This is a genomic window from Microbulbifer maximicatervae (SeqCode) (genome assembly GCF_056231245.1).
This window is the reverse complement of the sequence record NZ_CP174334.1, coordinates 1,749,213-1,806,883: the sequence shown is the minus strand read 5'-3', so window position 1 is coordinate 1,806,883 and position 57,671 is coordinate 1,749,213. Positions and strand designations below refer to the sequence as shown.

General features: G+C 48.7%; 44 protein-coding genes (1 of these 44 only partly in view). 19 read left to right on the top strand and 25 right to left on the bottom strand.

Going from position 1 to position 57,671, the window contains the following annotated elements; genetic code table 11:
• The first annotated feature begins 846 nt into the window (after positions 1 to 846).
• Both ACJJIS_RS07790 and csrA read left to right on the top strand, forming a co-directional pair.
• Positions 847 to 1,194 carry a hypothetical protein gene (locus ACJJIS_RS07790; protein WP_444958005.1) on the top strand — a complete coding sequence of 116 codons (348 nt, stop codon included), beginning with the start codon at positions 847 to 849 and terminating at the stop codon, positions 1,192 to 1,194.
• A gap of 1,149 nt (positions 1,195 to 2,343) precedes the next feature.
• Positions 2,344 to 2,514, top strand: coding sequence for a carbon storage regulator CsrA (gene csrA / locus ACJJIS_RS07785; RefSeq protein ID WP_475709923.1), 171 nt, complete (start codon positions 2,344 to 2,346; stop codon positions 2,512 to 2,514).
• A 482-nt stretch (positions 2,515 to 2,996) separates the two neighbouring features.
• On the opposite strand, the gene ACJJIS_RS07780 is transcribed toward csrA, so the two are convergent.
• On the bottom strand, positions 2,997 to 3,590 hold the full coding sequence (locus tag ACJJIS_RS07780) for a hypothetical protein (RefSeq protein ID WP_475709922.1): 594 nt from the start codon (positions 3,588 to 3,590) through the stop codon (positions 2,997 to 2,999).
• Between the two features lie 13 nt (positions 3,591 to 3,603).
• Positions 3,604 to 11,061: an FG-GAP-like repeat-containing protein gene (locus ACJJIS_RS07775; RefSeq protein WP_475709921.1), complete on the bottom strand. Its 7,458-nt coding sequence runs from the start codon at positions 11,059 to 11,061 to the stop codon at positions 3,604 to 3,606.
• A 541-nt stretch (positions 11,062 to 11,602) separates the two neighbouring features.
• Between ACJJIS_RS07775 and ACJJIS_RS07770 the strand changes: the two genes are divergently transcribed.
• Positions 11,603 to 12,001, top strand: a complete 399-nt coding sequence (locus ACJJIS_RS07770) for a DUF5992 family protein (RefSeq protein WP_475709920.1) — start codon at positions 11,603 to 11,605, stop codon at positions 11,999 to 12,001.
• Positions 12,002 to 12,585: 584 nt separating this feature from the next.
• On the opposite strand, the gene ACJJIS_RS07765 is transcribed toward ACJJIS_RS07770, so the two are convergent.
• The gene (locus ACJJIS_RS07765; RefSeq protein WP_475709919.1) at positions 12,586 to 13,440 is read right to left on the bottom strand and encodes a beta-keto acid cleavage family enzyme; all 855 of its coding nucleotides are present in this window, start codon (positions 13,438 to 13,440) and stop codon (positions 12,586 to 12,588) included.
• A 263-nt stretch (positions 13,441 to 13,703) separates the two neighbouring features.
• Between ACJJIS_RS07765 and ACJJIS_RS07760 the strand changes: the two genes are divergently transcribed.
• Together ACJJIS_RS07760 and greB are read left to right on the top strand one after the other, a co-directional pair.
• The gene (locus ACJJIS_RS07760) at positions 13,704 to 15,650 is read left to right on the top strand and encodes a S9 family peptidase (RefSeq protein ID WP_475709918.1); all 1,947 of its coding nucleotides are present in this window, start codon (positions 13,704 to 13,706) and stop codon (positions 15,648 to 15,650) included.
• A 39-nt stretch (positions 15,651 to 15,689) separates the two neighbouring features.
• Positions 15,690 to 16,190 (top strand): transcription elongation factor GreB, encoded by a 501-nt coding sequence (greB, locus tag ACJJIS_RS07755; RefSeq protein WP_475709917.1) that lies wholly within the window; start codon positions 15,690 to 15,692, stop codon positions 16,188 to 16,190.
• An 82-nt stretch (positions 16,191 to 16,272) separates the two neighbouring features.
• Here the strand turns inward: greB and ACJJIS_RS07750 are convergent, their stop codons facing one another.
• The 5 genes from ACJJIS_RS07750 to ACJJIS_RS07730 all read right to left on the bottom strand — a co-directional run bounded on the left by ACJJIS_RS07750 (position 16,273) and on the right by ACJJIS_RS07730 (position 20,763).
• Positions 16,273 to 16,707, bottom strand: a complete 435-nt coding sequence (locus ACJJIS_RS07750) for a hypothetical protein (protein WP_475709916.1) — start codon at positions 16,705 to 16,707, stop codon at positions 16,273 to 16,275.
• Positions 16,708 to 17,072: 365 nt separating this feature from the next.
• Entirely contained in the window at positions 17,073 to 18,296 is a 1,224-nt protein-coding gene (locus ACJJIS_RS07745; RefSeq protein ID WP_475709915.1) for an enterotoxin (HBL), read from the bottom strand.
• An 850-nt stretch (positions 18,297 to 19,146) separates the two neighbouring features.
• Positions 19,147 to 19,491, bottom strand: a complete 345-nt coding sequence (locus ACJJIS_RS07740; RefSeq protein ID WP_444959646.1) for a type 1 glutamine amidotransferase family protein — start codon at positions 19,489 to 19,491, stop codon at positions 19,147 to 19,149.
• 260 nt (positions 19,492 to 19,751) lie between these two features.
• The gene (locus tag ACJJIS_RS07735; protein ID WP_475709914.1) at positions 19,752 to 20,186 is read right to left on the bottom strand and encodes a type 1 glutamine amidotransferase family protein; all 435 of its coding nucleotides are present in this window, start codon (positions 20,184 to 20,186) and stop codon (positions 19,752 to 19,754) included.
• 184 nt (positions 20,187 to 20,370) lie between these two features.
• Positions 20,371 to 20,763, bottom strand: coding sequence for a hypothetical protein (locus ACJJIS_RS07730; protein WP_475709913.1), 393 nt, complete (start codon positions 20,761 to 20,763; stop codon positions 20,371 to 20,373).
• A 438-nt stretch (positions 20,764 to 21,201) separates the two neighbouring features.
• Here ACJJIS_RS07730 and ACJJIS_RS07725 point away from each other — a divergent pair, with 438 nt between their 5' ends.
• The 3 genes from ACJJIS_RS07725 (at position 21,202) to ACJJIS_RS07715 (ending at position 24,296) form a co-directional block, all read left to right on the top strand.
• On the top strand, positions 21,202 to 22,926 hold the full coding sequence (locus tag ACJJIS_RS07725) for a hypothetical protein (RefSeq protein WP_475709912.1): 1,725 nt from the start codon (positions 21,202 to 21,204) through the stop codon (positions 22,924 to 22,926).
• Between the two features lie 168 nt (positions 22,927 to 23,094).
• On the top strand, positions 23,095 to 23,544 hold the full coding sequence (locus tag ACJJIS_RS07720) for a MarR family winged helix-turn-helix transcriptional regulator (RefSeq protein ID WP_444958016.1): 450 nt from the start codon (positions 23,095 to 23,097) through the stop codon (positions 23,542 to 23,544).
• A gap of 5 nt (positions 23,545 to 23,549) precedes the next feature.
• Complete coding sequence (locus ACJJIS_RS07715) at positions 23,550 to 24,296, top strand: siderophore-interacting protein (protein WP_475709911.1); 747 nt, start codon at positions 23,550 to 23,552, stop codon at positions 24,294 to 24,296.
• Positions 24,297 to 24,342: 46 nt separating this feature from the next.
• Here ACJJIS_RS07715 and ACJJIS_RS07710 read toward each other — a convergent pair whose 3' ends face one another.
• Positions 24,343 to 24,894 (bottom strand): hypothetical protein, encoded by a 552-nt coding sequence (locus ACJJIS_RS07710; RefSeq protein ID WP_475709910.1) that lies wholly within the window; start codon positions 24,892 to 24,894, stop codon positions 24,343 to 24,345.
• Positions 24,895 to 25,196: 302 nt separating this feature from the next.
• Here ACJJIS_RS07710 and ACJJIS_RS07705 point away from each other — a divergent pair, with 302 nt between their 5' ends.
• The 9 genes from ACJJIS_RS07705 to ACJJIS_RS07665 all read left to right on the top strand — a co-directional run bounded on the left by ACJJIS_RS07705 (position 25,197) and on the right by ACJJIS_RS07665 (position 36,848).
• Positions 25,197 to 25,457 carry a hypothetical protein gene (locus ACJJIS_RS07705; protein ID WP_444907948.1) on the top strand — a complete coding sequence of 87 codons (261 nt, stop codon included), beginning with the start codon at positions 25,197 to 25,199 and terminating at the stop codon, positions 25,455 to 25,457.
• A 342-nt stretch (positions 25,458 to 25,799) separates the two neighbouring features.
• The gene (locus ACJJIS_RS07700; RefSeq protein ID WP_475709909.1) at positions 25,800 to 25,958 is read left to right on the top strand and encodes a hypothetical protein; all 159 of its coding nucleotides are present in this window, start codon (positions 25,800 to 25,802) and stop codon (positions 25,956 to 25,958) included.
• Positions 25,945 to 27,483: a type I restriction-modification system subunit M gene (locus ACJJIS_RS07695; protein ID WP_475709908.1), complete on the top strand. Its 1,539-nt coding sequence runs from the start codon at positions 25,945 to 25,947 to the stop codon at positions 27,481 to 27,483. Before ACJJIS_RS07700 ends, ACJJIS_RS07695 begins: the two co-directional genes overlap by 14 nt.
• Positions 27,428 to 28,672 (top strand): restriction endonuclease subunit S, encoded by a 1,245-nt coding sequence (locus ACJJIS_RS07690; protein WP_475709907.1) that lies wholly within the window; start codon positions 27,428 to 27,430, stop codon positions 28,670 to 28,672. Before ACJJIS_RS07695 ends, ACJJIS_RS07690 begins: the two co-directional genes overlap by 56 nt.
• Entirely contained in the window at positions 28,669 to 29,358 is a 690-nt protein-coding gene (locus ACJJIS_RS07685; RefSeq protein WP_475709906.1) for a UPF0149 family protein, read from the top strand. Before ACJJIS_RS07690 ends, ACJJIS_RS07685 begins: the two co-directional genes overlap by 4 nt.
• 178 nt (positions 29,359 to 29,536) lie before the next feature.
• A complete protein-coding gene (locus tag ACJJIS_RS07680; protein WP_475709905.1) occupies positions 29,537 to 31,339 on the top strand; it encodes an anti-phage dCTP deaminase in 1,803 nt (600 codons plus the stop codon).
• A gap of 64 nt (positions 31,340 to 31,403) precedes the next feature.
• On the top strand, positions 31,404 to 34,700 hold the full coding sequence (locus ACJJIS_RS07675; protein ID WP_475709904.1) for a type I restriction endonuclease subunit R: 3,297 nt from the start codon (positions 31,404 to 31,406) through the stop codon (positions 34,698 to 34,700).
• A gap of 7 nt (positions 34,701 to 34,707) precedes the next feature.
• Positions 34,708 to 35,502, top strand: a complete 795-nt coding sequence (locus ACJJIS_RS07670) for a M48 family metallopeptidase (RefSeq protein WP_475709903.1) — start codon at positions 34,708 to 34,710, stop codon at positions 35,500 to 35,502.
• 41 nt (positions 35,503 to 35,543) lie between these two features.
• Positions 35,544 to 36,848, top strand: a complete 1,305-nt coding sequence (locus ACJJIS_RS07665; RefSeq protein WP_444893513.1) for a patatin-like phospholipase family protein — start codon at positions 35,544 to 35,546, stop codon at positions 36,846 to 36,848.
• Positions 36,849 to 36,892: 44 nt separating this feature from the next.
• On the opposite strand, the gene ACJJIS_RS07660 is transcribed toward ACJJIS_RS07665, so the two are convergent.
• Entirely contained in the window at positions 36,893 to 38,572 is a 1,680-nt protein-coding gene (locus ACJJIS_RS07660; protein WP_475709902.1) for an NAD-dependent malic enzyme, read from the bottom strand.
• Between the two features lie 282 nt (positions 38,573 to 38,854).
• Between ACJJIS_RS07660 and ACJJIS_RS07655 the strand changes: the two genes are divergently transcribed.
• The gene (locus ACJJIS_RS07655) at positions 38,855 to 40,822 is read left to right on the top strand and encodes a DUF3604 domain-containing protein (protein WP_475709901.1); all 1,968 of its coding nucleotides are present in this window, start codon (positions 38,855 to 38,857) and stop codon (positions 40,820 to 40,822) included.
• 299 nt (positions 40,823 to 41,121) lie between these two features.
• On the opposite strand, the gene ACJJIS_RS07650 is transcribed toward ACJJIS_RS07655, so the two are convergent.
• Positions 41,122 to 41,571 (bottom strand): GyrI-like domain-containing protein, encoded by a 450-nt coding sequence (locus ACJJIS_RS07650; RefSeq protein WP_475709900.1) that lies wholly within the window; start codon positions 41,569 to 41,571, stop codon positions 41,122 to 41,124.
• A 104-nt stretch (positions 41,572 to 41,675) separates the two neighbouring features.
• Positions 41,676 to 42,629 (bottom strand): helix-turn-helix transcriptional regulator, encoded by a 954-nt coding sequence (locus ACJJIS_RS07645; RefSeq protein WP_475709899.1) that lies wholly within the window; start codon positions 42,627 to 42,629, stop codon positions 41,676 to 41,678.
• 1,047 nt (positions 42,630 to 43,676) lie between these two features.
• Here ACJJIS_RS07645 and ACJJIS_RS07640 point away from each other — a divergent pair.
• Positions 43,677 to 44,012, top strand: a complete 336-nt coding sequence (locus ACJJIS_RS07640) for a hypothetical protein (protein WP_413662424.1) — start codon at positions 43,677 to 43,679, stop codon at positions 44,010 to 44,012.
• A 99-nt stretch (positions 44,013 to 44,111) separates the two neighbouring features.
• Here the strand turns inward: ACJJIS_RS07640 and ACJJIS_RS07635 are convergent, their stop codons facing one another.
• The 13 genes from ACJJIS_RS07635 to ACJJIS_RS07575 all read right to left on the bottom strand — a co-directional run.
• A complete protein-coding gene (locus ACJJIS_RS07635; protein ID WP_475709898.1) occupies positions 44,112 to 45,695 on the bottom strand; it encodes a bifunctional AfsR/SARP family transcriptional regulator/alpha/beta hydrolase in 1,584 nt (527 codons plus the stop codon).
• 644 nt (positions 45,696 to 46,339) lie between these two features.
• Positions 46,340 to 47,041, bottom strand: a complete 702-nt coding sequence (locus tag ACJJIS_RS07630) for a YopT-type cysteine protease domain-containing protein (RefSeq protein ID WP_444907936.1) — start codon at positions 47,039 to 47,041, stop codon at positions 46,340 to 46,342.
• Positions 47,042 to 47,816: 775 nt separating this feature from the next.
• Positions 47,817 to 48,455: a LysE family translocator gene (locus ACJJIS_RS07625; protein ID WP_475709897.1), complete on the bottom strand. Its 639-nt coding sequence runs from the start codon at positions 48,453 to 48,455 to the stop codon at positions 47,817 to 47,819.
• A 96-nt stretch (positions 48,456 to 48,551) separates the two neighbouring features.
• Complete coding sequence (locus ACJJIS_RS07620) at positions 48,552 to 49,016, bottom strand: thioesterase family protein (RefSeq protein WP_282932335.1); 465 nt, start codon at positions 49,014 to 49,016, stop codon at positions 48,552 to 48,554.
• A complete protein-coding gene (gene sthA, locus ACJJIS_RS07615) occupies positions 49,013 to 50,410 on the bottom strand; it encodes a Si-specific NAD(P)(+) transhydrogenase (RefSeq protein WP_108733649.1) in 1,398 nt (465 codons plus the stop codon). Before sthA ends, ACJJIS_RS07620 begins: the two co-directional genes overlap by 4 nt.
• A gap of 147 nt (positions 50,411 to 50,557) precedes the next feature.
• The gene (gene nqrM / locus ACJJIS_RS07610; protein ID WP_282932334.1) at positions 50,558 to 50,800 is read right to left on the bottom strand and encodes a (Na+)-NQR maturation NqrM; all 243 of its coding nucleotides are present in this window, start codon (positions 50,798 to 50,800) and stop codon (positions 50,558 to 50,560) included.
• Positions 50,797 to 51,858: an FAD:protein FMN transferase gene (locus ACJJIS_RS07605; protein WP_475709896.1), complete on the bottom strand. Its 1,062-nt coding sequence runs from the start codon at positions 51,856 to 51,858 to the stop codon at positions 50,797 to 50,799. The genes nqrM and ACJJIS_RS07605 overlap by 4 nt, the downstream gene beginning before the upstream one ends.
• 14 nt (positions 51,859 to 51,872) lie before the next feature.
• Positions 51,873 to 53,096: an NADH:ubiquinone reductase (Na(+)-transporting) subunit F gene (gene nqrF, locus ACJJIS_RS07600; protein WP_108733652.1), complete on the bottom strand. Its 1,224-nt coding sequence runs from the start codon at positions 53,094 to 53,096 to the stop codon at positions 51,873 to 51,875.
• A 17-nt stretch (positions 53,097 to 53,113) separates the two neighbouring features.
• Positions 53,114 to 53,722, bottom strand: coding sequence for an NADH:ubiquinone reductase (Na(+)-transporting) subunit E (nqrE, locus tag ACJJIS_RS07595; RefSeq protein WP_020413086.1), 609 nt, complete (start codon positions 53,720 to 53,722; stop codon positions 53,114 to 53,116).
• Between the two features lie 3 nt (positions 53,723 to 53,725).
• Positions 53,726 to 54,382 carry an NADH:ubiquinone reductase (Na(+)-transporting) subunit D gene (locus tag ACJJIS_RS07590; protein WP_282932331.1) on the bottom strand — a complete coding sequence of 219 codons (657 nt, stop codon included), beginning with the start codon at positions 54,380 to 54,382 and terminating at the stop codon, positions 53,726 to 53,728.
• 2 nt (positions 54,383 to 54,384) lie between these two features.
• Positions 54,385 to 55,167, bottom strand: a complete 783-nt coding sequence (locus tag ACJJIS_RS07585) for a Na(+)-translocating NADH-quinone reductase subunit C (protein ID WP_282932330.1) — start codon at positions 55,165 to 55,167, stop codon at positions 54,385 to 54,387.
• The gene (locus ACJJIS_RS07580) at positions 55,160 to 56,371 is read right to left on the bottom strand and encodes an NADH:ubiquinone reductase (Na(+)-transporting) subunit B (protein ID WP_108733655.1); all 1,212 of its coding nucleotides are present in this window, start codon (positions 56,369 to 56,371) and stop codon (positions 55,160 to 55,162) included. Before ACJJIS_RS07580 ends, ACJJIS_RS07585 begins: the two co-directional genes overlap by 8 nt.
• 2 nt (positions 56,372 to 56,373) lie before the next feature.
• Positions 56,374 to 57,671, bottom strand: partial view of a Na(+)-translocating NADH-quinone reductase subunit A gene (locus tag ACJJIS_RS07575; protein ID WP_475709895.1) — the 3' portion only. 43 nt of this gene lie beyond the right edge of the window; the window shows 1,298 of its 1,341 coding nt (coding positions 44–1,341); the start codon falls outside the window, past its right edge; it ends in the stop codon at positions 56,374 to 56,376.

Sequence of the window (57,671 nt, the reverse complement as noted above, 5' to 3'; positions counted from 1 at the left end):
CAAGGTCAACTTGACTGCCCGGCGAGGTGGCTTATCTACCCCTAATCGCCACCAAGAAAACTAATGTTCTACTTAGCACAAACCCGCCTTCCAATAAGCTTACCCAAAGGAAGCGAACAGCGTCTACTTCTAGTTATTCAAAATATAAGAAGTCTCGACTAAATCACTACTTGGAGCTTATAGGCTGAAGTGGTCAACACTTAGGTTCCAGAAAGCGCGTCTCCATTTCTAAGGACGCCCCCTATACTCGAACGCCAGGGAGTACCACCAAAACACTGGTTGTATCTCAGCCGTAATTTTGAATACCGTTTTAATGGCCTGACTGGATCGCGACAAGCTTGCATCAAACTCGGGAAACGCTGGGTACACGGCATCAGCGATCGCTGACGCTACCATTCTGGAGCACCCTGCTGATTATTTTCTCCATCCCTAGCTACCCCCACTCCTCTTGGCTTTTACCTAAAGCCTCAATTTTTAAAGCCAAAACCTAATTCTTGCTCCTTTCAACCCACGGGCGTCCAGAAACACCTTCCACATCTCACCCAATTAAAACTAAGTTATAATCTTTCTAAAAATGAACTTAATGTTGACGGATTGGTAGCAGGGCTCACCAACCAAAAACCAATGCTTGAGAAATAAAAACAATCTTAGTTATAAGCGCCATGGAATTGAAACAAGGATCAAAGGCTTTCTCGAACCTACATGCACAACCAAGCAGACTAAATAGATGGGATGGCAAACGATATAAATTTGCACCTGCTAGCGCAGCGTAGTCAAAGTATTGTATCATACAGCCTCTACACTAACACCTTTATATTTTTTACAATTTACTACAAGGAAATCAAAATGAGAATTTTGGTAGTGATTTTGCTGGGATTTTATTCCGCATTCAGCAATGCTGAGTTTACTTATTCAGGAAAGATTTCCCAAATTCATACAGGCCCCCAATATACAAGCTCCGAAGATGAAGGAAAAGTCTTTATTGAAACTGAAGACGCTCCAACCGGAGAAGTAGCCTGCTCAACAAATACCAGTTTTTCATTTGCTTTCATAGGAACCACTGAAGAGGGGAAGATGTATTTAAGTATTCTTTTATCAGCACTGGCAGCAGGAAGAGATGTGGTAATAAAGAGCACAGATGACTGTAGTATTTATTCAAATGTTGCTGATTTAAGAAATCTGTCTATACATTAATTTAAGCAGCAAAGACAGGTTAGCATATTGATGTACTGGGGGATGGCTACTTCACCATCCCAATTAATACTATTAAAGTCACCTTAAGGCTGAGCGGGCTCAGTTCAGGCGGTACGACAACCTCGGTAAACTCTTAGTACAAGGTATAACCGACTAGTTACACTTTCTTATGTGGAACTTTTGAACCAATACAGTCGGCATATAGTCTCTAGAAAACGCGGTGCTATTGCCGGCAGCGCTCTTCCTGCCCACGAGTGATTGGGTATCAATTCCAAGCACGGGTTTTACTTCAATCAAAACTTGGAAGGCCGATTTACAGGTTGGGCGAGTTGAGTAGAGGCGGTGGAGAAAGCCAGCAGCCTCTTGCATTATACTAATCGCCCTTCAGCTAAACTTCTACTTAGATATAGAGCCCTACTTTTATTGCGAATACGCAAATACCCTCTAACTAGAATTTTCTCACCATTGAAGCTGGATGGGCTATTTATGACCTAAATTACGAAAACAAGCTTTACATGATTCAAACCACACCTATTCAAAGCTACCAATCCAAAACTTATAATTAAGAATCTACAAAAAATTACCGTGAAACCTTCCTACAACTTTCAATCTATGGGTGCCCCATGCCCTATTCATAGATGAATAGGCCATAAAATATAGGCACGAAAATAATCTTATTGGATTTTATTCAGTTTGTTTTAGTATCAAAGCTGCGTAGAATTGACAGATATTTATCGATATTTTGGCCGTAATTGAGTATGCCTGAATAGGCTCGCAGCCAAAAGATCAAGAAACCCAAGAGTTTTCTAAAACCCATCTCTCAAAGAAGAACGGTAGCGTGACGTAAGAGTAAGTAAAAGGCGCTGACCCAAGGTGCGGACACACCAGGGGCCAGCTAACCAAATTGATATCATACCTATCAAAGTGGCTCAGTGGATAATACGCTAGAAACCCGCTCGTCTTCAATAAAGTGGAGCAGATTCAGAGGCCTGAAGAGATTCTTCAAGCCCTGGCAGCGTTGCGTCTGTCTTTTCTTATTCTACGCTTACCGTTCTCGTGCACCGCCCTTCACTTCTGCCAGCCATTACTTATCAAGCATCCCCCATGCGGAAGATCCGCACACGATTTTAGTTTCTGTAGGAAATGACCATGTTGATTTTAAAGCGCCGGACCGGCGAGAACTTAAGAATTGGAACCAATATCTCAGTTACGGTGTTGGAGGTTAAGGGCAATCAAGTGAAGATAGGGATCAATGCCCCCAAATCCCTGCCTGTTTACCGCGAAGAGATTTATATGCGTATCAGAAGGAGTGGCCAGTGAGAAACTGAATATGCCGAAAGGACTGCCCTTTCGGCTGGATCACTATTTAGAACTAGTGGACTGGAGCAGTCGACATTTAGACCCCAGGAAGCGCGGCTCCACTTCTGAGAAGGCTCCCCCATACTCGAACGCCTGGGTATACCACCAAAATACTGGCTGCATCTCAGTCGTAATTTTTACAGCCGTTTTAAAGGCCTAGTGGGTTCAACAGCAGCCGCTCAACAAGCCTGTTTCCAGTTCGATAAGCGCTGAGTGTAAGCGACTGCCGGAGCTTCTTTTCTACCACACCCGGCTAATTTACACCGGTTTCCCAACACCTTCCCTTCTGCTTTAAGCCAAAATCACTATTCCGAGCTCCAAGCGAAACTCTTCAGGACCTCATGACGCTAAGCTCTGAACCAAGATGAAATAGCGGCTAAAGATCGACGCCAGCAATGCTGCTAGCGCCTCTCTCCAATCTATAGGTGTCTAGATTTGTCTACCTATGGGTGCTTGTAATCATCAACGGATGAGTCCAACTTTAAAAAAAAACGCAACGCCCGATCAAACTCAGGCAAATCAATTTTTAAATCTCTCAACATATAATCATCAACCCAAGCTAAGCTATATGTGGTCTGAAAGGAAAAGTAAACCTCACCAACCTTAACCTCTATGATTTTACATGTCGGGTGCAAACCGCCATCTACAGACTTTGTATAATCACCACTATAGAACCCCTCCTTTAAATCAAGGAATCTGTCCTTCAATACTGGGGTTGCAGGAAAACTCTTTCGCAAGATCTCCCCGCTCTCAATCCAAGCATGCATTACTCTATCATCTTTTATCGCAACAAACTGCCCATCAAAATAACCATAATCTGCCATTCCTTGCTCAATCAAGATATATGCATCAGCACCATTAAACTCTCCCAGTAATTTTCTAAATTCTTGCTGTACATTGGGAGACGGTAAAGTTCCCCAGTTTTTTTTGCAATCATTGAAAACGTCCGCAAAAGTAATCGGACTTACTATTAGGGTAAGTAGAAAAGACCACCGTAACAACAAGGCCAGCAGTCGCTCTGTTAACCTAGTCAACACTTTGTAATCCTTATTAATGCGGGGGTATCGCCTGACCATAACTATCTCTTTGCCAAGTTTTCCTAATCTCATTCATCGCACCGACTGTATCGATCTCCCACTGCTTGTCAGTACCATACTTTTCCGTAGAAACTCGATATTGCCGTAAAACACCTTCACCAAGTTCAACACTATGAATAATCTCATGAAAGAACACCTCCCTAAATGGCATTTGCACTTTTAGAGAATATTCATTTTGAGTTCCCCACACCCAAAGATTGCTTGCCTGTCTTTGATTAATCAAAATTACCGATGGCATTCCATCCTCAAAAAAACCACTTCCACTCGGCACAGGAACTACTTGTGTTTCACCCTGATGCATAGCAACTATTACAGGATGATCAATATTTGCAAGCCGTTGCATCCATGACGAGGCACTAGTTGTGTTGTATAGGGCACTATTTGAATTAAGTTCAGATAACCCGGCATTTATTTCTTGCCTTAGCTCACCTGGGACATTCCCATAAAAGTTAATAGTACCGTCTTTACAACCATCCGATACTTCGCACAAGCCCTCATATATTCTTTTCCCAAGGAAACGTACCGCATCAACATTCAACGAATCTGAAGCCCTAAAAGATGAATTCGGACCAAATAAGTGTACGGAAATGGATCTAAGGACTGAGCCATCAAACCCACCACCATTCTGATAATCACCCTGTGCCGAATACTCATAGAATTCAACACTATCGTTGTTATCCCTGGCAAAGGTCGCAGAAGAAGCCCCCTCCGGTGACTGGGCACCCCCTGCGCCTTGTGGAGCCCAGAAACCTTCATGGTCCGGATTCTGACCAATACTAAAACTATAATTGCCATTCGAATCAGCACCAACCTGGCAACGAGAGCTACAGATATCATACCAGAGCTCTTTAGCATCCTTCTTAAAATCCCCCCAGCTGTAATAACCGGTAGGGTCAGTCAAGGTCAGGGGATTGCCTTTTACATAGCTATAGCGGTTATAGCCCTGGGTATCCTCAACTCCATCAATCATGGGGTCCGCTTGCAGGAAGCGACCCAGATTGGGGTCATAGATACGGCCATTCATATGGATAATGCCGAGGGAGTCCACCATCTCGTGGCCGGTAAAGCCGTGAGTGGTGATCTCGTTCAGGCTATCCATCAGCTGGTAGTTGCTACCGATCAGGTCACTGATCTCCAGGGAGTCCCAATCGCTATCGCGGCGCTTACCCCAGGGATCGAAGGCCATACTCTGGCTTTCGAGCACACTGCCATTTTCATCCAGCACCACATCGGTAGAGCCAATATGGTCTGTGAGCAGATAGCGTTCCGTTAGGGATTGCTGCTCATAGGCACCGTTGGTTTCGTAGGTAAATACGGCACCGCCGGGCAGGTAGCGCTTCCAGTGGTAGCTTCCTTCAGACTGATAATGAATCCGCTCTACGCCACCCAAATAGAGGGTGGTAACCACCTCACCGTCGGAGCGGGTGTCGACACGCTGATAGCGGGCGCGATCCGGGCCATAGGTAAAGGCGGTGCTGTCACCACTCTGCGTATTGGTAATCAGGGACGGCTTATCGAAAGTGGTGTAGGTGAACGCCCTGCCGGTGCTGTCGGAAGTCAGGTTGCCATTGCTATCGTTGTAGGCGTAATCCACTCCGGCTGCTTTGGTAACCGCGTGGGGCTTGGCACTTTCATACAGATAGGCTGCACCATCTTTGCTGAGGATATTGCCGATACTGTCGTATTGATACTGGGTGCCAGTAGCGTCGGAGTTACAGCTACTGGTGCTGGTGGTATTGGCATTAACCTGTAACAGGCGGTTGAGGTTGTCGTAACAGAAGGATTCCTTCTTGCCAGTACGCTGGTTATTGCGGCTTACCAGATTGCCTACGGCATCCCAGCCGTAAGCCATTTGCTGAACGGTAGTCGCAGATGCGGAATTATCGGCCTTTTGCGATAACAGGCGTCCGGTGGCGCTATCGTAACCATTGTTGATACGCACTTTACCGCTATTAATGTCGGAATCCGTTACCTGGCCACGGCTATTGGAGCTAAGCACCCGGTAAACTTCACGCCCGGTATTCAGGTCGGTGACATATTCCAAAGCGCCGGTATTGGTGTAGTGCTCCTGGATACCACTGGTGATACCGTTTGCACCGTTGGACACTTCACCATCCAAAACATCGTACTGGTATTGGGGCCGGCCGAAGCTATCGTACCCCACACTTGACGCAAAAAACTCTTCATTCCCCACAGTGCCGAGGCCTGTTGCCACAGCGGTCTGCTGCCCCAGGGAGTTATATGAATAGATCGCACAATAGTGGGATGTGCCGGTATAGCACTGCTCATCATTGGCACTTGCTGACATGACGACAGCAGTCACTTTGCCGAGCGCATTGGCAACCGAAACACCAGCAGCATCTTTATCGTCGTAGTACCAACGGGTATGCCCCTCTTCACTGCCGGCGGCTGTGTAGTCGGTGCGACGCTGTGGGCGGCCGTAGTGATCGTACTCAGTGACCGTGCGCTGCTGTTTGCCATCTTCCTGCTCAACCAGGTCACCAAACGCATTGTAGGTGTAAGTCCAATCGCCCTTATCCGGGTCGGACATGGCCACTTTGCGGCCACGGGCATCGTATTTGGCGCTAATGGTAATACCCAGGTTTTCACCGGAGCGGCCGTGACTGATAACCTCTGTCACATTACCTACCGGGTCATACTGATATTCCACCGTGCCTTGGTAGTGATCCAGGATATAAACCGCTTCACCCAAGGCGTTGGTCTTTTTCGTGCGATTCTGGCTACCTGGGCTGGTGCTGGTGGAAACCACCAGATTATTTTCCAGGGTCAGCTCGGAATTACTCACCGTATTGCTATCCGGCAACTCTACGGAGGTGATTCTGGAGTTCAGGTCGTAGTAATTGGTTGTCCAGTATTCGGCAACGGTGCCCTTGGTATAAGGTTCACTTTGTCGCTCAACCCGGCCCAGTTCGTCGTATTCCGTATCGGTAACAATAATCTGGCTTTGGGTGAGGCCCGTGGATTCCTGGCGCAACTGGCGACCGAGCATATCGAAATAGGTCGTGGAATAAGCCCCTGTTTCACTGGTGGTCAACACATAGGTGGCGGCATCGCTATGACTACACTTTGAACCACTACAGATTCCATATTCGGTAGTTACCGAGGGAGCACCGTCCGTCGCCCTGTAAGTTTCACGCCCAAAGGCATCATATTCATAAGTCGTGGTTACATAGCTAGAAGCCGAGGCATCCAGGTAAGTTCGGGTCTTGGTGGGTAACCCCATATCATCGCGACTCACCACTTCAGAGAGTAAGCGATTATCAGAATCTCTTACCTTATCGACGTAGCGCTTATCCGCATCATATTCTGAGTAGCTTGTACGACTCGGCTCTGAGGCTTGCTCAGTTGCTTTTTTAGTTGTACTTAACCGATTTGCATAATCGTCGTAGGTGTAGGTCGTCGACAGCTTAATTTCAGCGGCGTCCTCACCACTGTATTCGGGCTCAATATGCTCTGCTTTTAGTAAGCCATACTGACTTCCGCCCTCCGGGTAGTACTCAAAAGATACTTCCCGAGTCTCAACATCACTGCCGCGAGTAGTGGTAATTTTAGTGCTGGTAACCCGTCCTTTTTCTCGGTACCAGGTCTCTCCATCGAACCCATTCTCTTGAACAACTTTTTGTACTACACCACCTGCAGCATTTTTGGTGCTTACCGTGGACTCTTCGAGATTGCCATAATCATCATAAGTGTTTTCAGTAAGCACGGTTTTGTACTTACTACCTGCGGCAGCGCCATCACTCTTGAGCAAGTAGAAAACTTCAGTAGATTCTTCGGTATACGGCCAATAGGGCGCTGTAGAGCCTCCACGCTTGGAGAGCGTATTGGCTTGACTATAGAGCAGCTTACCTTGAGGCGTGTATTTCTTAACACTCAAAGGCATCCCGATATAAGGGAATTCTTGAGCGAAAGTTGTTGTGGTATACCCAGTACGGCTATCTGTCGTAGTTATTTTTTCAAAACCCAAACTACCGCGACCACCGCCCTGGAAGCGCAAGCCTTCATACTTATAGGTTACTTGCTCAGTATTATTGGCGCTGGAAGCCGTGGGCATGGAAAACTCAAGCTGGGAGACTATGTAGCTGGTTCCACCAATATCAAATACGGGAGACCCGTAATCCAGCAGCGCAGCTCCCTGCCCTTTTACATAAACACTCGTATCCGTTAGCGGCTTATATGTGAAAGTGGATTCTTCGCCCAAACCACCATTTACCGCTTTAATAACATTGTTAGCTGTATAAGAAGCATTTGGTGCATAAAAGTTTACGTAGTGGTTGGTTGTGCCATCATAAATTCGTGCGTACTCCTGGAATCCATCGCCATTTAAATCGGCATAAGTTGCATGAATGCTATCACCAGAGCCAGCCGATATACTTGTTTCAATGACGCCATCAAAGCCGTTGCCATTCCACAACTTAACTTTTAACTGATCTCCAGGCCAAACGATATCGACAAAACCATCATGATTAAAATCAACCAGCTGAACTTTTTTTCCTGTAATTTCTGGCAAGGAAATATAGTTATCCAGGTCGCCATCATCCGATAAGGCATAAGACCAATCATCATTTTCATCCTTTAGGATCATATCCGTCAGGCCATCGTGATCAAGGTCTGCGGGAAGCCAAATATAGTTATGAGTATTAGCCTCCTCCTGGGTGGAACCTGAAAATGTACTCGTTGAAAGAGTAATTTTTCTCCAGTCTCTATAGGTTTTAATGCATTTACGAGTAAAGGGCACTAAAAACTCTGTACGACCATCCCCATCGGAATCAATAACCTCCATAGAGTGTAAATCACCAATCTCTATAGAATTTTCACAAACTTCGCTTGTTGAATTATCCGGTACAGCAATAGACTTACTAGGGCTGGTTGGATAGGAAACCATCCCGTTATTCCCTCTTTCAGCATAATAGAAGCTGATACCCTTTTTATCGGTATCCCGGATAATCAGATCACCTAGTCCATCACCAGTAATATCGGATAAAACACTTTGTGTACCCGCACCGGAAGGAATGATCACAGTTGCTGTCGAAGAAAACTTAGTGCCATCAAACAATCTTACGGCCCAACTGTTATCTTTCTGTCGATGAATAAAATCTAATTGACCATCACCATCGTAATCCAACAGATTCCAGTCATAACGTAGGTAGTAATAGGCTCTTATTGAATGGTTGGTGTCCTGAACATCCCATTTCTCGCCATCTGATAAAGCAACCTGCAGGTATCGCTCTTCATCATCGTTCTTATAGAACCAAATGTAGTCGTCCATTCCATCGCCATTTAGGTCCGCGACACGCCCAGGCTGGAACCTATTGGCATTGGAATGGAACTTTATTTTTGTATACTCCGTGGGATTAAATCCTGGAGCATCTACCACCTGCCAATCAAATGTAGTGGCCGCCGAACAACTATTTCCAACACACTGTTGGATACTGTACAGGCGACTTAGGGGAGGGTTTTCAGTGCTGGGCGACTCATATAAGTAGCCAAGGTTATACTCCCTAAAGCTAGCGCCATTATTAGTAATAGAGACTGCCTTAAGGCGACGTTTCAATGGGTAATCACCCACCATTAGGTTCGCGGGAACAAAGTCCAAGCGGCTTTCGTATTCAAACTGAATAACTGCATTTGCTTCAGAGCCTGCACCAAAAGCATACTCTATGCGGTCAATCCTGAAGCCACTACTATCTTCTATGTAATAGTATTCTATGGCGTTATTGCCCGAACTATCGTAAAGCTTATCGAGAACAAATGAGTCGCCGCCATTGTTAATAGTGTAGTAAGCGGTCTCACCACCTTTGGTCGTTACCTCAAATCCTGTAACACTGCCGCTGCCAGTAGCCTTAAAGCTGCGAAAGTCATTTAGTTCGGATGCATAAGTAGAATTAACGGATCCGTAGCTACCACCAGTGACAACCAAACGCTGCCCATCAACACAAAAGCGGTCTTTTTCACCAAGCAACACCTCTGAATCATCATGTACCAATGTACGATGGCAATAACGGATAATAGACAGGCCAGAGATTCCCCAACCTAACCCCATTAAGCCATTTCTACCTTGGCTGGAATAACCAAGGGACAGCTCGGGAGCATGACCGCCTGAACCTTGCGGAAGTTCTAGCTGTAAATTATAGGTTGCAGCTCCGGAAGGGGAGACTGCTGCAGCACCTGAGAGACTGCCAGCAATATTTGCACTTTCCAGCTCAGGTTCAATAAGTTCAGTTTCTGTAGTAGGCATGCCAGATACTGATAAGTAGGCGGTATCCGCTACTAGATTACTTCCAGATTCAATAACGAGATCATCCGCCCCATTACTATTGATATCATCAATATAAATACCGTTGCTACGATCGTTAACTAACTCTGCTAGAGTTTCATCCCTTAGGTCATCAGCTCCAGAGGGGTAGCTAAACTGATTAACCCCATAAACAATAAATGGGAACTCCCCGTCTAACTCACCTCGAAAAAGAAAATCAACCTGCCCATCATTATCAAAATCACCTACAAGGTAATCCGTCCCTAGGGTAAGCTGAACTGCATCAGCCAAAAGGGTTTCTGAAATATTGTCATATTCTAGATAGTGAGTATCGGGTCCAAACCAGGGCTTAACCTCCGAACCATATATAGTAAATATTGGGTTTGGTGGCAGCGTAATAGGAGTAGCTATATCTCCATGTAAAATAAGAAGCCTTTTGCTACTGTAAAAGTGATAATCCAAAAAACCGTCACTGTTGTAATCACCAACAAAAACAGCATACCCATAATTGTCCAGGGAAAAATCTAGGGCTGATACAGGCAAAGAAACTTCAACTTCTTCAGACTCCTGCCCGCTACTACAGACATAATTTCCAGTTCCGTAGGCACTAAATTTGCACGTCTTTACTAGAAATTCAATCGATCCGGTGTGCTGCAGATCAACACTAAGAGATTTCGGCTGATCAGCATCTACTTCATCTAAGTCCTGCCATTCACCGGCATTCACACGAAACTCTAAATCGTAGTAGTCAGCACCAGAAACTGAATTCCAGGTGAGATCTATTGAATCTCCGAGCGTACCCACTGTATCACTGACAGAAACACTGGAGGGGGATGATAGGGCTTTGAGTACTTCAGTGCTGCCACTGTCAGTTAAATTCCACCCTAGATCTGTTTCATCTATCAGGCGAACTGTAATGACATAATTATAAATCCCCTCTCCGTAGCCACTTACCTCAAGGTCATCTTCCCTTGTAAGCGTTACTTTTCGGATTTGCCCTACACCTTGCTTTGACTCAACGATTTCTGCACTGTCTATGAATGACCAATCAACTCTAACGGTATAATTACCAGTTGAGGACTGCGATGGAACAGAAATATAATTTTTTGCAGTTGCAACTGCGCTAGCTGCCATTAGGCATATAATTACTGCGAAGCGGGCTAGCCAACTAGAGCGCGCCCCACCAAATTCTGCCCATGAAACACAACTCTGCACAAAAACCCCCAACCCCAGCAAAAATTAACACTTGACGACAAATTAAGCGTTGAATGACAGTCTCTTATTTATTAGTTGAGACCATATTGACGAAAATACCTTAAGGAAAAGCATTTCATCTTGATATCCGCAAACCGCGCGCGAGCCTACCAGACTAAAGAAAAGAATTCTACCGGGGGAATGTAAAGATTGACCGAGCTTCAGCTATATAATTGATTTAATAAAAGAAAATAACAATCAATAGCCTAAAGACAAGGCCGCCGACATAAGGAGGGACTCTTTGGGATAAGTGAAAAACTTAAACAATATAAAGGCCAGCTCTATAAGCACTTCAACAAAAATATTAAACAGAGGGTGATTAATTCAAGAGGCGCCTAACACAAACCCGCAGATACCCTGACACAAATTCTTTCAGGTCCCCGGGCCGTAAAAAATATTTATCAAACCCGCTCAAAGATTTATGATACCCTCAACACATACGCACTCAATTGCAATCTGGCCTTTTAAACTACCCCGAAATAACTATGAAACTAAAAAAATCACAATCGGCATCCTGCTTTCCTTTATATCCACAGCCACAATCGCCGATTCCGGCTTTATTGTGCAAGGCGCCACAGTTACTAAGGTCTCATCAGGCGGAGAGAGTACTTTTGGGTTTAATGTCTCCGGCGGAACAGGGATTTGCGCCGACTCACGAATCAAATTTGATGTGACCGCGGTTAACAATAGTGTCGATGCAATGAATAGAGCCTATTCAGCATTAACTGCCGCATTAGTATCAAATAATAAAGTTGATATTTGGGCAACCGATACTACCGATTGTGATACTGCCTCATCTGTTGACATTCTAAGCTCTTAATCTTGGGGCCTCTGAAGCAGGCTGATCCTAACTGTACGCCAGGCGCGGCCAGTAAAACCTAGCTACAAGCCCACCCCAATCATAGATTATAAGAATATTTTTACTTATTGATAAGAACGAATATATTCCGGCCCCTTAACGGTGTCGCCCCATATTCCCAAATCAACCGCACTGCAACTACCTACATCTAGGTATTTGAGTTTTACTGTTTTTTGCGCAACAGCCGCGGCCATTATTGCAGAGACCCAAATTTTGCAGACCTCAACACTAATCTCATCATATTCTTCTTTTACATTACACATCCTTTGCGATTCATCAGAGCTATTCCTGATAGCAAGCCAAAAGCCATAAGTACATTTTTAAAGCTCACAAGAAAAGCCCCTTATATTTAAACATGAAATAATATTTAAATATAAGTAAATAGTCGATATGTAAATGGCCAAAAAAATAAGCTTTACTCGGCATTAAACTTTTTAAATAAAAATATAAAGAATAAAACTAGGGAAACTTCAAGTCATATTTATGAAAATACCAAAGAGTAGCCCGGCTCAAATCCCGGGCGCTCTAAAAAGCCAACACCACCTCTAACAAAAAATCTCCCGCGCCCGACTCGGTGACACCACCTTTCGCCCAGTCTCTTCAGCTACAGCCGCAAGAGCCTCAATCAATTGACCATTCCCTGAAGTCCGCTCTCCTCCCGGCAAGTAAAAGGTATCTTCAACTCCAGTGCGCAAATGGCCGCCCAATTCTGCAGTCTTGCGATGCACCGGCCAGATTTCCTCACGGCCGATCACTGTGCTCTGCCATAAGCAGCCGGGCTTCATATATTTTGGAATAATCTCCAGTAAATTGGGGTCGGCAGGCATACCTGAAGCCACTCCCATCACCAGGTTGTAGTTGGGCTTATCCACCATCCCTACATCCGCATACATTCCCACAGAGCGAACGATACCGATATCAAAGCACTCAAATTCCGGGCGGGTACCGGTCTCCCGACAAACTGCCAACAGCTCCTCTACCTTATCAACCGGGTTATCAAATACCATGGGTGGCCAAGCCCAGGTGCCGTTGGATCGCGCCTTTAAATAGTTCAGGCTTCCCGCATTACAGGCGGCAATTTCCGGCTTACCGGCACGCACACAACTCAAGGGGCCTTGCTGATCCCGTCCGATAGTGCCAGTTGAAAAATTTAGAATAACGCCAGGGCATTTATCGCGAATTGCATCGGCAATTTCCAAGGCTATTTGCGGGTCCCAGGTGGGTAAATGGCCTTTATTTTCCTCTTGCGCGCGGAAATGAACATGCATAACGGAAGCCCCCGCATCGTAGGCTTCACGGGCGGATTCCGCCATTTCCTTGGGGGTTACCGGGACCGGGTGCTGCTGGGGGTTGGTAAGCACTCCGGTTAGGGCGCAAGTAATCACCACTTCATCAGACATCGCTGGCTCTCCTGAATTATCTTTGTTAAGGCCGCTGTTTACAGGGCTATCCAGCGTGTGCGCGTCGCTCCGACAACACCAACTGATCGTAAAAGGACCAGAGCGAGTGGAAGAGCTGATTCTGGATAGTGCATCGACAAAATACAGCACCAAGCGCTTGCTTGGTTATACGAGACTATCATAGGGCCCCCGCCAAGGCACCTTGTTTCCCCGGATTCATCTCGGCAGAATGCGAAAAAACCCAATAAGGAAGTAAGTACCTCATGAGCGAGACTATCACTCCAACCATCGCCCCTTACGGCAGCTGGAAATCTGCAATCAACGCAGAACTTCTCGTGGAGGGCAGCGTTCGCCTGGCAGAAGCCAATTTAGTAGATGGCCGCTATTACTGGCTGGAGTCCCGCCCGTCTGAAAAAGGCAGGAATGTACTGGTGCAGTATTGTCCAAAAAATGGGCGCAGAGATCTCACCCCCGCCCCTATCGCCGTACGCACCAAAGCCCATGAATATGGAGGCGGCAGTTATCTTGTTTACGGTGACACCGCCTATTTCGTACTGGCAGAAGATCAGCGCATTTATCGTATGAAGCTCGACAATGCGATCCCCGAAGCAATCACCGCAGAAAATAGCTCCCGCTACGCCGATCTGATTATCGACCCCCTGAGAAATCGATTAATTTGTGTCGAGGAAGATACCAGTGGCCACCAACAGGGCGAGGAAACCCGTGCGCGCATTATCGCGGTAGACCTAAACAACCCACTGGCAAATCCGCCGACAATCCTTCAAGAAGGGGCAGACTTTTATTCGAACCCAACTCTGAATCCGGCCGGTGATCGACTCGCATTTCTGCGCTGGCACCACCCTAACCTCCCCTGGGACGCGACAGAACTCTGTATCGCCAAACTCGATCAGGCGGGAGATATCGGTGAAGTCACCCAAGTAGCCGGCGGTGAGAATGAATCCGTCTTTCAGCCCCAGTGGTCTCCTGAGGGCGAACTCTGCTATGTCTCTGATCGCAACAACTGGTGGAACCTATATAGGCTGGGACAAAGCGACCCCTTGTGGGAAAAAGAAGCAGAATTCGCCACTCCGCAGTGGGTATTTGGAATGTCCACTTACGGCTTTATTAGCCCCACAGAAATCCTCTGTACTTACACCCAGAATGGCACTTGGCACCTTGGAAAGGTCGACATAAAAAGCGGAGAGTATCAAACTCTTCCCCAGCCTTATTGTGATATCGAAAGCCTGCACTGTGAAAATGGCAACGGGGTGATGATTGCCGCAGGTGCAGAGAGTTTTCCCGCTGTTATTAGCTTTAACCAAAAGACGGGTAAAACGGAACAGATTGCCAGTAGCAATAGCAGCTCGCTGCCAACCGATTTGTTCTCCATCGCTCAAGCCGTCACTTTCCAAGTGGATAATCGCGCCGTACACGGGTTTTATTACCCACCCCACAACCCCAACTTCCAAGCACCTAGTGGCGATAAGCCACCGCTGATTGTATTTAGTCATGGAGGCCCCACCGGCGCTACATCAGCAGGCCTCAGCCTGAAAGTTCAATACTGGACAAGCCGGGGATTCGCCATTCTGGACGTAAACTACTCCGGCAGTACCGGCTATGGCCGCAAGTATCGGGACCGCCTCGCCGATAAATGGGGTATCTATGACGTGGAAGATGTCTGCGCCGGTGCAGAATACCTGGTAGAAGATGGGCTCGCCGACCCCAATCGCCTGCTGATCAAAGGTGGTAGTGCCGGCGGTTACACAGTCCTGGCGGCGTTAACCTACCACGATACCTTTAAAGCCGGTGCCAGCCATTATGGAATTGGAGAGTTGAGCAGCCTCGCCAAAGACACCCACAAGTTTGAGTCCCGCTACCTGGATAAACTGGTAGGGCCCTGGCCTTCCGCAGAAAAAGTCTACCTTCAGCGCTCCCCCATTAACGATGTGGAAAAGCTGAATTGCCCTGTGATTTTCTTCCAGGGCATGGAGGACAAGGTAGTACCACCCAACCAAGCCGAAACCATGGTGGATGCCCTGAGGGAGCGAGGTATCCCGGTGTCTTATATTACATTTGCCAATGAAGGGCATGGATTCCGCAGCGGCGACAGCATCAAGTTGGCCCTGGAGGGAGAGCTTGAATTCTACAGCCGCATATTTGATTTCCCGCTCGCGGAACCCGGCCCGGGAATTACCATCGAAAACCTATAATTAAATAATATTGTATTAGAAAGAGATTAAAAAAATACTATGGGAAGATGGAGACCGCCGCGTCCACGCGGCTCCCGCTACATCACCGCAGAGGGCGCGCAGCGTATGCGCGCCGAAGTTAAGCACCTCTGGGAGGAGGAGCGCCCCCGGGTAACCCAGGCAGTTAGCGACGCCGCCAAGCTGGGAGATCGCTCGGAAAACGCAGACTATATCTACGGTAAAAAAAGACTGCGGGAAATCGACAGCCGCGTGCGCTTTCTCACCAAGCGCCTGGAAGAGATTACTGTTGTAGATCGAATACCGGACGATAAGGAAAAGGTTTTTTTTGGCGCCTGGGTAACACTTGAAGATGATGAGGGCGAGAGTGTTTGCTACCGCATTGTGGGACCCGATGAATTCGATGTAAAAGCAGGCTTGATATCCATGGACTCCCCCGTTGCCCGTGCTTTATTAGGGCGCAAGCTCGATGATGAAGTAGATATTCGTCAGGGAGAAAAGTGGAAGACTTTTTATATTACTGACATTCGTTACGAGGAGTAGTTTCGGCCTCCAGAGCCTATGAAGAGGTCGTACTTATAGAACTAAATACGACCTCTAAACAACCAAGCTGAGATAGTCATTATCATAATTTTACCAATCCATGCCGATACTTATACAACGCTTTCTCCTCCTCATAGTTTAATCGGCGCCTTGACACAGCCAGACAACACAAGATGTTTAGTAGTGGAAGTAAAAATATATAAATGGAAATCCCCCCTAAGCTCACCCAGATAGAGACGATCACCCCACTCAATAACCCAGGAATCACGCGGTAGGATGCTGTAACAGGCCGCCCCATAAACTTAACGAGGATACCGGCAATAAATCCTGGGATCACATAAACATACAAAGGGATAATACTGCGGGCAAATGAGAGTAAAACCAGCGTACTAAAAGTACCTAACAACACCGCGAATATCGAGAGGGGCATACTCTGCTCTTTCAGTAATCTCTCAATCAAAGAATGGTACTTACTGGTATTTAATTCACTTTTAGGGGCTTTATAAATATCATTCATAGGGCTTGTACACTTTCAGGGTCCGCCGAAGTGTGGCCATAGTATCTCAAGTCACCGTTTACCAAAACACTAGATGAAAATAATCTAGAATCGCTTACAAATACACGAATTGAAATGTGCCCATAGAAAATGCGATTTCAAACTTCACAAGTACAACCTGTTACTTATTCTGCTTATCATATCGAAGCCATCAGACCGCGCAAGAGTATCCATCGCCACCAAAAGCTAATTAAATGGTATGAGCCCCAAGTAAAAATCGATAGTCATTCTGTAACAACCTTAGAAGCGAACCTATACGCCCTTATAAAAAGCCAATAAAGGCTTACCCTTTTGGATAAGCCTTCAGTAAAACTAAAAAACTCTTTTTATAGATTATTATAATACTGAATCACACCAACAGTGCTTCCAGTAGAAAAAGCCGATTTAACCTGTTCGGAACTCATTCCAATGTTCAATTCTGCATTGTTCACGTTGAGCTCAATAAACAGGCTGCCCGCTTGGGAATAAGCATCATTCCACTCGGCCACGGCACCGTTAAGGTCATTGATAACAGCTGTATAGTTCGCCCCCTCTTCATCAGAGATCGCAGTTTGAATGTCACTTATCGCACCGGAAACATCACTTTCAAGCGTTTGCCACTCTTGTAACACGGCCTGTAAATTATCTTCAACTTGCTGGGTTTCTTCTGCTAGCTGCCCAAAGCTCTGAGACAACATTTGTAGAGTAGATACATCAGCAGTGATCAGGTCCATCTCTGCCTGTTTATCCTGAATACTCTTTTGATCGGCAACAATTTTTGCAGCATCCAGAGCAATAAAGGTTGATGCCACAGCAGCCACCGGCCCCATCACAAACCAGGTCAACAAGCCCTCAGGAAAAGCCACGATAGAAGCAACCGTCCCCAGAGAGATAGCAGTGGCATCGGCAATACCCAGAGCAACGATGCTGGCAGTCAGGGATTTGATATCTGCCTGTAAATTCTTGATATCCTGCTTTAGATCAGCAATTTTCTTCTCGTCAGCCTGGGAATCCTTTACAGAATTGTCGGCAATTGACTGCAATTGTGTCGCCATATCTGGCAGTTTATCTTGAAACCCTTGAATTGCCTTAATCGCACCACTGATAAAGGTTGAAACAATTCCCAGTTGCGAGGTAATTGAGTTCAAATCATTCTTGAGTATTTGCAGTGCAGAACTATTACTCGGGTCATTTTTGAGGATATTCGCTTGAGAAAGGGCATCCTGTAAAAGCTGGCTGATAACACTGTTATAGCTCTGTACTTCACCAGGCACATCCAGAAGCCTGGCTAGTACATTGTTTACCCAGTCCAAAGCATCTGCATTGGACTGTGTGTAGGCTGTTACAAAATCACTCCAATCCGGTGGATTTTGATTTAAAGTGGGCAAACTCGAGGACAACACACTGGTAACCAGAGTGTTAATTGCAACAACATTCTGTTTGTAAGTAATCTGAGTATCACGAATAGGTTCGGCACTTTTCTTAAACGCTTTGGCTAATGAAAGTTTCACCACCACTGGGCTGGACGTTTTCTTCGCCACCAAATCTAAGTCATCACTTACCTGTGACATATTTATTTCTCTCTTAATGAAAATTAAAGATGAAACCAGCGAAACGCCATGGAAAACACCTTTGTTGAACCGCGGCCAAATATATCAGGCTTTTTTATAATCAATGGGTTACTTCTTATAATGAATCGCAAACAAAAATATATTTATATTCACATTGCTGCTATTAAGGCGAACTCTTAAGGCAAATAACCGCCAAACAGAGTCACTCAACCAGGCAATTATCTCCGTCAAATGCTGCAACCAAGTCCAGAACACTTCCAACCTGTTTGTAGACCAGTAGCTTCCGACTATAAGAACCCAGCAGCCACGAGCCGCAGGCCACCCAGTAAGTGACTTCTCTTGAGGTAACACAGAAGACGCTTTGCGCATCAGATACACGCCAAAACAATCGTCCTTTGGAAAACCCCCTGCTCTCGAGTCTCAAAACGCCAATATTATTCTGTTTAGCCCATTGAAGAATTTGCGCCCTGAAAAACTCGGATCTAATCGGCATTAACAAATAGGGAACCACACCTAATAGGGCCAATAAGGCCACTATTACATTGTTCCCCAGAGAGGGGCTAAACACATAGGCCAGCTTCCCCAAAGTTACCGATATTATTAATACAATAAATGGACGCATATTCACTGCCGCCGATTTCAGTTCCCTTTAGAAAGAATGGCAGATAAATATGCAGAGACAAGATTAAGCTACAGGGCGATCGAGTGATCCCGAGTTGGCATGTCCGCGCTATAGCATATGAAACTAACAGGTAGAGATTGGTCGCATCGAGGCCAAACTCGTTAGAGCTTGACCCGCAGAGTGACTGCCTAACGATAGAGCAAATACACAATAAAGTACTGGAGCAATTTAGTTGCTCTCGATTAAACCCAACATTTCTTTTGCAACCAGTGCAGAAGAAGGTAAAAACATTGTAGAAACAATACGCTGATCAGATATTACATCATGCTTATCAGCAACATTATCCTTATTAATAATAATGGCTCCATTCTCACGAAGGCGTTCCTCTACCAAGAACGGTAATAAAGTACCCTGCTTAGCCCATGACTTCTCTTTTTCTGTAGAGTTCGGGAAACCGGCAACCTTCTTGCCCTTTACCATATAATGGCCATCTTTCAGTTTCACATCTGCAAACGCACCTGCCCCATGGCCACAGCTGCCCACAACTCCCCCTTTCTGGTAAATCCCACCCATAATATTAGGGAGCCTCTGAATAACTCCGTGATACCTCTGGCATGCAGAGCGGTTCACAATCAAGGCGCGGCTTCGCAGGAATGTCTAGACCTTTCAAGAAGTCGCAACGCGGAGTGTGAATCGCTCTGCAAGCCCCGAAGGGCGGGCCTTGAAGGCCACAGCTGCTGCGTTGCAGCTCTTGCCAAGGGCTACGGCCATTCGCGGCGAGCTGCGCCTAACATCTGCAGCCTTCAAGACCCGCAGAGGCATTATGGAGTTATTCAGAGGCTCCTTAGCAGCTCACGATTAGATGCCACATCAAATAAGGTTCCATAGCCTCCACCGATATAAACAGCTGCAAAATTCTCTATAACTACTTTCTCAGGCTTTAGTGAACTATTAGCCCGCTCTAAAAAACCTTCATGTTTGATGGTGTAACTACTAATCCCCAGTGGATCCATCATAAACGGGACCACCCCACCTTTTGGCGAAACAAAGTCCACGTCATACCCATGGGAAACAAAAACATGGTAAGGCGTAGCGTACTCCCACAAATTATTTCTCGCATCATGCTTCTCCGGATCACCCATATCCTGAAGATTAGAAGCAACGATTAGTATCCGCTTAGTCTCAGCTGCTTGTGAAGGTGTAATAAAGCCCATCACAAGAATTATCATAGAGCAGATAAGGCTACAGATTTTTGCCGTTTTTCCCACGTTCAACTTCCCCATTCGAATAACTTTGATACGAAATAGATAGATTACATGAGTAATGTACAACCTTGACATAAGATCGATAGTTTGCAGGAGAAAAGCGATATAGCGAGGTCAAACTACCCCTGAAGTAACAACGTCAACATTTCTATAGCGCCAAGCCTACTACCGCAAAGTTAACACCCTATTACCGAGCAGCCTTAATAGCTAGGGCAGCAACAACACCCCAGACCCAATTGAAAAACAACACCAGAACTGGTGTTAAAACTCCTAACTCAAATCCGGCAACACCCATCCCGGCCATTACTGGGAAAACCACAAACAATTGAAATGCAGAGGGAAACAAACTAAGAAGAGCCCCTTTTGAAAGCAACTTCGATGACCAGAACGGAAGAATAAACAACAGCCCCCACAAGCCACCCCAAACAATACGAGGATAAATCCACTCAGGAGATAGAGGAGGGGAAATTGATACGCCAAAAGCGGCATTAATCCCCAACTGGCCAAATAGCCACACCGCAATACTGTTTGCCAAAGCACCGAGACTTCCGGCTGCGAAGAATATCAGTAGGTTTTTCATCTCCCTCTCCTAGAGTTGTAGGGCCACTGCAATATTTACTCGCGAATCAAACCACAATATAGAAGAACCATCGTCACTCAACGGAAGATAGCCTAACGCGCGAATCACAGCCCCACCCGAGATGACAGAGTAACTTTTCTACTTTACCTACCCAGTAATACAAAGCATAAACCAGATTTATCTTGAGTACGCCTGCGTACCAATTAGACACAGCAGAAATGCCAGAAAAATTAGATAAAGCACTAGCCCCCTACTTCTCAAGAATGACTATTTGAAAAATACTTTCAATTTGAGAACCAGCAATATCCGCTGATCGTTTTTGCAACTAATCCCGAAAGAAAATAACTAGCTTCTCAAGCGCCAAATTTATGTAATAGATAGGTGGTACGATTGTATTTATTTTATAAATCAATTAAAACCAAATAGGAACTAGTACTTATGAAAGTGCCATCAGCAGGAGTGCTGTACCCGATCTTATTAGGATTGGCGATCCAGTCAGCGACATCTCAAGCCCAGTCCTTTGATGAGAGCGCCTATATTGACAGGCAGCTGCAATATATTGAGGAAGGTGTCACCTCTACCAACGATACTGCCGTCGTACTTCAGGCATACACCGGTGATGATCTCAACTGGGATGCGCTAAATAAGAACCTGGATGTACTCCGCAACGGCGGCAAGAAAAATTCTGACTTCACTCTCACCCGCCTAATCCGCATCTTATTCTTCCGCCCCGAAATCAAAAACGAACTCTTTGCCGCACTCGACGGCTATCACTTCTGGTTTAAAGAAGGCGGGACGGGTGACCATGTCTTTGCTTCAGAAAACCATATGATCATGTACACCTCTGCCCAATATCTCCTCCAGGAGAAATATGGGGCATTTGAGGACGACAGAACTTATAAGCGCCTAAAGCGCTATCTGGAAGTGAAGAACCAATATGGTTTCTATGAGTTCTACTCCCCTGTTTACTACCCCTATACCCTCTCGGCACTGCTAAACCTCGTAGACTTTGCAGAGGATGAGGAAATCCGTGAACTTGCAATCGGCGCTGCTCATCGCTTGCTGCAAGATATTTTATTGGTGACCAACGACCAGGGGATCAACTTCGCCGCAGCCGGGCGCAGTAATGACGGCTACCGCCGCAATGGGTCCGGAGGGAATATCAACCGGATTATCTACCTCCTGACAGGTCTGGGCAAAGAGTCAGTACGCACCCCCAGTCCCGCCGGCGTAATGCTCGCCACATCCGGGTTGGAAATCACCGATGAGGTTTTCGAATATTTCGGTAAACATCTCAACATAAATTATTCAGTCGGTCATTCGCTGGGAGATGCCAGAAACGAGATCTATGCAGACTTTACCCGGGAAGAGCGCGTACCCTTCTATTGGAGCCAGGGAGCCTACTTCCACCCCGATGTCGCAGCGGATACCGCCTGGTTCGCCAGCAAATACCAACTCGAAGGATATGAGGGGCTCAAAGCATTTGACCAGTTCCTGGGACTATCCGAAGCAGCCGCCCCTGCGGCCGCCAAGGCGGGGGCTGTATTCAGCCGCAGCTCTGTCCTCTCCTCGGCCAACTTCTCCATGTACAAAGATGGCGGAGTTATGATGCACTCCATCCAGAATTATTGGGGAGGCCGCCAGGGCTACCAGCAAACCCCCTGGATAGCCACCACCGGTTCCCAATCTATCTGGGCAAAAGTCGGTGACGGCAATAGCACCATGCAAAACGACCACCTGCCGAAAATAAAGCAGGTAAACAATGTCGCAGTGATCCAATACAACCCCTACCCGGAGATAGAACTGTTTCACTCCGGTGGCTCCGATGTCGCACTACAGTGGCCCGAAGAGTTCGAGGAGGAGTCCCGCAGCGGTAACTGGAAGTTTGGTAAGGAAGATGATGGATACGTAGCCGTCCGCTACCCCTGTGGCAATGGTGACTCCAACACTGTGACCTGCGATTGGAACGAGCAGACCTGGGTCGTCATCATGGGAAGTGAAGAGCGCTACGGCAGCTTTGATGCTTTTAGACAGAAAGTACTCAATGAGGTCAGTTACGATGCCGACTGGGAATGGCACGGCTCCTTCTGGAAAGGCACCTTGAAGTATGTGTACGATTCAGATGTAAAGTTTGATGGAACCGATATCAGCTTAACTTGGTAGCACCTAATTAAGCTCACGGGAAGGGGATACCCCCTTCCCAGCCTCCCTGCACTCCCAACCAAATTACCCTCCACAGACTATCAACCCAACCTCCTTTCATCTGAGCTTAGTTGACAGTGTCAACCAATATGAATAAAGTTGACACTATCAACCATTTAGCATGGCGCCATGAAAGACACCGCAATCAATGAATCCCTCCACCAGCTTATTCACGCCTACAAACGGCGCTTGCGAGCTGGCATACAGGAGCAGCAAATTGGCTTGCCGGTGAGCCATATACGGGTACTCAAAGGTGTCTTCAAATTTCCACTGAGTACTGCCCGGTCAATTGCCCAGCGGATGAATTTGGACAAAGCCCAAGTAACACGTGTGCTAAACGACCTGGTGCACTCAGGGTTAATCGAAAAGACCGACAACCCCAATGACCGGCGCAGCCAGTTTTTGACACTAACTACTGACGGAATAAGCACGCTGGAAAAAGTGAGCGGACAAGAAGCTGAAGTGGCCAGACAAATGACTCGCAACTTGAGTACTGAAGAGCTAGAAAACTTCGCCCGCATTGCCAGCGTTATGGTCGCCAATATGAAAGAGCACTCCACCCCTGACGAAAGGAGCTAAACCCTATGGCCGAGAAAGTTACCAGAGAATTGGTCGTTATTCGCAGGACACAAGTTACTGAAAATATGCTGCGCATCACCCTCGGTGGCGATGATCTAAAAACTCTCGCCCCCAACCAGGAAAGCGCCTATATCAAATTTCTGTTTCCACAAGCTGGAAGCGAGCGCCCGCTATTGCGAAGCTATACCATCAGACACCAGCGTGAAACTGAAATTGATATCGACTTCGCCCTGCATGAACACGAAGGGCCCGCTCTAAGCTGGGCACTTAAAACACAGCCTGGCGATACGATTTTAACCCGAGGCCCCGGCCCCAAAAAAATGACCAATCCCGAGGCAGACTGGTTTTTACTATTAGGGGACATGACTGCACTGCCAGCCATCAGCGTAAACCTTGCGGAGCTACCCAAGAATGCAAAGGGGTACGCATTAATTGAGGTCTCCAGTGAAGCTGATATTCAGGAGCTGGAACACCCAGAGAACCTGCAAATCCAATGGATTATCAATCCGGCTCCATCCGGCGAGAAACTCCTGGAAAAATTACAGGCACTAACCTGGCTCGATGGACAGGCCTCCGTATGGGCCGCCTGTGAGTTCGACAGCATGCGCACCCTACGGCAATTCTTTAAGCAGGAAAGAGTAATCCCCAAAACCCATATTTATATCTCCAGTTACTGGAAAATTGGGCAGTCGGACGAAGGCCACAAACTCGCCAAGCGCATGGACAATGAAAAGATGGAAGGACAGGGATAACTTATAGATAGGCGGGAAGAGAAAGCCCTCTGATTGTAGGCTTTCCCTATTCAACAGAAGCAGGCTTATTTAACCGATACCAATAATTAGACAAAAAACCCCGAGCATCGAGTTTAGAAATCTGCCTGATAATTTCCGGGGCACCCGACCTACAGCGCCATTCATACATAGAGGCACGGCCAGCCACTACCGCAGGAACGGTCCCGGAACTTTGATTATCTTTGCAATATGAAATCATGGCACTACTCGGCTCCCGACTAGTGTCAGCTTTCTCATCACAGGGGAGATTAGCCCCAACAAAGCAGGCATAGACACTTCCATCCATACATCGCCAATAAGTCCCCCTCGCGACCCAATCTTCAGGTGCTTCTGCACCGAGATTGGCCGCTCTTCTGATACCATCAACGATTTCCTCTGGCATAGCTTGTCCGGCAAAGCGCTGAACTGGGTTGTCATCATTTACCACCACTGCACAGTAGTCGAAAGGACTAGTGAGAACGCTTACCTCTCCCACTTTTTTATCTTCAGAGTTAGCGTAATTTATTGCAGCAAAGAAGAATACAAAACCCAAAACTGCTGCACCCAAGTTTTTCTGCATAAACACTCTCCTTTAATAAAAACAAGCCTATCATCGAGCTGAAAATTCAATACAACTTAAATATCAAAGGCATCGACTTTAGTTTGATCAAGCCTAACCCCAAAGACCGAACAAAAAATGGTTACACACAATGTACTTTTTCAAACTGACAGTAAAAAACAACTACCATAAACCGGCGAATAAATCTAAAAGCGATACCCGAATAAATTTTAAAAATAAAAAATAGGGACACCTAAAAAAACAACCTAGAAAAAGGCAGAAAAACTGATATATTTCTTAAAAATTCGAACTGGAGACTCCCATTGAGCCAAGATCTGTCACCCTCTGCCAAAGGTGTACCCAACTTAGAATTGCCCCAATGGATTAATTGCCAAGAACGCTTGCCCGAACAGTCCGATGCGACCTCTCGCGGTTACGTCCGAGTTATATGGAAATCCACCAACAGCTCTAATGGTGTTATTACGCGCACCTGGGAAGTTGGCATGGACCACTATGAAAATGCCCACAATTATCTGGGCTGGATGCCTATCTCAATCATTGTTGAATCTACCGAAACCAATTAAAGCGAACAGTTCAGTTCTGACAGGTTTGAACTCTTCGACAGCAGCTATCTATTGATAGCTGCTGAGATTGAATAGCGCACCAGTAGCAGTTACAAATCCCTCACTCTAAAAAGGGGCAACCAGACAGGTCAGCCCCTTCAAATCAGGCTGCATCTCACTTATTGACCTCACTCATCCCTGAACAATAAACAACCAACTCAACTCCCCTAAAGAGACAGACTGCCCTACAACCCTTGACGCCACCCGGCAGCTGAATCACCATCCCCAACATTTAGCGCAACCCGGGTTTGGCCCGGTCTTATCTGGGAAGCTCTCGCACCATCGGGCAACCAATTCCCGACCATGCCCGACCAGCGAGCCACCCAAACAGATAGCAGCGGAAAACCGGGTAACAACGCCCGCGACAACACCTGTAGCAATGCCAGCACAAACCGAATTCGACTGGGCCCCAGCGCCCCAGCAGTACACAAAGGACAAGAAGCACCCCATGAGCAGCAATAGCGCCGCCGAACAAATCAGTCAGGACAGTATCAACAAGGCCCTGTGGAATGCCTGCGACACCTTTCGCGGCACCATCAGCGCCGATACCTACAAAGACTTTATCCTCACCATGCTGTTCCTCAAGTACATCTCAGATGTGTGGCAGGACCATTACGAGGAGTATGTGGAAACCTACGGCAACGAGCCGGAGCTGATCGAAGAGATGATGAAGAGCGAGCGCTTTGTACTACCGCCCAGTGCCAGCTTCTACACCCTGTACGAGCACCGCTTTGAGCCCAACAATGGTGAACGTATTGATCAGGCCCTGCAGGCCATCGAAGAGGCCAACGGCACCAAGCTCAAAGACGCCGGCAAGAGCGTGTTCCAGGATATCTTCTTCAATACCGACAAGCTGGGCGAGGAGAAGCAGAAGAACACCATCCTGCGCCACCTGCTGGAAGACTTCGCCAAAACCGAGCTGAACCTGCGCCCCAGCCGCGTGGGTAACCTGGATGTGATCGGCAACGGCTACGAATACCTGATCAAGAACTTCGCCGCCAGCGGCGGCCAGAAGGCCGGCGAGTTCTACACCCCGCCGGAGGTATCCGAGCTGATCGCCGAACTGCTCGACCCCCGCCCCGGCGACCGTATCTGCGATCCTACGTGCGGCTCCGCCTCCCTGCTGATGAAGTGCGGGCGCAAGGTGCGCGAACACCACGACAGCAAGCAGTACGAACTCTACGGCCAGGAAGCCATCGGCTCTACCTGGTCTCTGGCCAAGATGAATATGTTCCTGCACGGCGAGGACAACCACAAAATCGAATGGGGCGATACCATTCGCAATCCCAAGCTGCTGGACAAAAACGGCAACCTGGACCTGTTCGATATCGTCACCGCCAACCCGCCCTTCTCCCTGGACAAATGGGGTCACGACGAAGCCGGCAACGACCCCTTCGGCCGCTTTCATCGCGGCGTGCCGCCGAAAACCAAAGGGGACTACGCCTTTATCCTGCATATGATCGAAACCCTCAACCCGAAGAGCGGGCGCATGGGCGTGGTGGTGCCCCACGGCGTGCTGTTCCGGGGGGCCGCCGAGGGCAAGATCCGCAAGCAGCTGATCGAGGAAAACCTGCTGGACGCGGTGATCGGCCTGCCGGAAAAACTCTTCTACGGCACCGGCATCCCCGCCGCCATCCTGATCTTCGCCCGCGACAAGCAGGACGATAGCGTGATGTTTATCGATGCCTCGCGGGAATTTAAAGCGGGCAAAAATCAGAACCTGCTGACCCAGGACAATATCGACAAAGTAGTGGCCACCTATCGCCAGGGCGCCGATCTGGACAAATACGCCTATGTGGCCAGCCACAAGGAAATTCAGGATAACGACTACAACCTAAATATCCCCCGCTATGTGGATACCTTCGAAGAAGAGGAAGAGATCGACCTGCTGGCCGTGCGTGCCGAGCGGCAACAGCTGAAAGCTCAGTTAAGTGAGCTGGAAGGGGAAATGGAGTTGTATTTGCAGGAGTTGGGTTATGGTGCCTAAGGGGTGGGAAATAAAGGCTTTAGGAGATATATCTAAAATATCTTCCGGCGGAACGCCAAATAGAAAAACTGATAGTTATTGGAATGGTCAGATTCCATGGGCTACAACGGCTGAAGTACAATTTAAAACAATCTATGATACTGCGGAAAAAATTACTCACGAAGGATTAAATAACTCCTCAGCTAAATTATTTCCTTCAGATACTATTCTAATGGCTATGTATGGCCAGGGGAAAACCAGGGGCCAAGTCGCTAAATTAGGAATTGAGGCCACCACAAACCAAGCCTGTGCAGCCATCCTTTTGCATAAAAATTTTCATATCGACTTTTATTACCAATTTTTGGCCAGCCGCTATCAACATATAAGAGAAATGTCGAATGGTGGAGGGCAAGATAACCTTAGCGCAGCATTAGTTAAGTCAATCCAGGTGCCAGTTCCACCACTCCCCGAACAAAAAAAGATCGCCCAAATCCTATCCACCTGGGATAAGGCCATCGACACCAGCGAAAAACTGCTCGCCAACAGCCGCCAGCAAAAAAAGGCCCTGATGCAGCAACTGCTGACCGGCAAAAAGCGCCTGCGGGATAAGAATGGGGTTCGGTTTAGTGGGGAGTGGAAGTGGCTTAAAGCTAGTGAGATTTTCAAAACAATTTCAAAAAAGAACAACTCAGAGGATGAAGAGCTTCTCGCCGTAACACAAGATCAGGGTGTACTCCCTAGGTCTACCCTTGAGCGTCGAGTAGTAATGCCCGACGGAAGCACCAAAGGATATAAGCTTGTAGTGCCAGGTAATTTTATTATTAGCCTGCGCTCATTTCAGGGTGGATTAGAATATTCTGAATATAGAGGTCTTGTAAGCCCTGCATACACGGTACTTGAACCAATAAAATTAATTTGTGACAACTTCTATAAGCATTATTATAAATCATATGATTTTATTGGACACTTGGCAGTTGCCGTAATCGGCATCCGAGATGGTAAACAAATAAGTTACAGTGACTTTTCATTTTTAAAAATTCCCCATCCGGGTATTCAAGAACAAGAAAAAATCGCCGCAACCTTATCCAGCGCCGATCGAGAAATCGAAACCCTGCAACAAAAACTCGATTGCCTAAAGCAGGAGAAAAAAGCCCTGATGCAGCAACTGCTCACCGGCAAGCGCCGGGTCCAGGTAGAGGAGGCCCAATGAAATTTAGTGAAACCCTTAATCTCGATACGCCCATCAGTGAAGCCGATCTGGAATATATTGAGGACGTGCTGCTCAAATACGGCAACGACGATTCGGTGCTGGATATCTGCGAACTGGATGGCTTTCTCACCGCCCTGGTGTCCGGCCCGGAGATGATTCCCCCCAGCCGCTGGTTCTCCGCCCTCTGGGGCGGCCCCGGCAATGAACCGGAGTGGGAGTCCGAGGAAGAGATGCAGCGCTTTATGGCGCTGCTATTCCAGTTGATGAACAGTAATGCCATGGTGCTAACGGAAGCCCCGGAAGAGTTCCAAGCCCTATTCAATGAGGCCAATAAAGAGGGCGAGCCCTCTTTTATCTTCCCTGGGGAATGGTGTTTCGGCTATATGCAGGGTGTGGACCTGGGCCAGTGGCCCAGCCTGCCCGCAGAACTTGACGCCCAACTGCAAGCCATCGCCCTGCACGCCCGCGAGGAACATTTCGATTACCTAGGGGGCTTGACGAAGGCCGAGTATCAGCAGACCGTTACCCAAATAGAACCCGCCGCCCGGGCCCTGCACGGCCACTGGCTGCAACAACGCGCCCCGGAGCCAGCAACAGCCCCCCATCGAGCCGACCCCAAAACCGGCCGCAACGACCCCTGCCCCTGTGGCAGCGGTAAAAAATTTAAACGCTGCTGTTTGCATTAGGCTGTTAAAGATAGAAACCGAACAAAGCTACTTGCATTTACCGGTCATTAGGTACAATTTGGGGAAAAGTACAAAAGACCTACTGCCTGAGTCAAAGGAACAAGCCCTGCCCCAATGATAGCCAGTAGGCAGAAAGGGGCAGGGTCAAATAAATTCTAATCATTATCAAGGACGATCAATGAGTACTAAATTCACTGGCTCTTTCGAAGAACTAAAACAAAAATTGTCCACTTTAGTGGGACAATGGGATGAATCTCAACCCAACAAAAAAGTGTTCCGTCTCGGGCGTGGCGTGCTCAATTGGTATGATTCTACGGGCACTCTGCAATTTCAGGGTAAAGGTTCTGATAGAAGTCTCCTAGAGAATAGGGTCCCCGCGTTGCTCTACCCCAACGAAATTCAGTCAGAACCCGGGGATAAGGAAATACCTTTATCAGAATCAGAGACTCAATCTGAACTCAATATTGAAGCCGTAGTGCCTGACAGCAACCCTGAACCCAGCTTACAACTCGCTCTTGAACACCGCTTCTTAGCTTCCGGAATCAATGAAGGAGAGTTAGTTATCGGTATTGTCAGCTCAGTAGGAACCGAATCCAGACGGGTTATCGATCCTTTGAAAAATCGTCTTGAGGGTTTCGACTATAGCGTAACTGAAATTACAGTTTCCTCAATTTTACCGGCAAAAGATAATATAAATAGCGAATATGAACGAATCCAGCATTATATGTTCGCTGGGGATACATTACGAAAGCAGACTAACAACAATGCCATACTCGCTGCAGGTGTCGCCAAAGAAATAAGCAAAACACGTGAATCAGGAAATCACAAGCAAGCTTATATTGTCAATTCCCTTAAACACCCTAGAGAAGTAGAACTTCTTAGGAAAATTTATGCAGATGGCTTTTACCTTATTGGCATTCATGCCGATGAAAAACGCCGCCGCAAGTACCTGACCGAAGAAAGAAGATGCAATCAGGCCCAGGCTGAAGAACTTATTAAAATTGATGAAAATGAGGCGTTTGACCATGGCCAAAAAACCAGAGACACCTATCATTTGGCCGATTTTTTCCTGAACCTTGGCAACAATAATGATCAGGTGAAAAATAGGATTCAACGTTTCCTTGAGCTTATTTTTTCCCACCCTTATAAGAACCCAACATTTGATGAGTTTGCCATGTTTATGGCTTTTAACAGCTCTGTGCGATCAGGGGATTTGTCCAGGCAAGTCGGGGCAGTGATCAGTCGCGAAGAGCAGATTATCGCCACCGGCGCCAATGACGCACCAAAATCAGGAGGCGGTCTCTACTGGGCAAAAGAAGACCCAGAAACAGGAGAAATTACTGATCACCCGGATGGAAAGGACTACACCAGAGACGGTGACTCCAATAAAAAAGCACAGGCCGAAATCATCGGGGACATCATTACCTCAATAGCAAAACAGGGGCTTGTGAACCCTGAGAGGCAAAAAGATCTCGAAAAAATTCTGAAGGACAGTAAGATTTCTGACTTAACAGAATTTGGCCGAGTGGTACATGCTGAGATGGACGCCTTGCTTTCCTGTAGTCGCTCCGGTATTTCAACGATAGGCACAACACTTTATTGCACAACTTTCCCTTGCCACAATTGCGCAAAGCATATTGTTGCTAGCGGTGTGAAACGAGTAGTTTATGTGGAGCCCTACCCCAAAAGCCGAGCCCTTGATTTCCACTCGGAATCCATTCAACTCAAGTCGGAGTTCGATGCGTCGAGTGAAGAAAATCACCTTGTCACTTTTGAACCATTTATTGGTATCGGGCCTCGCCGCTTCCTCGATTTGTTCTCTATGAATTTGGGTGCCGGTTCTAAACTGCGTAGAAAAGATAAAGAGGGATCTACCATCGAGTGGAGCAAAGAATCCGCTCCGATTCGTACCCCGCTAGTACCGAAATCCTATGTTGAAATAGAGAAGGCCGCAGTGGCAATTTGGGATGATCACACGTAAAACGTCAAACCAAATTACTAACTGAATACGAAATAAGCTTTAGCAAAGATATGAGAGTCGCTGGATGATGCAGTCTCCTCCCAGGTTTCAGGAAGAATACTCCGCGAAAATCCCCGCCCTGGCCCTGTTGTGCAATCTGGGCTGGTCGTTTTTACCCCCCGCCGAGGCCAACCAAGCCCGCAGTGGACGCCAGGATCAGGTGGTGCTCACTGAGATACTGCGCCGGGAGCTGGGCAAACGGACCTTCCATTTCGCCGGTAAAGAGCAGCCGCTCTCGCAAAAATCCATCGACCACCTGATTGGCATCGTGTGCAGCCCAGCGCTGAACAAAGGACCGCTTGCGGCCAACGAAGAGCTGTACAACCACCTGCTCTACGGCATTTCGGTGACCGAGTTTGTCGATGGCAAAAAAGCCACCCCCACCATTGCCCTGATCGACTGGCACACCATCGAAAACAATCACTTTGCCTTTACCGAGGAATTCAGCGTAACCCGCGCCAGCGGCGTAGAGAGCCGCCGCCCGGATATGGTGTGTTTCGTCAACGGTATTCCCCTGGTAGTGATCGAGGCCAAGCGCCCGGATGGCAAGAAGGGCCCCTCTATCGACGAGGGTATCTCCCAGAGTCTGCGCAACCAGCGCCCCAATGAAATCCCGCAACTGTTCGCCTACAGCCAGCTGTTGCTGTCGATCAACGGCGCCGAGGGCCGCTACGGCACCTGTAATACCCCGGCAAAATTCTGGGCGGCCTGGCGCGAGGAGGATATCGCCGACGGGGAAATGCTGGCGATCAAAAACCGCCCCCTTTCCAGCGAACAAATCCAAACCCTGTTTAAACAGCGCTCTCCGGCAGATCTGGACTGGTACCAGACCCTGATCGCCGGCGGCGAGCTGGCCCTGGGCGGCCAGGATCGGCTGTTGATCAGCTTGCTATCGCCCCAGCGGCTGCTGGAGATGGTCCGCTACTTTACCCTGTTCGATAAAAAGGCCGGCAAAATCGTCGCCCGTTACCAACAGGTATTCGGTATCAAACGACTGTTGCAGCGCATTGCCCAGCGCGGCAATGACGGCGCGCGGGAGGGCGGCGTGATCTGGCATACCACCGGCTCGGGCAAATCCTTCACCATGGTATTTTTAAGCAAGGCGCTGATCTTCCAGCCGAGCCTTAAACAGAGCCGCCTGGTTATTGTCACCGACCGGGTAGATCTGGAGCGCCAGCTCAGCAATACCTTTGCCAGCGGCGGCGAACTGGCGGGCAAGAAAGATAAGGAAGCGGCCATGGCTACTTCCGGCAAGCGTTTGGCCGAGCAGATTGGCAGCGGCAACGAGCGCATTATCTTTTCATTGGTGCAGAAATTTACTGGCGCCACCGCCCTGCCGGAGTGTCGCAACGACAGTACCGACCTAATTGTGCTGATCGACGAGGGCCACCGCAGCCAGGGCGGCGAAAACCATATCCGTATGCGCCAGGCCCTGCCCAATGCCGCCTTTGTGGCCTTTACCGGCACGCCCCTGCTGAAAGACGACAAAACCACCAATAAATTCGGCCCCATAGTCCATGCCTATACCATGCAGCGCGCGGTGGAGGATCGCACCGTAACCCCACTGCTGTACGAAGAGCGTATCCCGGACCTGAATGTTAACGAGCGCGCCATCGACCGCTGGTTTGAGCGCATTACGGTGGGGTTAAGTGAGGAGCAGCAGGCAGATTTAAAGCGCAAGTTTGCCCGTAAGGGAGAGATTTACACTGCAGACGATCGCATTCGACTGATTGCTACCGATATCGCCACCCATTTTGTTAATAACATCGATGCGGGTTTAAAGGGCCAACTGGCCTGCGATAGCAAAGCCACTGCCATCCAATATAAAAAGTACCTGGATGAGGCCCAACAGCACTGGCCAGAAGCGCAGAAATTTGAATCGGCGGTAGTGATCAGTGCACCGGATACCCGCGAGGGCAACGAGGCGGTAGATGAGTCCTCGATGCCGGAGGTGGTGAAGTGGTGGAAAGACAATGTGGGCTCGCAAAATGAACAGCGCTACACCCAGGGAGTGATTGAACGCTTCGATAAAGACGACTCCCTGAAATTGCTGATTGTGGTGGACAAACTACTGACAGGATTCGATGAGCCCCAAAATACGGTGCTGTATATCGATAAGCCGCTCAAGGAACACAACCTGATCCAGGCGATCGCGCGGGTCAACCGCCTGCACCCGGATAAAAAATTTGGCCTGCTAATCGATTACCGGGGCATCCTGGCAGAGCTGGATACCACCATGCAGAAATACCAGGATCTGGCCGCGCGCACCCAGGGCGGTTACGATATCGACGATATCGCCGGGCTCTATAGCCCCATGAGCAGCGAGTACAAGCGCCTGCCCCTGCTGTATAAAAACCTTTGGGGCATTTTCGCCGGTGTGAAAAATAAGCAGGACACCGAGCAATTGCGCCAGGTGATAGTGCCCAAAATTGAACAGCGCAATGGTGAATTGGTCGATATAAACCTAAAAGTGCGCGAGGACTTCTACGAAGCTCTCACTGACTTCACCACCTGCCTGAAAGTAGCCTTGCAATCGGCCACCTTCTTCGAAGATAAAAGCTTTAGCGATAGTGACCGCAAGCACTACAAACAGACAATTAAAGAGTTCGCCAAACTACGCCAGTGGGCGCTACAGCAAACCGAAAAGTCTGTGGACTACGACCACTACGCGGCCCAGGTTAAAAACCTGTTGGATAAGCATGTGGTGGGGGTAGAAATCTTACAGCCCGAAGGCAAATACGAAGTCAATAAAATGGGCAAGGCGGAGCGGCCTGAAGATTGGGGGGAGGACAAAACCCGCAACGAAACCGACATTATCAAAACCCGCGTGACCCGCATGATCGAGCAGGAGCTGCGCGACGACCCCTATGCCCAGGAGGCCTTTTCCAAGTTACTGCTGCAAGCCATTGAGGAGGCGGAAAAACTGTTCGATCACCCGCTCAAGCAGTATTTGCTGTTCGAAGCACTGGAAACCCAGGTAAAAGCCCGCAACCTGGATGAAATACCCAATGCCTTTGCCGATAATCGCCACGCCCAGGCCTATTTTGGTGTATTCAAAAAAAACCTGCCGGAGGTTTTTGCGGTTGGTGATAGCCAGGTACAGGATAAGTGGATCAAGCTGGCCTTCGAGATCGATACAATGGTTGTCCAGTCCGTAATGGAGCACTCCATCAGCCCGCAAAATATTGAGAAGGATATCCATAAAAAGCTGATGCCCAAATTATTTATGGAGTGCAAATCCATCGGCAGTGGTATGGTGCAGGCCAAGAAAATGGTGGAGATGATCCTACAGATCACCCGCGTTGGTTTAAGCGGAGACTAATCCCGGCATGAATGTGCCTATTACTTCCCCCCCAAATAACCCCAACTCCCGGCAACTGAGCTTTGCCTATGGGGATGAGCGCATTACTTTTGAATGCCAGCCCCGCTCCCAGGCCAGTGGGCGAGTGCTGATCAAAGTGCACCCAGACTGCCGTGTGGTGGTCAGCGCACCGGAACCTATTGATAACGATGCGGTATTAAAAGCGGTAAAAAAACGCGGGCGCTGGATTTACCAGCAGCTGAGGGATTTCCGCAAAGCACTGGAATATATAACACCACGGCAATATATCAGCGGCGAGAGCCACTACTATCTTGGCAAGCAATATCTGCTGAAAGTTATTGAGTCTGAAGACACCCAACAGCAGGGGAAATTACTGCGTGGCAAGCTGGAAGTTTCCGTGCGGAAAAAAGATCCCGAAAGAGTGCGCCTGCTTTTGGCCGAGTGGTATAAGGCGCGCGCCAAAGAAATTTTTCACCGCCGCCTGGATGCCCTGCTTGAGCAGACCCTGTGGGTTTCTGGGCGCCCACCCCTGCGTATCCTCAGTATGAAAACCCAGTGGGGCAGCTGCTCCCCCCAGGGGCGCATTACCCTCAATCCCCACCTGGTAAAAGCACCGCGCCAGTGCATCGACTATGTGATTTTGCACGAGCTCTGCCATATCGCCGAACACAACCATAGCGAGCGATTTTACCGTTTAATGAATCAAGTGATGCCCAGGTGGGAAGGCACGAAAAACAAACTGGATGCTATGGCGAATTTGATTCTGGGTGATACCCTGGCTTTTTCACCAACCTGCACATAAGTTATCTAAAGTAGATCGCTGTCACACTACGGAAAGCCGACATGCAAAAATCGCCATGGGTTGAAAACGCCATCGCAAAAGCGGATGCACACTGGCAGGCATCCAAGTCCACCATTGAGGGCAAAGTATTCAGTGATGTACAGGACAACCAGGGCCTTCAGTATGTCGATATCGTGATGGAAGGTGGCGGTATGCTGGGGATCGCCCTGGTGGGATATACCTACATTTTGGAAAAGGCGGGAATTCGGTTTCGCAAAATTGCAGGAACCTCAGCGGGCGCCATTAATGCACTCTTCTTGGCGGCGGCCGGTACACCGAGCACTGGCAAGAGCGAAAAGCTCTTGGGTATCCTGGCCAATGCGGACTTTGCCAGTTTTGAAGATGGCGAGCGCTATGCGCGCAAAACGGTACAGCGCCTGCTCAAGGGCAAAGGCTTGATGAGCAGTTTGGCATTGCACCCCTTCGATTCTATCCGCACCTTGCGGCACCTGCTCAGACATAAGGGGCTGAATCCGGGAGATACCTTTACCCAGTGGTTACAAACGGAGTTGAAACAGCTGGGCATTACCAACACCGCACAGCTCAACCAGAGAATTAACCAGTTCCCGCAGCTCCTGTACCGCGGCACACCAGATCACTTGATAGGTAGCGGCGAGGTTGCCCTGGTGGCAGCGGATATCACTACAGAGACCCGCGCGGTGTTTCCAGCCAAGGCGCCGCTCTACTTCGATAATCCGAGCGCAGTAAATCCGGCAGAGTTCGTGCGTGCCTCCATGTCGGTACCCGGCTTCTTTAAGCCCTACACCGTAAAGGGCATCCCCCAATTAAGTGAGTGCAATACTGTCGCCGAGAATTGGCGCAGCATTAAAGGCATCGGTGATCCCAAACGTTTTTTCCGCGCTGGCTTTCCCAAAGATATTGAATTTGTTGACGGCGGCCTTGTCTCCAACTTCCCTTTCGATATCTTCCATAAACCCATAGGCACCCCCAAATTGCCAACCTTTGGGATCAAGTTGGAAGTGGATCTGTACCAGCCAAAATCAGATAAGGTAGGAAGGTTTGCGATGGGGCTGATCAGCACTTGTCGCAATATGCTCGACAACCATGTGCGTGCGAGCTTGAACGCGGAATACCATGCGCTGGTAAAAGAAATCCCCATTAACCCTACCGATACTGGAGAAAACCCGCACTGGCTGGATTTTTCTATGCCGGACCACCACTGCGAACACCTGTTCTTATCTGGCGTCAATGCAGCAATTGAGTTTTTGAATCAGGGATTCCACTGGGAGGATTACTTGGTATTGCGCCAGCCGGACTCCTTCTATACCGGGGAAAAGCTGGCTTAAGTACAGGCCCGATGCGATAGGCGCAGCGGGCCCAGCACCCTTATTTAGAAAGAGCGACGACGGTAAGAGCGGTAATCTGCACGCCAGAAGTTACGCTCTAGCAGACGCTCTAAATGCTCGCGGCTCACCTTGGGCGCAACGCCATCCAATTGCGCTTGGGCAGCCACTGCCCTGGCAATATGCATGCTCACATCGCGAATATCATTCAGGTGTGGCAATAAGGCACCCTCGCCATCTTTCACCACCGGCGCCTGCTCTGCCAGGGCGTTGGATGCTGCCATCAACATACTGTCAGTCACTTTGGATGCACCGGAAGCAATCACGCCGAGGCCAATACCCGGGAATATATAGACATTGTTACACTGCGCTACCGCATAGTGATGGCCATCGATTTCTACCGCTGCAAAGGGACTGCCAGTAGCCACCAAAGCTTCGCCCTTGGTCCAGCTGAATATCTCAGTTGGAGTCGCTTCAGCACGGGAAGTGGGGTTTGACAGCGGCATCACCAAAGGACGGCGGTGCCCCTTATGTAATGCTTCGATTACTGGCTGGGTAAACAGGCCACCCTGCCCCGACACACCAATCAGGATGCTGGGCTCAACATTGCCGATCAATGTCTCAAGGTTCCAGCTGGACACTCCATCGTACTTGCTCGGGTCCTGGGCCAGAGCTGCTTGGAAGTCGTGTAGGCCTTTCATATCGGAAGTCACAAGCCCGTAGCGATCGAACATAAAGATCTGTTCGCGAGCCTCGGCATCGGATAGACCGGCCTGCACTTTTGCACTGATGATTTGCTCGGCAATACCACACCCTGCTGAGCCGGCACCCACTATCGTCACCTTCTGCGCGGCGAGGGTTTCTTGCCAGGTCTTACAGGCAGCCAGGATAGTACCCAGTGCTACAGAAGCCGTGCCCTGGATATCATCATTAAAACAGCACAGGCGATCGCGATAGCGCTCTAACAACGGCGTGGCATTGGTTTGGGCAAAATCCTCAAACTGAACCAATACCTTGGGCCAGCGACGTTTTACCGCTTCAATAAATTGCTCCAGGAATTCATCGTACTCTTCCTGGGAAATCCGCTCATGGCGCCACCCCATATACATGGGATCATTCAGCAAAGTGCGGTTATTGGTGCCAACATCCAAGGTGACAGGCAAGGTATAAGCCGGGCTGATACCGCCACAGGCGGTATACAGGGAGAGCTTGCCAATAGGGATACCCATGCCGCCGATACCCTGGTCACCCAACCCAAGTATCCGTTCGCCATCCGTCACCACAATAACTTTGACGTTCTCTTTAGTGGCGCTGCGCAGAATATCGTCGATATATTCCCGGTCCGGATAGGAGACAAATAATCCCCGGTGGTTGCGATAAATACTGGAAAACTCTTCACAAGCTGCACCTACAGTGGGGGTGTAGATAATCGGCAGCATCTCTTCCGTATGATGTTCGATCAGATAGAAGAACAACGTCTCGTTGTCGTCCTGGATTCCCCTCAGGTAGATATGTTTTTCCAAGCCAGTCTTACACTGCTGGAATTGGAGGTAAGCGCGCTTGGCTTGCTCTTCAATCGTCTCAACGGTATTCGGCAGAAGACCGACCAAATTAAACTCGAGACGCTCTTCCAAGCTAAATGCGCTGCCTTTATTGAGCAGTGGTATTTCCAGTAGGGAGGGGCCTGCGTGGGGGATGTAAAGTGGACGCTTTTCGTTGTTACTCATATGCCTGCTTTTGCCTATCGCCCGAAGCGATGATTATTGCGTAGCCATATTTCAATATGACTGAATTAGCCAACCATGTTCTTGAAGTTGCATAAATGTGCTAACTCAACTTGAGCCGAAGACTATCTATTGTGCCGATAGATAACAAGGCCCCCGGTGTGGCCCAATTCGCGAATAAACAGAGTCGCTCAACTATGCTAGCTGTAATTTATCTTCTCTTCGCAACGAATTCTTTTAAGTTAAAAAGCGATCCGACACATTCAGGAAATGGAGCCGCCATCGATGCACAAGAGCAAAGCTGGATTAACCCTGCTCCTCTTTATTCTTGTACTCAGCCTTTATAGTTGCAGTAAAAAGCCCGACGGAGATAAAAATACAAATTCAAACGCCCGACAGACAGAGGACGCCACTCCAGAAAAACAACGGCCGCTCACGGCGATGGCACCGGAGATAGAAGCGGAGCTGGAAGCCCAACGGGACAGCAATAAACGCATCGCTCGCAATGTCTATTTTGGCGATACACATGTCCATACTGGCTGGTCGGTAGATGCGGGGTTGGATGGCGCAATTCTTACTCCAGATGACGCCTATCGATTTGCCCTGGGAGAAACTGTTACCTCCAACAGCGGACTGAAAGCCAAGCTCAGCCGCCCTTACGACTGGTTCATGATCACCGATCATTCAGACGGTATGGGAGTTATCAGCGAGATCGTCGATGGCAATCCGGAAATGATGTCCAATGCCACCTTGAAAAAATGGCGCGAGGCATTAATTTCAGGCAGTGAAGAAGCGACCAATGAAGCAAAAAGTGAAGTCATCGTGCTTCAATCAGAAGGCAAACTGCCCGAGCAAGTAATGGACCCCAAATGGATGAAATCCGCCTGGGAAAAAACCGTTGAAGCCGCAGAGAAATATTACAAACCCGGAGAGTTTTCTACCTTTATCGCCTTTGAGTGGACAGTTAACGCCGATGGTGGCGACAACCTGCACCGCAATATTATTTTTCGTGATGGCGCAGACCGCACTAAGACCCTGCTCCCCCTAACCACCTTTGATACCGAAAACCCGGTAAAACTCTGGGAGTGGATGAAAGCCTACGAAGACAAAACCGGTGGCCGAATGCTCGCCATCCCCCACAACGGCAATATGTCTAATGGCCGTATGTTTATCGAGCGGCAGTTTGATGGCTCCGAACTCACTCCGGAGTGGGCACAAATGCGCGCCCGTTATGAACCCCTTTACGAGCTAGTACAGGTAAAGGGACAAAGTGAGTCCCACCCTGCCCTCTCCCCGGAAGATGAATTTGCCAACTGGGATCTGTGGGATAGAGGCAACCTGATCTTAAAGCCCAAGCCCCCCGGTGCCCTGCAATACGAGTACTGGAGGGAGGCACTGAAGTCTGGCCTTCGCCTGGAGGAGAAGCTGGGCACCAACCCTTTCGTGCTAGGCGCAAACGCAGCTACCGACACCCATACCGGGCTTTCGACACCGGACCAGGACAACTTCTTTGGCAAGTTCAAGACCCTGGAACCCAGCAACAAGGAGCGCTGGGCGTTTCCCCTGCTCAAGGGGGTTGGTGGAGAGTACTTCGGCTGGGAACAAGCTGCCTCAGGCGTTACGGGAGTCTGGGCCAACGAGAATACCCGGGAGGCAATATGGGATGCGATGTACCGCAAAGAGACTTTCGCCACCACAGGCCCCCGGATCTCAGTTCGCTTCTTTGGAGGCTATGACTATAACGATGGGGATATTCACGGTGATCTGGTCGCCAATGGCTATAAAAAAGGCGTACCAATGGGCGGGAAACTACCTCAAGCCAGTGAGGGACAGGTACCGACATTCCTTATCGCAGCACTGAAAGACCCTGAGGGCGCCAACCTGGACCGTATCCAAATCATCAAGGGTTGGCTGGATAGCAGCGGACTCACCCGGGAAAAGATCTTTAATGTGAAATGGTCTGGAAGCCGTAAGCTGGATACCGAGGGAAAACTATCCCCAGTTGGGACTACTGTGGATATGAAGACGGCGGAATACACCAACTCCATCGGCTCCCCTCAGCTAATCGCGGTATTCAAAGATCCCGACTTTAACCCCAAGGAAAGAGCCGTCTACTACCTGCGCGCCCTGGAGATACCCACACCCCGATGGACTCTATTTGACAAGGTACGCTTCGGTATTGAAATGGATGAAAAAGTACCCCTTACCCAGCAGGGGCGAGCATTCAGCTCGCCAATTTGGTATTCACCCTAGAGTTAAGGAGCCTCTGAATAACTCCGTGATACCTCTGGCTTTCAGAGCGGTTCACAATCAAGGCGCGGCTTCGCAGGAATGTCTAGACCTTTCAAGAAGTCGCAACGCGGAGTGTGAATCGCTCTGCAAGCCCCGAAGGGCGGGCCTTGAAGGCCGCACCTGCTGCGTTGCAGCTCTTGTAAAGGGCTACGGCCATTCGCGGCGAGCTGCGCCTAACATCTGCAGCCTTCAAGACTCGCAGAGGCATTACGGAGTTATTCAGAGGCTCCTTAAATAGCCCGTATATATACGCGATTCAATTACTTGATGGATATGGCTATCTGAACCTCATTTCCATCCACATACCGCTCAAAATCTGTGGTGAAAGCTCGCTGATGGGGGCAATCCTCCACAGCGAAATAACTCCAAACCTCGCCCCACAAATCAATGGCGACCTGAGGCATTTCCCCTTTGGCGGAAAACATTAGGTATTTGCCGGGCAGTATTTGAATCGACTTGAAATCCTCAGACATATCCCTCGACAACATATCTGAACATGCATACACATCAAAAAAGCCGGTATGGTCAGATTCGTAGTTGGAGTAAACACCAAATACCTTAGGGTTGCCCCTTAATTTGGGGGCAGCCTCTGCGCCGAAGCGTTCCCACATTGGCGTTATCTTTGCTGTTTTCGGGTCAGACTCATTGGCGTTCTTAGTGCGGGTATAAAAACCCACTAATTCCAGGCCTTCTAATTCTCTAACTTCCATTTCTGTGGACCAATTATTTAGTTATTCGTAGAGTGCCGAATACTATAACAGCTCTCCGGGAACTGGCCAGGCGCACACGGTCACAAGAAATCACAAGTACCTTTTCAAGCTGACTTTACGGATTTCTGCCTTACCTCTGAAGGGGGGTACCCATACATCGATTTATAAAGCTGGGTAAAATAAGATTGACTTGAGAATCCGCTCTCCAGAGCTATATCGACTAAACGCTTATTGGTAGTCTTCAACTGAATATCAGCATGTTGTAACCTACGTTCGTTAATCCAAGCCTTTGGTGACTCAGCTTTAAAGACTTGGCCAAACTTATTCTTGAATGATGTAAGACTCATCCCAATCTGTTTAGCATAATTTGCTACAGACCAGTGCTGAGTAGCATTTTCCTCCATAAATCGACGGAAACGCTCGTTCACCGGATTAACATGCCGAAGCAGCTCGTCAGCTAAGCGACAACCGCAAGCACCCTTTAGCTTTAAGAGAAGTAATTCTTCCAGCTTTAAATAATTCAAACTCTCATCATTTAACTTGCTAAATGCACTCAGTGAGTCCAGAGTAAAGCGTGTGAGATCACACTCTGGAAAAACAAAAGGCACACTTTTGGGGAGCGTTGTCACGCTGGATGCAAGGGCATTCTTTGCTTTAATCAGTACGCGAGTGTGTCGCTCATAAAATCGTGTCAGCATGACCGGGCTGATACTCGCACAGATGATTATTAGGTCTTCTCCCTCAGACAAATTATCAACTGTAACATGGCTCATTTCACCCGATAGCCAGATCTCCCCCGAAGCCATAGGGAATTCGCAAGCATCACTATTGATATCAGCAACACCTGAAATCACCATTGTCAGATTAAAATCTGAAGAAAACCCAATTGAAACATTTCCATTTGGTGAAACAAGTATCTTTTGAAACCGAAACAAGTCACCTAAATACTGACTTTCAAATAAGACATTTTGCCTTATGTGAGTGTCCAAATCCTTTTGGCGAGGGGCAATCATGGAATTCACCACTAAATTTACTTCTTCTGTATCTTTACGCTTCACCTGACTCAGCTGAAGCCAAGCTCCAATCACGACACTTTTGTTTCCACTGTGCTCAGGGAGCACTCATCAAGAGATCCGTGCACGGGGTGCGTGGTCACCAAGGGGGAGACAAAGCCGCTTTCGAGTTCAGCCATTAAAACCCACAATCGTTGAATTGAGCGTTTGAAGAATCATTTGAAAGGCGGATACAGCGAAACTATTTGCAGGACTAAAGTGCCAACCTCTTTAGGAAGGGCAACTTTATTAGCCAGGATAAGGGGAAGGTCTCATAAATTAACCTATAAACAGGAACATACAATCCTGCACTACTTAGCGGGCCCTTCCAAAATTCAATTATTCTTCATGCGCGACAAAGCAAGTAGACACCCCAATGCACCCTTTACATTTATTTACACTACCTTAAACGGAACAAGAGGAGTCTCTGAGAGTGAGGGATTGTGAGGTTTAAGCATCGCCTATTCTATTAGAAATAGTGTCACCATATGAAAATTACTGACTTAAAAACCCTAAGTATTCATTAGCAGCCCGGTGGTAATGAGAGACCTCAGGTATTTGGCAAAAGATATCTAAAACAGGCCCCATAACCATCTACTGGCTTTGTAAATTATGGAAAACCCAAACAATTTGCCTGATTAAGCCCCTCACTCTGGTGTAATCACCCAAAAACCGCTAGGTAATCACAAAGATACTGCCGGGTAATGCAGCTGTTAACTTAACTACCTTTAAACTTAATAAACATTTGATTTGTACCAGGTATGATTTTTTTCTAAAATGTGAGAAGATAGCTTTTAACAATATCCCTCGGCTCGTCATGACGGACTCTGCACCAAATAGGTGCCATGGAACCAAGTGGAATATTTATTGATAAATTGAGAGAAGTTTTATATATAAACTATGCAAGCGGATAAGGTCATACCCATACTTAACTTCTATTTTTCAATTATAGATTAGTATTTATTAAGATCTTTTCTGTTAACTCTTTAATTTGCCAGTATTAGTAATCAGCAAAACACCCTAAACCAATAAACTCTTAAGCCTTTGAGATTTATGTCAACTAGTTACTCTAAAGAATTAAATCGGCTTGCCCAACTTATGTGGGAGCAAGAAGCGGAGTTGGAGCTTAAGCCCCAGGAAGAGAAAGAAGCAGCCCCTGAAAAGTCCTCAGTCAACAACGCTCCTAATGACGTTTTTTGGGGCAAATGGAAAGGGCGATATATCGTGGTAATGCGCTATATATCGGGTAGAACAACCTCCAATGTTAAACTCCCCAATATATATGCCGATGAGGCCGATGCCCGCTCCGCCGCCCTCGATATCATTCGAAAATTTCCAGAAGCATCTATTCGCTATCTTTCAGCTAAAGAACTTGCTGTTTACCTCTAGCCAACCCTCGAGAGCTTTAGTTGTTGGTTTTTGAGTAGGGTGGCTGCACCGCAGAACCGCCCTCCCTCTTATTATTTTTATAGGTCACACTATCGGCGATTAATGCTTTGATATAAATTGACGAACTTCCTCCACAAATACATTGGAGGCAGGCTCACGCCCCAGGAGTAAGTGACCGTCGCTATTAAGACCAACAAATCGAGCGCCAGGTATAGCAGAAGCAATTTCACAGCCCGTCTGAACAGGGATACGCTGGTCCCCTAGTGAATGGATCACTAAAGTGGGCACATTAATTTCTTTGAGCTTGTCCCGCACATCAATACTGCCAAAAACCGATAGGAAGCGGACAGCATTTTCCGGCGAAGTAGTCAGCCGCTGAAACTCATTAAACCACTCTAATTCGCTGGCATTCGCGCTTGGCATAAATGTCGTGGAAAAAATCTGCCGATAAGCAGGGTTATCCTGCCCCCAGCCCGTCGCTGTCAGGGTCATTACTGCTTCACGCTCTTTTATCGTGGCCTCACTGGCACCTATTCGCCAACCTGCATGATAACCCCCAAACAAAATCAGCTGCCTAACTCGCTCCGGGTGTCTTACTGCATATTCAATAGATACTGCTGCTCCTTGCGATATACCTAGCAAGGTAAAGTTATCAACTTCACAGGCATCGACGACAGTCTCAAGGTCTGTAACAAACGACTCAAAAGAGATATTTTCAACCGCCCAATCCGAAAGGCCATTCCCACGCTCATCGTAACGAATAAACTGGTGGTCGACAGAAAGCTCCCGAAACAATGGACTCCATATGGGAGAGTCCCAGTCATACTCTAAATGACTCAACCAGTTTGCGGCTTTAACTATTGGAAGCCCCTCTCCCATCTTGGCATAGGCAATACGCACACCATCGCTGGCCGTACAAAACTCAACCTTCTGTTGAGTTAGCAGTTTACGCCCCGTAGCCAAATCATCACCGGACTCCTGAACTACCGACTCACCAAGCCTGCAGGGCGACCATGTAATACCTGCTTTGCGGAATCTGTCAGCAAGCCTTGTCCGTTCGAACTCCACTTCACTACTCAATCCCAATGAGCTCAACAAATGCAGTAACTGCGTTGCAGCGTTTGGGTTATAGGGCTCCAATGCCACCCAGCTGCGGGCCCAAGTTAACTGGTCCGGTATAGGAACGCCCGGGTGAGAGGACAAGCGGGACAGCACCCTCCCTTGCAATTGAACAATCTCTTGACGCTCAGACAGTAACCACCGCTGAAATAGTTCTTGATCGGGAAGATCGATCCCATCCAGGAAAGGCTCCTGCAGCTGTCGATGAATATCCTCCAGCTCTGCTGCGAGCACCCCAGGAGAATCAAGCTTGAGTGCTATTTGGGCAACATCAATACAAATGCCTTTCGTATCCAAGCTGACACGCTCTCTATCAGCAATGAGGCGCTCTATTTCTGGGTCGTTGACAATGGATCGAATTTTACTCAAAGACCAGCGCAGGGAGGCGCGAGGATCATCGGGCAGCTCCCAAAATATCTCACATAAGCGATCCCTCCTGTGAGGTCTAGCAGCCAACAGTAAGAAAGCCAAAAGTGCTCGAGTTTTTCTTGAAGGTGGTAGATTAACAGGGCTGCCATCACGGGAGACAAGCAAGTCGCCCAGCATTTGGATTGAGATTCCCATTGATAAGTTATTAACCCCTGAAATGTAAGGTACTAGCATTTCTCAGAGAAAGGCGCCGGTGATTTTCTCAAGGATAATTGTTAGCTGCAAACACCGTTCGCGAAAGATGTGAAACCCTCTGCCAAAAACGCTTATTCCAAGATAGACAGCAATGAGAATACCAACGGCGCAGTGAAGCTTAAATCTGGCCAAGAAAGCACACTCCATTGGGCTTCTTTAGGGGGTAGAGTGGAATCGAAGAATTAGTCTGGCTCGATAGTCTTATCAGGAGATTCTGAAAATGCCCCAAATGGACCCCAGTGAAGGGCTAGATACCCCCAATATATAATGGGCATCTACAAGAAGTAGAGCAAACATATTGAGGAGCCGGACAACCGTATCGGAAAGGAGTTAAAAACCCATTTTCAAAATCAAAACCATGTCAGTATGGGCCTTATAGCCTAGGCCAATATTTGGAGCTTTGACTCACAAAAGGCCCTTAGAAACTCATACTAAAACAAACTTACGGAAGGGTTATCAATAAAGAATCGTATGAGCCAAAAGTAGAAGGGAGAGCGACTTCGCCAGGCTTACAACCTGTGAACACCCCGCCCAACTACCTAAAACACTTTGCAAATGCGCAAGCGCTACCTTACAAGTCTCAACTATCTGTCACTGTGCACAAAGATATCAAATCCCAGAGCCCTTGAAGTTCTATACAATCTAGAATCACTGTGATAATGCTCATACCACTTTCTAAATTGTGCATATTTCAGAAACTTAAACTCACCCTTATTGGGGTCAAAAAAGTAGCTTACCTTATCCGCAGATGGCTCAATGCGAAATGCCATCGCATGCCCCCACCCAGTACCTGCAGTTCTCAACATACAGTGGATGGTATTAGACTGCTGCTTGAAGCAATCTTTGGATTCAAGAGCATCAAAAGACGCAGCAAACTGATCTTTCAACGAAGGACTTTTCTTCTTCTGTGCAATACCGCTACCCGCCTGCCCAATATTGCGAAACCCCTGAGATTCCAAATATTGTTTAGTCTCCTTAATCATCTCAAAAGATGTGCTAGGCCTACCCTCAGTTCCATTTGCAAACTTAAATCGATACATAGAGGCAAATCTCTGAGCGACCACGGCTATTTTTGTATCATCAATACTGCCACCGGTAGTTAACGCATCCTGAAGCCCCGACTGAAGGGCTTTACTGACCCAGCTAACTGACAGAGCCTCACAAATCCCACCCTTGGTATGCGGATGCTTTTTGGTAATTTTTGAATAGCTTCCCTGACTGAACTTCCAGGTTAACTGCCCACCGTAATTGGACGCACTTGCATCACTATTCAGTAAACTTGGCATTTTTTATCCTCACATCACAACCGAATATTCGGCTTTATTTATATTATCCGGGCTTTATGCAAGCAATGTGCAAATTTAGTGATTAATTATTATTAGAAAAAATATCACCCGAACATTTCCTTTAAAAACCACGACAAAATTCAAAGAATGCACCTCAACCGATCAACTCATCACAAGAAAGTGACAAACAAAACACTGAGGTATCACCCACCTTTAAGAGAACCTTAAAATTAAAACGCAGCTTAGCAATGACTATATTAGTTTGAATGGTCGAAAATATAACGTTTTCAACATGCTATATTTTTACAGACTACAAGTCCACGATAAGCGATCAATGTCGCCATCAGGCAAAACAACCACAAAATAATTACTGTTATTTAAAATTCACTATAGGCAACAAGGTATTTCGGTTTACTTAAGGGGCCTCTGAATAGAGACTGGTTTTAAATATACTTATCAGTACAGCAATTTGACTAAACACCCAGTTAATTTTAAATCAACACATTGATTTAATTACCCTCGGTAAACAGGCACCAATCCGTACCTTTCGCTACACCGCATAACGTACTCAAAAGAGACATAAACAAACGATCAGAAGTAAGAATCAATGAACTTGGATCAAAAAGGCTAAAGAGCCACTACATCGTGGCTCTTTTTTGTCTCGGAGGGATATTGCTACTGTTGTGCTCCATACACGCCAGGGGAAGTTTTAACCTAGGGCGGAAGGAGTAAATACTGGAAGCTCTGGAAGCAACATCAGTTACACGAGAGAATCTTAAGTATCCTGGCGAACCACTAAACTGCCAAAACCAATCAATAGGCCACCACTAAAACGCTGAACCCATCTTTGCATATTCTCACCAATGGAAGCCACTTTCCACTTCGACAACATAGTCGCAAGTGCCAGAAACCACAGGAATATTATTGATGCATGAAGTGAGACCAGCAGGAAAGCCTCATAGTAACTAGAGCTGCCAACTGAGATAAACTGCGGAAAGGCCGCGAGATAAAACATCGATACCTTGGGGTTAAGAATCTGGGTTAGAAAGCCCTCACCAAAATTTCGGTATGAGTTCCCAGGAGCTGCTGTAATTGGTGACAATTCATCCCCTGTATCCTTCACGGAAGATTTTGACAGCGTGGCTAATATCGTTTTCACACCCAAATAAACCAAGTAGGCAGCCCCAAGATATTTGATAATTGTATAAACCTCAGACGACTGCAATATAATCGCCGACAAGCCCAAAATTGAAATGGCACCATGGGCAAATGTTGCTGAAACCAGCCCAAAAATATTCTCTACTCCCGGCCTCAGCCCCCTACTAGCTACTGTTTTAAGAATCAGGACGCTGTTCGGCCCTGGTGAAATAACCAACAAAAGAGAGATTGCAGCAAATGCGAGGATTTCATTCATAACAATAAACACCTTAAAGAAAGCCAGTGGATAAGGGGTACATCTAAGGGGTATATCTAAGGAGGTCGCCGAGCCAAGGGTTGGCTCGGACTAAGGTCAATACAGGTAAGTTGCCGTACCGGTAGCAATCAATTCATCCGTGTCGTTAATCAACTCCATTCTCGTTACAACCAGCTTGTTACCGGTGCGCAGAATTGAGCCATGGCAAAGAAAGTGTTCTCCCCTGCCCGGCTTTAGGTAGTCAACACGCATGTCGACCGTACCCAGCTTTAATAGGCGGTCCACTTTTTCTTTCCAGTGCACATCTCCCAGATGCTGGTAGGCGGCGACCATTGCGGTCAAACCACCAACCGTATCCAGGGCGGTGGCAATTACGCCACCGTGCAGGATGTTCTTCCACACATTGCCGATCAACTGTGGGTTCAGTTCAAAGCCTGCGGAAAGTGTGAGCGCCTCCAGGTCCAGGTCGCGCATCTCAAGTCCAATTTGTTGATTAAAAGGAATCTGCTCAAAAAATTCCTTTACCAACGCCTGAAACTCACTGGGTGAGGGTTCTGTCATAGGCGGGCAACCCGGTTGAGCCCATCCAGCGCAGCACTGCGATATGCCTCTGCCATGGTGGGGTAGTTAAAGGTGGTATTAACGAAATAATCGATTGAATTATTCGGTGCTGGCTGTTTCATAATGGCCTGGCCAATATGCACAATCTCAGCTGCCTCTGCCCCAAAGCAGTGAATGCCCAGGATTTCGTGAGTCTCGATATGGAACAAAATCTTGAGCATGCCTACGCGCTCACCAGAAATCTGCGCCCGCGCAGTGTGCTTGAACAGTGCGCGGCCCACTTCGTAGGGTACTTTGGCTGCGGTTAGCTCTGATTCGGTTTTACCTACAGAGGAAATCTCTGGAAGGGTATAAATCCCGGTAGGCGCATCTTCAATTACTCGATGGCCACGGCCCGCAATCGCTGCTGCAACCGCACGCCCCTGGTCATAAGAGGCACTGGCAAGGCTCGGCCACCCAATCACATCACCTACCGCAAAGATATTTTCAATTTCGGTACAGTAGTGATCGTCAACGCTCAATTGTCCGCGATGGTTCGCTTCCAGGCCGACATTCTCCAGGCCGAGGGAGCTGGTGTTGCCAGTACGGCCATTACACCAGAGCAGTGCATCCGCATGAATACGTTTGCCAGACTGCATCTCCATAATTACGCCCTGCTCATTGGGCAGTACCCGCGCATACTCCTCCTGGTGGCGAACAGTCACGCCCATATCGCGCAGGTGATAGCTCAGTGCATCAGAAATCTCATCATCAAGAAATTCCAGCAGGCTGTTACGGGTATTAATCAAATCCACCTTAACGCCGAGGCCAGCGAAGATAGACGCGTATTCACAGCCGATAACACCAGCACCATAGATCATAATGGAGTGAGGGGTGTGCTGCATGTCCAGGATCATATCGCTGTCGTAGACCCGTTCGTGATCAAAGTCTACATCGGCGGGGCGATAAGGGCGTGAGCCAGTAGCAATAATAAATTTCTTCGCTGTAATAGTTTCCGCCGCACCATCGGGCATAAGCACCTCGACAGTATGTTCATCGCGGAACTTAGCTTCGCCGACGATCAGCTCAACCCGGTTGCGGGCATAAAATGAAGTGTGCATTTCCACCTGATAGGAAATGACTTTATTCACCGTCTGCATTACCTGGGGGAAAGTAAGGCGGCGGGGTTCACCCAATGCGCGAAAAACGCTCTGGGTGTTATAACGCATCAACTGTTTGACAGAGTGGCGCAGCGCCTTGGAGGGAATGGTACCTTTGTGAGTACAATTACCACCAACCACTTGGCGCTTTTCAATAACCGCAACGCGCATGCCCTTTTTTGCTGCGCTCATTGCGGCGGCCTCTCCAGCCGGGCCAGAACCAATTACTACCAGGTCAAACTTTTGCTCTGCCATTAAATGCTCTAATTCTATTTTCCAAACGGAGTCCACAGCGCGCTAACACCATTTACTCAATACTAAATATACGGTTATCGACACCACTTGTGCCAATGACATAAAACAACAAGCCCGTTGATCACGGGCTTGTTGGAGAAGGAAAGCTTACTTGCGTTTAGATGCGTCGTAAGCGAGATCTTCGGCAGTCATCTGCTGCTGTCTTTGCCTCTCCTGTTCCTTTTCACACTCATCGTCATCGCCACCACAGACTGTGCAATCCTGCTTCATGCCGATATTGTTGAGCCCGCCACAAGTTCCTTTTAACGGTTTGTTCTGAACCATGGCCCCGATCGCCATACCGGCAACAACGAGCAACATGGCCACAAAGGCAAATATGAAAATTGTCACTTCTCAGACCTCTCTACATAAGGTTTAAAGCCAGAGCTAGAACGCTCTTCGAAACCTGAATCAGTTTTCACCACCATAAAGACGGCTAGATTATCTCTTTCTGCCAGCGCCATGCCGGCATCAGCACCGAGGACATTGATCGCGGTAGCCAGACCATCGGCTTCAGCACAGGTTTCCGCAATAACGGTTACCGATGCCAACTTGTGCTTGATGGACCGCCCGGAGCGTGGGTCAATGCTATGGGAGTAACGAACACCATCCCTTTCGTAGTAGTTGCGATAGTCTCCACTAGTAGCTACTGCCTTCCCACTCACCGCAATTGGCTCCTGCACCATCTGCCCTGCCGCGCTGGGTACTTCAATGCCAATTACCCAGGTCTTACCCTTTGGATTCACACCCTTAGTTCGCAGTTCACCGCCAATCTCGACCAAGTAGTTTCGAATACCCAGGTCTTCCAATAGCTCGGCAACCCGATCAACGCCATGGCCCTTGGCAATCGCTGAAAGATCCACCTCAACGGGGCGGCTCTTGATAACAGTGTCTGGCTTACGGGTCAGGGTTAACGCATCGGAACCGACGACGGTTAGCAGATCGGCAATGTCTTTATCTGAGGGGATATGCTCCGGTTCGGGCTGGGGACCAAAACCCCACAAGTTGACCAGAGGGCCGACCGTCACCTCGAAAGCGCCCTCACTGCGGCGATAAATATCCAGGGACATTTCCAGTACATCTGCCAAGTGTTGGCTAACCGGGATCGCCTGCCCTACCGGGCTTTGGTTAAAGCGCATTAACTCAGAGTCGTCGATATAGGTCGACATCTCCTGGTTGACCTGCTGCAACTCATCGTCGATCAACTGCTGCAACTCACCCTGCTCCAGCCCAGAGGGCACCTGAACGACGGTGATGTGATAGCTGGTTCCCATGGTGCGGCCAGCCAACTGCCAGGACTCCGGCGAAGGAGCGCAAGCCGATAAAATTACAGCCGCCCAAAGCAAAAACAGGGCCGTAAAGACGGGCCCTGTTTTTGAGTTTGTCGGGCCTGTGATTGCTTTTAGCAAGCTAAGCCCTCCAATTATCCGCCGAAGTCATCCAGCAGGATATTTTCATCTTCTACACCCAAGTCCTTGAGCATATTGATGACTGCCGCGTTCATCATGGGCGGCCCACACATGTAGTACTCACAATCTTCCGGAGCCGGGTGGTCCTTCAGGTAGTTTTCATATACCACGTTGTGGATGAATCCGGTGTAACCCGTCCAATTGTCTTCCGGCTGTGGGTCGGACAGAGCCACATGCCACTGGAAGTTATCGAACTCGGAAGCCAGACCGTTGTAGTCATCTTCGTAGAACATCTCGCGCAGGGAGCGCGCACCGTACCAGAAGCTGATCTTACGGGTGGAATTCAGGCGCTTGAGCTGATCAAAGATGTGTGAACGCATTGGCGCCATACCGGCACCACCACCGATAAATACCATCTCGTTGTCAGTTTCCTTGGCGAAGAACTCACCAAAGGGACCGTACACCTTAATCTTGTCACCTGCCTTCAGGCTGAAAACGTAGGAAGACATCTGACCCGGCGGAATGCCCTCAGTACGGGGCGGCGGAGTCGCGATACGGATGTTGAACTTAACAACACCTTTCTCTTCCGGGTAGTTAGCCATGGAGTAAGCGCGAACCACAGGCTCGGTCACTTTGGACTCCAGCTTGAAGAAGCCAAAGTGCTCCCAGTCGCCACGGTACTGCTCTTCGACATCGAAGTCAGCAAACTTGACATGGTGAGCCGGAGCTTCCAGCTGTACGTAACCACCAGCGCGGAAGTCAACGTTTTCACCTTCGGGCAGACGCAGGGTCAGCTCCTTAATAAAGGTGGCCACGTTCGGGTTGGATTCCACAGTGCACTCCCACTGCTTAACACCAAACACCTCTTCCGGCACTTCGATTTCCATGTCTTGCTTAACCGCAACCTGACAGGAAAGACGCTTGCCTTCTTTTGCATCGCGCGGGGTAAAGTGAGCCGCTTCAGTCGGCAGCATATCGCCACCACCGGAATTCACCTTACAGATACACTGCGCACAGCTGCCGCCGCCACCACAGGCGGAGGCCAGGAACAGGTTGTTGGCAGCCAGGGTTTGCAGCAGCTTGCCGCCGGCCGGTACGGTGAGAGTCTTCTCACCGTTAACCAGGATGTTGACGTTGCCGGTGTTTACCAGGCGCGAGCGGGCCGCAAGGATCACCGCTACCAGCGCCAAAACGATGACGGTAAACATCGCTACGCCGAGGATAATTTCAATACTCATTCTATTGTTTTCCCCGCTTAGATATCGATGCCGCCGAAGGACATGAAGCCCAGGGACATCAGACCAACAGTTACGAAGGTGATACCCAGACCTTTCAGGCCATCCGGAACGTCACTGTACTTCAGCTTTTCACGAATACCGGCCAGAGCGGTAATCGCCAGTGCCCAGCCGAGGCCGGCACCGAAGCCATAGGCAACACTCTCGCCAAACGCGTACTCGCGCTCAACCATGAACAAGGAAGCACCCATGATGGCGCAGTTCACGGTAATCAGCGGCAGGAATACACCCAGCGCGTTGTAGAGAGCCGGTACATATTTATCCAGGAACATCTCCAGGATCTGTACCAGTGCCGCAATTACGCCGATGTAGGACAACAGGCCGAGGAAGCTCAGGTCCACGTCGGGGTAACCGGCCCAGGCCAGTGCACCGTCTTTCAGCAGGTAGGTGTAGATCAGGTTGTTCACAGGTACTGTCAGAGTCAGCACCACGATAACCGCAACACCCAGGCCAATAGCGGCCTCGATCTTCTTCGATACCGCCAGGAAGGTACACATACCGAGGAAGAAGGCCAGCGCCATGTTTTCAACGAAAACGGCGCGGATAATCAAAGAAATATAATGTTCCACGGATTAGGCCTCCTGCGCTTGGGAATTAGGCGCAATCTTGAACTCATCTTCTTCCACCTGTGCCGGTTTCCAGGCACGGATCGCCCAGATGAACAGGCCGATCAGGAAGAATGCACTCGGCGGCAACAGCAGCAGGCCGTTGGGGATATACCAACCACCGTTGCTCACGGTAGTCAGGATATCTACACCGAACAGTTTGCCGGCGCCGAAGAGTTCACGAACCACCGCGAGACCGATCAGGATCACACTGTATCCCAGACCGTTACCAAGACCGTCGAAGAAGCTGGGCAGCGGCGGGTTCTTCATAGCGAAGGCTTCCGCACGGCCCATTACGATACAGTTGGTAATGATCAGACCAACGAATACAGACAGCTGCTTGGAGATGTCGTAAGCCAGGGCCTTGATCAGCTGGTCCACCAGGATTACCAAAGAGGCAATCACGGTCATCTGTACAATGATACGGATGCTGTTCGGGATCTGTTTGCGGATCAGGGATACCGCAACGTTGGAACAGGCCACAACCGAGGTCAGTGCGATACACATTACCAGGGTAACCTGCAGCGAGCTGGTAACAGCCAGTGCAGAACAGATACCCAGGATCTGCAGCGCGATCGGGTTGTTGTTAAAAATCGGCTCTAGCAGAGTATCTTTAATTTTCATGCTTATGCCTCCCCTGCTTTCAGGTTTTTCAGGAAGGGACCATAACCCTGGTTACCCAACCAGAAGTTCACCAGGTTGCTAACGCCCTTACTGGTCAGAGTTGCACCAGACAGACCATCTACTTCGTGAATCGCGTCTGGGCTGTTGGGGTTAACCTGACCCTTGATCACTGCGATATCCACGTCGCCCTGGTTGTTGAAGACTTTCTTACCAATCCACTGGGCCTTCCAGTTGGGGTTGTCAACTTCACCACCCAGTCCCGGAGTTTCCTTGTGCTCGTAGAAGCCGAGGCCCGCTACGGTGTCGAGGTTGCTCTCCAGAGCGAGGAAGCCGTACAGGGTGCCCCACAGGCCATAACCGCGAATCGGCAGAATGATCTTGTCCAGCTTGCCGTCTTTCTCTACCAGGTATACCTCTTTGGTATTTTCCCGGCGGATAATTTTGGCAGTGTCCTCGTCAGCCGGCAGTTTTTCACTGTCAGACGGGATCTTGGCAGCAGCGCGACCGCTGCCACCAGCCGGAGCCTGATCGGTAAACTTACCGGTATTCAGGTCGACGTATTTGATTTTTACGTCGGCGAAGGCCTTTTCGACTTCCGCTTTATCAGCGTGAGAGTCTTTCAACAGACCGCCAGCCATCAGTACGTTGCGCTTCATGTCCAGCTCGGCATTCGCCTGCTGGGCAGGCTTCAGCATTACCGCAGCGGTGGATACCACTACGGAGCACACCAGGCACATTACCAGCGCGACAATCAGAGTACCGGTTACGGAATCTTTATTAGCCACGTGCCAACCTCCGTTTGATATTGGACTGCACCACAAAGTGGTCAAACAGCGGAGCGAACAGGTTGGCGAACAGGATCGCCAGCATCATGCCTTCCGGGAAGGCCGGGTTCACCACACGAATCAGGACAACCATCACCCCGATCAGGATGCCGTACCACCAGCGACCGGTGTTGGTCATCGCAGCGGATACAGGGTCCGTAGTCATAAAGATCAGACCGAAGGCAAAACCGCCCACTACCAGGTGCCAGTACCAGGGTACCTGGAACATCGGGTTGGTCTCGGAACCAATCATGTTAAACATGAAAGAGGTGGCCATCATACCCAGCAGGGTGCCAGCTACGATGCGCCAGCTGGCGATCTTCATACCCATCAGGATTACGCCGGCAATCAGGATAGCCAGGGTAGAAGTTTCACCAATGGAACCATGGATCTGACCGAAGAAAGCGTCGAACCAGGTTACCTGGCCAACAGCAGCATTGACGATACCGTTCTGGATACCTTCACTGGCCATAACAGACAGCGCGGTAGCACCGGTGTAACCGTCAACCGCAGTCCAAACCGCATCTCCAGACATTGCTGCCGGATAGGCAAAGAATACGAAGGCACGGCCGGTAAGAGCCGGGTTGAGGAAGTTCTTGCCGGTACCACCGAATACTTCCTTACCGATAACCACACCGAAGCTGATGCCCATAGCCACCATCCACAGAGGCAGATCCGGCGGACAGGTCAAGGCGAACAGGATGGAGGTTACAAAGAAGCCTTCGTTGACTTCGTGACCGCGCACCGCAGCAAACAGGACTTCCCAGATACCGCCCACAATAAAAGTGACCGCATAAATAGGCAGGAAGTACATAGCGCCGTAGACAAAGTTGTCCCACAGGCTAGCTGGGTTGTAGGAAGTCAGAGCGCCGATAATGGCGTGACGCCAGCCGGACAGATCCGGGTTGGTCATACCTTCCAGAATGGTGTTGGACTGGAAGCCGATATTCCACATACCGTAGAACGCCGGGATCATGGCACAAGCCCAAACAGTGATCATAATACGCTTCAGGTCGATACCGTCGCGCACGTGAGCAGTGGTTTTGGTCTTGTCTGCCGGCTGGAACAGACCGGTGTCAATCGCTTCAAACAGGGCGTAGAACTTTTCGAACTTACCGCCTTTGTGAAACTTGGGTTCGATCGAATCGAGGAATTTACGCAACATACTTACCCCTCCTTCTCAATACGGGTCAGGTTGTCCCGCAAAATGGGGCCGTACTCGTACTTGCCCGGGCACACAAAGGTGCACAACGCCAGATCTTCTTCGTCCAGCTCCAGTGCGCCCAGCCTCTGCGCCATTGCAGTATCGCCAACGATCAGGGAGCGCAGCAACTGAGTGGGCAGTACATCCAGCGGCATGACTTTCTCATAACTACCGACCGGTACCATGGCACGCTCAGAACCGTTGGTGCTGGTGGTGAAGTTGAACAGCTTGTTCTTCACCAGGCGCGACAGATAAATCGGGAATACAGAGAAACGCTTATTACCAGCACGCAGATAGTGCAGGAACGGACGCTCATCGCCCTCTTCCAGTACAGAAATCTGGTTGTGGTAGCGACCCAGGTAAGCCATCGGGCCAGCAGCGGTGCGGCCACCGAATACAGAGCCGGAGATGATGCGATCGTTATCGCCTTTCAGCTCATCAGAAGTCAGGGTTTCCAGACTGGCACCGAGGCGGGTGCGCAGCAGACGCGGCTGCTTGACCTGAGGGCCTGCCAGGGAAACGACACGATCGGTAAACAGCTTACCGGTGGTAAACAGTTTGCCTACAGCGATCACATCCTGGTAATTAATGGTAAATACACTGCGGTTGCCAGAAACTGGCTTCAGGTAGTGGATGTGGGTACCGGACAAGCCTGCCGGATGGGGGCCGGCAAAGGTTTCGCGGCGAATATTCGCTGCGCTCGGTACTGGAATATCCGCATCCGGAGCAGTACAGACGTAAGTGGTTTCTGCCAGCTTGGAAAGAATCTCAACGCCCTGGGAGAAGGCTTTGGGATTCTCAGCAATCACTACTTCTGGATTGGCTGCCAGAGGGTTGGTGTCCATCGCATTGATAAACACCGCTACCGGCTCAGCGTCCAGGGCGGGAACGCGGCTGAACGGGCGGGTGCGCAGTGCGGTCCACATGCCGGACTCAACCAGGTTTTCAACGACCTGTTCGCGAGTCAGACCAGACAGTTTATCTGCGCTGTAGCTTTGGAACTGTTCCGCTGCATCGCCGTCTATGCCAATCACGACGGATTGCAGAACACGACGAGCGCCACGGTTAATCGCAACAACACGACCGGCAGCAGGCGCTGTGTAGCGCACGCCTTCAGTTTTTTTGTCGCTAAACAACAGCTGACCAAGATTGACGCGATCCCCTACTGCCACTGCCATTGTCGGCTTCATCCCGTGATAATCGGGGCCGAGAACAGCAACGGTCTTGATCGCAGGTCCTTTTTGAATGACCTGCTCGGGCG

Excerpts from the sequence above, each read along its gene's own strand:
- ACJJIS_RS07695 (WP_475709908.1), top strand. The coding sequence starts at position 25,945 with ATGAGCAGCAATAGCGCCGCCGAACAAATCAGTCAGGACAGTATCAAC.
- ACJJIS_RS07680 (WP_475709905.1), top strand. The coding sequence starts at position 29,537 with ATGAGTACTAAATTCACTGGCTCTTTCGAAGAACTAAAACAAAAATTG.
- ACJJIS_RS07660 (WP_475709902.1), bottom strand. The coding sequence starts at position 38,572 with ATGAGTAACAACGAAAAGCGTCCACTTTACATCCCCCACGCAGGCCCC.
- ACJJIS_RS07670 (WP_475709903.1), top strand. The coding sequence starts at position 34,708 with ATGAATGTGCCTATTACTTCCCCCCCAAATAACCCCAACTCCCGGCAA.
- ACJJIS_RS07620 (WP_282932335.1), bottom strand. The coding sequence starts at position 49,016 with ATGACAGAACCCTCACCCAGTGAGTTTCAGGCGTTGGTAAAGGAATTT.
- ACJJIS_RS07630 (WP_444907936.1), bottom strand. The coding sequence starts at position 47,041 with ATGCCAAGTTTACTGAATAGTGATGCAAGTGCGTCCAATTACGGTGGG.
- nqrF (WP_108733652.1), bottom strand. The coding sequence starts at position 53,096 with ATGAGTATTGAAATTATCCTCGGCGTAGCGATGTTTACCGTCATCGTT.
- ACJJIS_RS07675 (WP_475709904.1), top strand. The coding sequence starts at position 31,404 with ATGATGCAGTCTCCTCCCAGGTTTCAGGAAGAATACTCCGCGAAAATC.
- ACJJIS_RS07730 (WP_475709913.1), bottom strand. The coding sequence starts at position 20,763 with ATGAAAAACCTACTGATATTCTTCGCAGCCGGAAGTCTCGGTGCTTTG.
- ACJJIS_RS07720 (WP_444958016.1), top strand. The coding sequence starts at position 23,095 with ATGAAAGACACCGCAATCAATGAATCCCTCCACCAGCTTATTCACGCC.
- ACJJIS_RS07625 (WP_475709897.1), bottom strand. The coding sequence starts at position 48,455 with ATGAATGAAATCCTCGCATTTGCTGCAATCTCTCTTTTGTTGGTTATT.
- csrA (WP_475709923.1), top strand. The coding sequence starts at position 2,344 with ATGTTGATTTTAAAGCGCCGGACCGGCGAGAACTTAAGAATTGGAACC.
- ACJJIS_RS07790 (WP_444958005.1), top strand. The coding sequence starts at position 847 with ATGAGAATTTTGGTAGTGATTTTGCTGGGATTTTATTCCGCATTCAGC.
- ACJJIS_RS07580 (WP_108733655.1), bottom strand. The coding sequence starts at position 56,371 with ATGTTGCGTAAATTCCTCGATTCGATCGAACCCAAGTTTCACAAAGGC.
- ACJJIS_RS07770 (WP_475709920.1), top strand. The coding sequence starts at position 11,603 with ATGATACCCTCAACACATACGCACTCAATTGCAATCTGGCCTTTTAAA.
- ACJJIS_RS07740 (WP_444959646.1), bottom strand. The coding sequence starts at position 19,491 with ATGGGTGGGATTTACCAGAAAGGGGGAGTTGTGGGCAGCTGTGGCCAT.
- ACJJIS_RS07650 (WP_475709900.1), bottom strand. The coding sequence starts at position 41,571 with ATGGAAGTTAGAGAATTAGAAGGCCTGGAATTAGTGGGTTTTTATACC.
- ACJJIS_RS07655 (WP_475709901.1), top strand. The coding sequence starts at position 38,855 with ATGCACAAGAGCAAAGCTGGATTAACCCTGCTCCTCTTTATTCTTGTA.
- ACJJIS_RS07775 (WP_475709921.1), bottom strand. The coding sequence starts at position 11,061 with ATGGCAGCTAGCGCAGTTGCAACTGCAAAAAATTATATTTCTGTTCCA.
- ACJJIS_RS07725 (WP_475709912.1), top strand. The coding sequence starts at position 21,202 with ATGAAAGTGCCATCAGCAGGAGTGCTGTACCCGATCTTATTAGGATTG.
- ACJJIS_RS07710 (WP_475709910.1), bottom strand. The coding sequence starts at position 24,894 with ATGCAGAAAAACTTGGGTGCAGCAGTTTTGGGTTTTGTATTCTTCTTT.
- ACJJIS_RS07715 (WP_475709911.1), top strand. The coding sequence starts at position 23,550 with ATGGCCGAGAAAGTTACCAGAGAATTGGTCGTTATTCGCAGGACACAA.
- ACJJIS_RS07685 (WP_475709906.1), top strand. The coding sequence starts at position 28,669 with ATGAAATTTAGTGAAACCCTTAATCTCGATACGCCCATCAGTGAAGCC.
- greB (WP_475709917.1), top strand. The coding sequence starts at position 15,690 with ATGGGAAGATGGAGACCGCCGCGTCCACGCGGCTCCCGCTACATCACC.
- ACJJIS_RS07640 (WP_413662424.1), top strand. The coding sequence starts at position 43,677 with ATGTCAACTAGTTACTCTAAAGAATTAAATCGGCTTGCCCAACTTATG.
- ACJJIS_RS07700 (WP_475709909.1), top strand. The coding sequence starts at position 25,800 with ATGCCCGACCAGCGAGCCACCCAAACAGATAGCAGCGGAAAACCGGGT.
- ACJJIS_RS07765 (WP_475709919.1), bottom strand. The coding sequence starts at position 13,440 with ATGTCTGATGAAGTGGTGATTACTTGCGCCCTAACCGGAGTGCTTACC.
- ACJJIS_RS07635 (WP_475709898.1), bottom strand. The coding sequence starts at position 45,695 with ATGGGAATCTCAATCCAAATGCTGGGCGACTTGCTTGTCTCCCGTGAT.
- ACJJIS_RS07745 (WP_475709915.1), bottom strand. The coding sequence starts at position 18,296 with ATGTCACAGGTAAGTGATGACTTAGATTTGGTGGCGAAGAAAACGTCC.
- ACJJIS_RS07665 (WP_444893513.1), top strand. The coding sequence starts at position 35,544 with ATGCAAAAATCGCCATGGGTTGAAAACGCCATCGCAAAAGCGGATGCA.
- ACJJIS_RS07590 (WP_282932331.1), bottom strand. The coding sequence starts at position 54,382 with ATGAAAATTAAAGATACTCTGCTAGAGCCGATTTTTAACAACAACCCG.
- sthA (WP_108733649.1), bottom strand. The coding sequence starts at position 50,410 with ATGGCAGAGCAAAAGTTTGACCTGGTAGTAATTGGTTCTGGCCCGGCT.
- ACJJIS_RS07760 (WP_475709918.1), top strand. The coding sequence starts at position 13,704 with ATGAGCGAGACTATCACTCCAACCATCGCCCCTTACGGCAGCTGGAAA.
- ACJJIS_RS07750 (WP_475709916.1), bottom strand. The coding sequence starts at position 16,707 with ATGAATGATATTTATAAAGCCCCTAAAAGTGAATTAAATACCAGTAAG.